The organism is Rhodovarius lipocyclicus, assembly GCF_009900765.1.
In the GTDB taxonomy this organism is placed as follows: domain Bacteria; phylum Pseudomonadota; class Alphaproteobacteria; order Acetobacterales; family Acetobacteraceae; genus Rhodovarius; species Rhodovarius lipocyclicus.
Genome location: NZ_JAAABL010000001.1, coordinates 496712 through 552398 on the forward strand (window position 1 = coordinate 496712; position 55687 = coordinate 552398).

General features: G+C 68.7%; 52 protein-coding genes and 2 tRNA genes (2 of these 54 cut by a window edge). 32 read left to right on the forward strand and 22 right to left on the reverse strand.

Translation table 11 applies throughout. The annotated features are described in order from the left end of the window. A protein-coding gene (locus tag GT007_RS02565) for an alpha/beta hydrolase (RefSeq protein WP_160119979.1) crosses the window boundary here: on the forward strand, positions 1-708 show its 3' portion. The gene continues 213 nt to the left of window position 1, outside the view; only the last 708 of its 921 coding nucleotides appear in the window; its start codon lies beyond the left edge, outside the window; the stop codon is at positions 706-708. Here the strand turns inward: GT007_RS02565 and GT007_RS02570 are convergent. The 4 genes from GT007_RS02570 to GT007_RS02585 are packed head-to-tail and all read right to left on the reverse strand — an operon-like array spanning position 705 to position 3484. Beyond that, positions 705-1001, reverse strand: a complete 297-nt coding sequence (locus tag GT007_RS02570; protein ID WP_160119980.1) for a hypothetical protein — start codon at positions 999-1001, stop codon at positions 705-707. The genes GT007_RS02565 and GT007_RS02570 overlap by 4 nt on opposite strands. Before the next feature lie 31 nt (positions 1002-1032). Beyond that, positions 1033-1794, reverse strand: coding sequence for a creatininase family protein (locus GT007_RS02575; protein ID WP_160119981.1), 762 nt, complete (start codon positions 1792-1794; stop codon positions 1033-1035). A 4-nt stretch (positions 1795-1798) separates the two neighbouring features. Further along, positions 1799-2758, reverse strand: a complete 960-nt coding sequence (locus tag GT007_RS02580; protein WP_160119982.1) for a Bug family tripartite tricarboxylate transporter substrate binding protein — start codon at positions 2756-2758, stop codon at positions 1799-1801. 60 nt (positions 2759-2818) lie between these two features. Next, positions 2819-3484 (reverse strand): OmpW/AlkL family protein, encoded by a 666-nt coding sequence (locus GT007_RS02585; protein WP_236571451.1) that lies wholly within the window; start codon positions 3482-3484, stop codon positions 2819-2821. 205 nt (positions 3485-3689) lie between these two features. On the opposite strand from GT007_RS02585, the gene GT007_RS02590 reads away from it, so the two are divergent. From GT007_RS02590 to mepA, 7 genes are all read left to right on the forward strand, one after another. Next, positions 3690-4277: an anthranilate synthase component II gene (locus tag GT007_RS02590; protein WP_160119984.1), complete on the forward strand. Its 588-nt coding sequence runs from the start codon at positions 3690-3692 to the stop codon at positions 4275-4277. Further along, a complete protein-coding gene (gene trpD / locus GT007_RS02595) occupies positions 4274-5287 on the forward strand; it encodes an anthranilate phosphoribosyltransferase (RefSeq protein ID WP_160119985.1) in 1014 nt (337 codons plus the stop codon). Before GT007_RS02590 ends, trpD begins: the two co-directional genes overlap by 4 nt. Then, the gene (trpC, locus tag GT007_RS02600; protein ID WP_160119986.1) at positions 5284-6114 is read left to right on the forward strand and encodes an indole-3-glycerol phosphate synthase TrpC; all 831 of its coding nucleotides are present in this window, start codon (positions 5284-5286) and stop codon (positions 6112-6114) included. Before trpD ends, trpC begins: the two co-directional genes overlap by 4 nt. Positions 6115-6123: 9 nt before the next feature. After that, positions 6124-6597 (forward strand): cyclic pyranopterin monophosphate synthase MoaC, encoded by a 474-nt coding sequence (moaC, locus tag GT007_RS02605; RefSeq protein ID WP_160119987.1) that lies wholly within the window; start codon positions 6124-6126, stop codon positions 6595-6597. Then, entirely contained in the window at positions 6594-7790 is a 1197-nt protein-coding gene (locus tag GT007_RS02610) for a molybdopterin molybdotransferase MoeA (RefSeq protein ID WP_160119988.1), read from the forward strand. The genes moaC and GT007_RS02610 overlap by 4 nt, the downstream gene beginning before the upstream one ends. 115 nt (positions 7791-7905) lie before the next feature. Beyond that, positions 7906-8580 (forward strand): transcriptional repressor LexA, encoded by a 675-nt coding sequence (gene lexA, locus GT007_RS02615; protein ID WP_457852331.1) that lies wholly within the window; start codon positions 7906-7908, stop codon positions 8578-8580. Beyond that, on the forward strand, positions 8580-9413 hold the full coding sequence (gene mepA, locus GT007_RS02620; RefSeq protein ID WP_160119990.1) for a penicillin-insensitive murein endopeptidase: 834 nt from the start codon (positions 8580-8582) through the stop codon (positions 9411-9413). The genes lexA and mepA overlap by 1 nt, the downstream gene beginning before the upstream one ends. A 221-nt stretch (positions 9414-9634) precedes the next feature. Here mepA and GT007_RS02625 read toward each other — a convergent pair whose 3' ends face one another. Both GT007_RS02625 and GT007_RS02630 read right to left on the reverse strand, forming a co-directional pair. Next, positions 9635-11350 carry an N-acyl-D-amino-acid deacylase family protein gene (locus tag GT007_RS02625; RefSeq protein ID WP_160119991.1) on the reverse strand — a complete coding sequence of 572 codons (1716 nt, stop codon included), beginning with the start codon at positions 11348-11350 and terminating at the stop codon, positions 9635-9637. Positions 11351-11364: 14 nt separating this feature from the next. Continuing rightward, positions 11365-12333: a Bug family tripartite tricarboxylate transporter substrate binding protein gene (locus GT007_RS02630; RefSeq protein WP_160119992.1), complete on the reverse strand. Its 969-nt coding sequence runs from the start codon at positions 12331-12333 to the stop codon at positions 11365-11367. Positions 12334-12469: 136 nt separating this feature from the next. Between GT007_RS02630 and GT007_RS02635 the strand changes: the two genes are divergently transcribed. Both GT007_RS02635 and mbfA read left to right on the forward strand, forming a co-directional pair. Continuing rightward, positions 12470-13726, forward strand: coding sequence for an Hsp70 family protein (locus tag GT007_RS02635; protein ID WP_160119993.1), 1257 nt, complete (start codon positions 12470-12472; stop codon positions 13724-13726). Positions 13727-13786: 60 nt separating this feature from the next. Continuing rightward, complete coding sequence (gene mbfA / locus GT007_RS02640; protein ID WP_160119994.1) at positions 13787-14743, forward strand: iron exporter MbfA; 957 nt, start codon at positions 13787-13789, stop codon at positions 14741-14743. A 28-nt stretch (positions 14744-14771) separates the two neighbouring features. Here mbfA and GT007_RS02645 read toward each other — a convergent pair whose 3' ends face one another. Next, entirely contained in the window at positions 14772-15821 is a 1050-nt protein-coding gene (locus GT007_RS02645) for an LLM class flavin-dependent oxidoreductase (RefSeq protein ID WP_160119995.1), read from the reverse strand. Between the two features lie 143 nt (positions 15822-15964). After that, entirely contained in the window at positions 15965-16558 is a 594-nt protein-coding gene (locus GT007_RS02650) for an NYN domain-containing protein (protein ID WP_160119996.1), read from the reverse strand. Positions 16559-16654: 96 nt separating this feature from the next. Between GT007_RS02650 and thrS the strand changes: the two genes are divergently transcribed. Both thrS and infC read left to right on the forward strand, forming a co-directional pair. Further along, entirely contained in the window at positions 16655-18589 is a 1935-nt protein-coding gene (gene thrS / locus GT007_RS02655) for a threonine--tRNA ligase (protein WP_160119997.1), read from the forward strand. A 139-nt stretch (positions 18590-18728) separates the two neighbouring features. Continuing rightward, entirely contained in the window at positions 18729-19259 is a 531-nt protein-coding gene (infC, locus tag GT007_RS02660) for a translation initiation factor IF-3 (protein ID WP_160120063.1), read from the forward strand. A gap of 7 nt (positions 19260-19266) precedes the next feature. Here the strand turns inward: infC and GT007_RS02665 are convergent, their stop codons facing one another. Next, positions 19267-20091, reverse strand: a complete 825-nt coding sequence (locus tag GT007_RS02665) for a YoaK family protein (RefSeq protein ID WP_160119998.1) — start codon at positions 20089-20091, stop codon at positions 19267-19269. Between the two features lie 52 nt (positions 20092-20143). Continuing rightward, positions 20144-20539 (reverse strand): hypothetical protein, encoded by a 396-nt coding sequence (locus tag GT007_RS02670; protein ID WP_160119999.1) that lies wholly within the window; start codon positions 20537-20539, stop codon positions 20144-20146. A 182-nt stretch (positions 20540-20721) separates the two neighbouring features. Here GT007_RS02670 and GT007_RS02675 point away from each other — a divergent pair, with 182 nt between their 5' ends. The 3 genes from GT007_RS02675 to GT007_RS02685 are packed head-to-tail and all read left to right on the forward strand — an operon-like array spanning position 20722 to position 22336. Next, positions 20722-21030 (forward strand): ArsR/SmtB family transcription factor, encoded by a 309-nt coding sequence (locus tag GT007_RS02675; protein ID WP_160120000.1) that lies wholly within the window; start codon positions 20722-20724, stop codon positions 21028-21030. After that, positions 21027-22082 (forward strand): permease, encoded by a 1056-nt coding sequence (locus GT007_RS02680; RefSeq protein ID WP_160120001.1) that lies wholly within the window; start codon positions 21027-21029, stop codon positions 22080-22082. Before GT007_RS02675 ends, GT007_RS02680 begins: the two co-directional genes overlap by 4 nt. Positions 22083-22096: 14 nt before the next feature. After that, positions 22097-22336: a thioredoxin family protein gene (locus GT007_RS02685; protein ID WP_160120002.1), complete on the forward strand. Its 240-nt coding sequence runs from the start codon at positions 22097-22099 to the stop codon at positions 22334-22336. A gap of 64 nt (positions 22337-22400) precedes the next feature. On the opposite strand, the gene GT007_RS02690 is transcribed toward GT007_RS02685, so the two are convergent. Together GT007_RS02690 and GT007_RS02695 are read right to left on the reverse strand one after the other, a co-directional pair. After that, positions 22401-22493, reverse strand: a tRNA-Ser gene (locus GT007_RS02690). Positions 22494-22600: 107 nt separating this feature from the next. After that, positions 22601-23239, reverse strand: a complete 639-nt coding sequence (locus tag GT007_RS02695) for a glutathione S-transferase family protein (protein WP_201451769.1) — start codon at positions 23237-23239, stop codon at positions 22601-22603. 237 nt (positions 23240-23476) lie between these two features. On the opposite strand from GT007_RS02695, the gene rpmI reads away from it, so the two are divergent. From rpmI to mdoH, 8 genes are all read left to right on the forward strand, one after another. Next, on the forward strand, positions 23477-23683 hold the full coding sequence (rpmI, locus tag GT007_RS02700) for a 50S ribosomal protein L35 (protein WP_160120004.1): 207 nt from the start codon (positions 23477-23479) through the stop codon (positions 23681-23683). Positions 23684-23700: 17 nt separating this feature from the next. Next, complete coding sequence (gene rplT, locus GT007_RS02705) at positions 23701-24057, forward strand: 50S ribosomal protein L20 (protein ID WP_160120005.1); 357 nt, start codon at positions 23701-23703, stop codon at positions 24055-24057. A 96-nt stretch (positions 24058-24153) separates the two neighbouring features. Beyond that, entirely contained in the window at positions 24154-25224 is a 1071-nt protein-coding gene (gene pheS / locus GT007_RS02710) for a phenylalanine--tRNA ligase subunit alpha (protein WP_160120006.1), read from the forward strand. Positions 25225-25226: 2 nt separating this feature from the next. Beyond that, positions 25227-27695 carry a phenylalanine--tRNA ligase subunit beta gene (gene pheT, locus GT007_RS02715; RefSeq protein WP_160120007.1) on the forward strand — a complete coding sequence of 823 codons (2469 nt, stop codon included), beginning with the start codon at positions 25227-25229 and terminating at the stop codon, positions 27693-27695. Between the two features lie 149 nt (positions 27696-27844). Next, positions 27845-29362 (forward strand): acetyl-CoA hydrolase/transferase family protein, encoded by a 1518-nt coding sequence (locus tag GT007_RS02720; RefSeq protein ID WP_160120008.1) that lies wholly within the window; start codon positions 27845-27847, stop codon positions 29360-29362. A 54-nt stretch (positions 29363-29416) separates the two neighbouring features. Continuing rightward, positions 29417-30523: a TRAP transporter substrate-binding protein gene (locus GT007_RS02725; protein WP_160120009.1), complete on the forward strand. Its 1107-nt coding sequence runs from the start codon at positions 29417-29419 to the stop codon at positions 30521-30523. 147 nt (positions 30524-30670) lie between these two features. Then, on the forward strand, positions 30671-32128 hold the full coding sequence (locus GT007_RS02730; protein WP_160120064.1) for a glucan biosynthesis protein: 1458 nt from the start codon (positions 30671-30673) through the stop codon (positions 32126-32128). Further along, positions 32116-34182, forward strand: a complete 2067-nt coding sequence (gene mdoH, locus GT007_RS02735; RefSeq protein WP_160120010.1) for a glucans biosynthesis glucosyltransferase MdoH — start codon at positions 32116-32118, stop codon at positions 34180-34182. The genes GT007_RS02730 and mdoH overlap by 13 nt, the downstream gene beginning before the upstream one ends. A gap of 6 nt (positions 34183-34188) precedes the next feature. On the opposite strand, the gene hisS is transcribed toward mdoH, so the two are convergent. After that, the gene (gene hisS / locus GT007_RS02740) at positions 34189-35427 is read right to left on the reverse strand and encodes a histidine--tRNA ligase (protein ID WP_236571452.1); all 1239 of its coding nucleotides are present in this window, start codon (positions 35425-35427) and stop codon (positions 34189-34191) included. Positions 35428-35490: 63 nt separating this feature from the next. Here hisS and GT007_RS02745 point away from each other — a divergent pair, with 63 nt between their 5' ends. After that, positions 35491-37539, forward strand: a complete 2049-nt coding sequence (locus GT007_RS02745; RefSeq protein ID WP_236571453.1) for a protein-disulfide reductase DsbD family protein — start codon at positions 35491-35493, stop codon at positions 37537-37539. Between the two features lie 19 nt (positions 37540-37558). Further along, a complete protein-coding gene (locus GT007_RS02750) occupies positions 37559-38437 on the forward strand; it encodes a LysR substrate-binding domain-containing protein (protein WP_160120012.1) in 879 nt (292 codons plus the stop codon). 13 nt (positions 38438-38450) lie between these two features. Here GT007_RS02750 and GT007_RS02755 read toward each other — a convergent pair whose 3' ends face one another. Next, the gene (locus tag GT007_RS02755) at positions 38451-39449 is read right to left on the reverse strand and encodes a Bug family tripartite tricarboxylate transporter substrate binding protein (RefSeq protein ID WP_160120013.1); all 999 of its coding nucleotides are present in this window, start codon (positions 39447-39449) and stop codon (positions 38451-38453) included. Between the two features lie 155 nt (positions 39450-39604). Here GT007_RS02755 and GT007_RS02760 point away from each other — a divergent pair, with 155 nt between their 5' ends. Further along, positions 39605-40561 (forward strand): Gfo/Idh/MocA family oxidoreductase, encoded by a 957-nt coding sequence (locus GT007_RS02760; protein WP_160120014.1) that lies wholly within the window; start codon positions 39605-39607, stop codon positions 40559-40561. A gap of 25 nt (positions 40562-40586) precedes the next feature. On the opposite strand, the gene GT007_RS02765 is transcribed toward GT007_RS02760, so the two are convergent. Genes GT007_RS02765 through GT007_RS02775 form a run of 3 tightly spaced genes read right to left on the reverse strand, consistent with a single transcriptional unit; the run spans position 40587 to position 43014 of the window. Continuing rightward, positions 40587-41432 (reverse strand): alpha/beta fold hydrolase, encoded by an 846-nt coding sequence (locus tag GT007_RS02765; protein ID WP_160120015.1) that lies wholly within the window; start codon positions 41430-41432, stop codon positions 40587-40589. Beyond that, entirely contained in the window at positions 41429-41794 is a 366-nt protein-coding gene (locus GT007_RS02770) for a hypothetical protein (protein WP_201451770.1), read from the reverse strand. The genes GT007_RS02765 and GT007_RS02770 overlap by 4 nt, the downstream gene beginning before the upstream one ends. Beyond that, a complete protein-coding gene (locus GT007_RS02775; protein WP_160120016.1) occupies positions 41791-43014 on the reverse strand; it encodes an ABC transporter substrate-binding protein in 1224 nt (407 codons plus the stop codon). Before GT007_RS02775 ends, GT007_RS02770 begins: the two co-directional genes overlap by 4 nt. A 168-nt stretch (positions 43015-43182) precedes the next feature. Between GT007_RS02775 and GT007_RS02780 the strand changes: the two genes are divergently transcribed. From GT007_RS02780 to GT007_RS02790, 3 genes are all read left to right on the forward strand, one after another. Beyond that, complete coding sequence (locus GT007_RS02780) at positions 43183-44853, forward strand: ArnT family glycosyltransferase (protein WP_160120017.1); 1671 nt, start codon at positions 43183-43185, stop codon at positions 44851-44853. Next, the gene (locus tag GT007_RS02785; RefSeq protein ID WP_160120018.1) at positions 44850-45458 is read left to right on the forward strand and encodes a DedA family protein; all 609 of its coding nucleotides are present in this window, start codon (positions 44850-44852) and stop codon (positions 45456-45458) included. The genes GT007_RS02780 and GT007_RS02785 overlap by 4 nt, the downstream gene beginning before the upstream one ends. Positions 45459-45506: 48 nt before the next feature. Then, positions 45507-45596 (forward strand) — tRNA-Ser (locus GT007_RS02790). A gap of 345 nt (positions 45597-45941) precedes the next feature. Here GT007_RS02790 and GT007_RS02795 read toward each other — a convergent pair. Genes GT007_RS02795 through GT007_RS02805 form a run of 3 tightly spaced genes read right to left on the reverse strand, consistent with a single transcriptional unit; the run spans position 45942 to position 48965 of the window. After that, positions 45942-47852: a recombinase family protein gene (locus GT007_RS02795; protein WP_160120019.1), complete on the reverse strand. Its 1911-nt coding sequence runs from the start codon at positions 47850-47852 to the stop codon at positions 45942-45944. After that, the gene (locus tag GT007_RS02800; protein WP_160120020.1) at positions 47845-48315 is read right to left on the reverse strand and encodes a DUF2924 domain-containing protein; all 471 of its coding nucleotides are present in this window, start codon (positions 48313-48315) and stop codon (positions 47845-47847) included. The genes GT007_RS02795 and GT007_RS02800 overlap by 8 nt, the downstream gene beginning before the upstream one ends. Further along, positions 48312-48965: a DUF3489 domain-containing protein gene (locus GT007_RS02805; protein ID WP_160120021.1), complete on the reverse strand. Its 654-nt coding sequence runs from the start codon at positions 48963-48965 to the stop codon at positions 48312-48314. The genes GT007_RS02800 and GT007_RS02805 overlap by 4 nt, the downstream gene beginning before the upstream one ends. A 933-nt stretch (positions 48966-49898) precedes the next feature. Between GT007_RS02805 and GT007_RS02810 the strand changes: the two genes are divergently transcribed. Genes GT007_RS02810 through GT007_RS02820 form a run of 3 tightly spaced genes read left to right on the forward strand, consistent with a single transcriptional unit; the run spans position 49899 to position 53313 of the window. Next, the gene (locus tag GT007_RS02810; protein WP_160120022.1) at positions 49899-51581 is read left to right on the forward strand and encodes a coiled-coil domain-containing protein; all 1683 of its coding nucleotides are present in this window, start codon (positions 49899-49901) and stop codon (positions 51579-51581) included. A gap of 3 nt (positions 51582-51584) precedes the next feature. Then, on the forward strand, positions 51585-52238 hold the full coding sequence (locus tag GT007_RS02815) for a hypothetical protein (RefSeq protein WP_160120023.1): 654 nt from the start codon (positions 51585-51587) through the stop codon (positions 52236-52238). Further along, a complete protein-coding gene (locus GT007_RS02820) occupies positions 52231-53313 on the forward strand; it encodes a hypothetical protein (RefSeq protein WP_160120024.1) in 1083 nt (360 codons plus the stop codon). The genes GT007_RS02815 and GT007_RS02820 overlap by 8 nt, the downstream gene beginning before the upstream one ends. Here the strand turns inward: GT007_RS02820 and GT007_RS02825 are convergent. Then, positions 53294-54577, reverse strand: coding sequence for a hypothetical protein (locus GT007_RS02825; protein WP_160120025.1), 1284 nt, complete (start codon positions 54575-54577; stop codon positions 53294-53296). The two genes, GT007_RS02820 and GT007_RS02825, sit on opposite strands and share 20 nt — an antisense overlap. Before the next feature lie 715 nt (positions 54578-55292). Then, on the reverse strand, positions 55293-55687 hold the 3' portion of the coding sequence (locus tag GT007_RS02830) for a hypothetical protein (protein ID WP_160120026.1). 40 nt of this gene lie beyond the right edge of the window; the window shows 395 of its 435 coding nt (coding positions 41-435); the start codon falls outside the window, past its right edge; its stop codon occupies positions 55293-55295.

Here is a 55687-nt window from a genome sequence, read left to right on the forward strand (position 1 = left end):
CCCTGCCTGCTGTATCTGCATGGCGGCGGCTGGGTGATCGGGGATCTCGACAGCCATGACCAGCTTTGCCGCGAACTCGCGTTGCTGCTGGATGCGGTGGTGGTGGCGGTGGATTACCGGCTGGCGCCGGAACACCCCTTCCCCGCCGCCGTGGAGGATTGCGCCGCCGCCCTGCGCTTCGTGACGGAGCAGGCGGAGGCGCTGGGCATCGACCCCACCCGCATCGCGGTGGGCGGGGACAGCGCGGGCGGCAATCTGGCCACGGTGCTGTGCCTGCTGGCGCGACAGGGCGCGCTGCCCATGCCGGGCTTCCAGATGCTGCTGTACCCGGTGACCGACATGGCGGAGGAAAGCCCCGCCTATGCCCGCTTCACCGAGGGCTATCCGCTGACCGCCGCGACCATGCGCTGGTTCATCGCCCACTACGCGCCGCAACCGGCGATGCGGGCGGATTGGCGTGCCTCACCCGCGCGGGCGGAGAGCCTCTCGGGCCTGCCGCCCGCCTTCGTGATGACGGCGGGGCATGACCCGCTGGCCGATGAGGGCATCGCCTATGCCAGGCGGCTGGAGGCCGAGGGCGTGCCCGTCAGCCATCTGCATGTCTCGGACCAGATGCATGCCTGCCTGACGATGGGGAAATTCATCCCCGCCTCGGCGCTGGTGCTGCGGCAGGCGGCGGCCGCGCTGCGGCAGCATTGGGGGGATTAGAAGCCCCGACCCCGGAACACCATGATCCGCACATCCTGGCCGTTGCGCCGCGCCTGGCGCAGCCGCCACCACAGGATGACGCCCGCCACCGCCGCCGCCCCGAACAGGATCGGCAGGATCACGCTGAGCGCCACGATGGCGAGCGACGCCAGCGCCAGCAGCCCCGCCAGCACCACCACCCCCAGCGCCGCCCGCAACACGACGGACGCGATGCGGTCGGCGCGCGAAGGGGGCGGCGGATCGCGGAAATCCCCCTGCGGCGTCATGTCGAGAAGCGGCGGCCGGTCGTTCATGGATGTGATGTCGCCTCGCGCCGTGCCGAATTCAAGACCAGATGGAACGGTCGCCCAGCACCTCGGCCAGGCGGGTGGAGATCGCCTCCAGCAGCTTCCCGCCCTTTTCCGCGCTGGCGCGGCGGGCGTCGCCGATCACGCCGCTCTCGCTGACCGCGCGGAAGCTGCGCTGCATCACCAGCCCCTTGGGCTGCGCCGGCGGGCGGGTGGTGTGCGGGCCATGGGCGTTGGGCAGTTGTTCCGCCCGCATGGTGCCGGTGGTCAGGTGCAGCATCATGCTGGTCTCGGCCTCGCAGGCGTGCATCAGGCCGGGCTGGTCCTCCAGGATCGGGGCGAACACCTCGGGCGCGATGTACCAGTAGGTGCCGCCCGCGACCTTCATGCCGGTCTCGACGCCGATCTCGGTCACGGCGACCGCGATGGCATCGGTGTTGCCGCCATGGGCGTTCAGCAGCATCAGCCGCTTGAAGCCATGGCGGGCCACGGCGCGGGCGATGCCCTTCAGCACCGCCAGGAAGGTCGGCTGGTCCAGCGTGATGGTGCCGCCGAAGGCCATATGGTGCTCGGCCAGCCCGTGCCAGACCACAGGCAGCACCACCACCCGTTGGCCGGCGGCGGCCAGCTTCGCGGCGGTGGCCTGGGCCACGGCCTCACCCAATATCATGTCGGTGCCGGTGGCGAGGTGCGGCCCATGCTGTTCCAGCGAGGCCACGGGCAGGATGACGAGCGCGTCGGCCAGCGCGGCCTCACGCAGTTCGGGCGCCGTCAGGCGCATCCAGGCGGTTTCGGTCATGCCCCTATTCTGCGCGCAGACCCGCCTGGCGCACCACCCCCGACCAGCGCTCCAGCTCGGCGGCCATGTGCAGGCGCATCGCCTCCCGGCTGCCGCCCATGGGCGTCGCCCCCAGCTCCCGCAGGCGCTGGCGCAGGGCCTCCCCGCGCAGGGCCTGGGCGAAGGCCGCGTTCAGCGAATCGAGCACGGAGGCGGGGGTGCGGGCCGGGGCCAAGATGCCGAACCAGCTTTCCACCGCCATGCCCTGCACCCCGGCCTCCGGCAGGGAGGGCACGTCTGGCAGCTCCGGCGCGCGGCTGTCGCTGGCCACGACCAGGGCGCGGATCGCCCCGCTGCGGATATGCGGCAGAATGGAGGGCAGGTTGTCCATGAACATGTCCACCCGCCCCGCCACGATATCCGTCAGCGCGGGGCCGGAGCCGCGATAGGGCACATGGATCAGCTGCATGCCCAGCCGCTGCGCGATCAACTGCGGGGCCAGGTGGTTGGAGGAACCGCTGCCTGAACTGGCCTGGGTCAGGGGCTGGCGGACGGCGAGCCCCACCAGGCCACGGAAATCCTCCACCGGCAGGTCACGGCGCACGGCCAGCACGTTCCGCACGGAGGCCGTGAGGATCACGGGCGCGAAATCCGCCATCAGATTGTAGCCGGGATTGGCGTAGAGCGCCGGATTCGCGCCGCAGGGCCCGAAGGCGCAGGCGACCAGCGTGGTGCCGTCGGGGGTCGAGCGCGCGGCCTCGGCCATCGCGATGTTGCCGTTGGCCCCGCCCCGGTTCTCGATGACGATGCCGCGCGGCGTGGCGGGCGAAGCGGCCTCGGCCACCACGCGCGCGACCAGATCCGTGGAGCCGCCGGGCGGATAGGGCACGATCAGCCGGATCACGCGATCAGGCAATTCGGCGGCGGCGGGTGTGACGATGGCGATGGCGCACAGCGCGGCCAAGGCCCGGAAACTCCGGCGCATGGCATCCTCCCTCACGTGTTCTTGCGAGGGAGGCTAGGCCATGCGCGCGGGGCTATGCCATCAGAAACGATAGCGGACCGAGGCGCCGATCACGAACGGGTTCAGGTTCGCGCGGGTGTGGATCAGGCCGCTGTTCACCGAAACGCCCGGCTGCATGTTGATCCACTTCACGTCGAGGTTCGCCAGCCAGTGCGGCGTGATCTCGTAGTCCACGCCGGCGTTCAGCGCGATGCCCGCCGTGGTGTTCACCCGCACGCGGTTCACCGGGGCCGTCATGGCGCCGCCGTAGCCGTAGAAGAAGGTGGTGTTCACGCCCACGCCCACATAGGGGCTGATGCGCGACGCCGGCAGCGGGTGGTACTGGAAGGTCACGGTCGGCGGCAGCGCCCACACCCGGCCCAGATTCACGTTGCCCAGCGCGGAGTTGCGCACCTGCAGATCATGGCGCGACGTCGCCGCGATCAGGTTCACCGAGATGTTCCGCGAGAAGAAGTAGCTGATATCCACCTGCGGCGTGGCGCTGGCCGAGGCATGGGCCGTGCCGCCGATCAGTTCCACCCGGTTGCTGCCGTTGGTCGGCACCACGCCGATGGCACCCAGGCCCAGCACGATATCGCCCGCCTGCTTGCCGCGCGGCGCGTCCTGCGCCATCGCGCTGCCGCCCGCCAGCAGCATCCCCGCGGCGGCCATTCCAACCAGGCCCGCGGCCTTCAAACCATATGACATGACCTCAACCCTCTCCATCTCATGCCCCCCCTCGCTGTCGCAGCGCGGGTCCGGCTGAGGCTTGGCTACGCCCAGGGCCTTGTTATCGCTTTGAGACAGATCAACGAATTATTTGTCTCCCGCACCTGTTGCAGAGCTGCCACAGTGTCACCGCCGGCCCCCCGCGCTTGACCCCGGGCGCGCGCCGCCGCAAGGATCGGGGGCCATGATCCTGCTCATCGACAATTACGACAGCTTCACCTTCAACCTCGTCCATTTCCTGGGAGACCTGGGAGCGGAGGTGAAGGTCTGGCGTAACGACGCGCTGTCCGTGCAGGACGTCTTCGCGATGCGGCCCGACGCGGTGCTGCTCTCCCCGGGCCCCTGCACGCCGAACGAGGCGGGCATCTGCCTGCCGCTGATCGCGGCCGCCGCCGAGGCGAAACTGCCGTTGATGGGCGTGTGCCTGGGCCACCAGGCCATCGGCCAGGCCTTCGGCGGGGACGTGATCCGCGCGCCGGAGCCCGTCCACGGCAAGCTGTGGGAGATGACCCACGACAACACCGGCCTGTTCGCCGGCATCCCCTCCCCCTTCCGCGCCACGCGCTACCATTCCCTGATCGTCGACCGCGCCACCCTGCCCGCCTGCCTGCGGGCCAATGCCTTCACCGATGACGGCCTCATCATGGGCCTCGAACACCGCGAACTGCCCATCTGGGGCGTGCAGTTCCACCCCGAGAGCATCGCCTCCGAGCACGGCCACGCCATGCTGGGCAATTTCTGCCGCATGGCCGGGGCGAAGGTGGACGCATGAACAGCCTGAAACCCGTTCTCGCCCGGCTGGCGCTGGGCGAGAAGCTGGCGGAGACGGAGGCCGAGGCCGCCTTCTCCATCATCATGGCCGGCGAGGCGACGCCCGCGCAGATCGCGGGGCTGCTGATGGCCATGCGCGTGCGCGGGGAAACGGTGGCAGAGATGACCGGCGCCGTGCGCGCCATGCGCGCGCGCATGATCCCGGTCGAGGCCCCGCCGGGCACCATCGACATCGTGGGCACGGGCGGCGATGCCTCCGGCAGCCTGAACATCTCCACCGCCACCTCCCTGGTGGTGGCGGGGACAGGCGTGAAGGTGGCCAAGCATGGCAACCGCGCGCTTTCCAGCAAATCCGGCGCCGCGGACGCGCTGTCCGCCCTCGGCCTGAACATGGACGTGCCGCTGGAGCGCCTGCCGGGCATTCTGGCCGATATCGGCATGGTGTTCCTGATGGCGCCCCGCCACCACGCCGCCCTGCGCCACGCGGGCGGCGCGCGGGTGGAACTGGGCACCCGCACCATCTTCAACCTGCTCGGCCCGATGGCGAGCCCGGCGCGGGTGAAATACCAGCTCACCGGCGCCTTCTCGGCCGAATGGCTGCGCCCGATGGCCGAGGCGCTGGGCCGGCTGGGCAGCGAGCGCGCTTGGCTGGTGCACGGCCAGGGGCTGGATGAGATCGCGCTGTCCGGCCCCACCCAGGTGGTGGAGCTGGACCAGGGACGAATCCGCGAATTCAGCATCAGCCCCGCCGATGCCGGGCTGCGGGAAGCCCCCCCCGAAGCCATCAAGGGCGGCGAGCCCGCCGAGAATGCGGCCGCCCTGGTGGCGCTGCTGGATGGCGCGCCGGGCGCCTATCGGGACATCGTGCTGCTGAACGCGGCCGCGGCCCTGATCGTCGCCGGCCGTGTCAACTCCTTGCCCGACGGGGCCGCCATGGCCGCGCGGAGCATTGATAGCGGGGCCGCCCGCACTGTATTGCACCGCCTTCAGATCGCGACCCAGGCCCCATGAACCTTCCCGCCCCCCAGCTGCACCTGCCGCCCGAGCTCCCCGACACGCTCGCACGCATCATCTCCGACAAGTACCGCGAGGTGGAGGCGCGCAGCGCCGAGCGGAGCCTCTCCGACATCGAGCGCGCCGCGAAGAATGCGGGCCCCACCCGCAATTTCGTGGGCGCGCTGTGCGACGCGATGGCCGAGGGCCGCCCCGGGTTGATCGCCGAGATCAAGCGCAAATCGCCCTCGGGCGGGCTGATCCGGCCGGATTTCGACCCGGCCGCGATCGCCGCCGCCTATCAGCGCGCGGGGGCCGCGTGCCTGTCCGTGCTGACGGACGAGCCCTGGTTCGGCACCACCCCGGCCGACCTGCAGGCCGCCCGCGCCGCCTGCGCCCTGCCGGTGCTGCGCAAGGATTTCATGATCGACCCGTGGCAGGTGTTCGAGGCCCGCGCGATGGGCGCGGACTGCATCCTGCTGATCATGGCCGTGCTGTCCGATGCCCAGGCCCAGGAACTGACCGAGCTGGCCCGCAGCCTGGACCTGTGCGTGCTGGTCGAGGCCCATGACGAGCGCGAGTTGGAACGCGCCCTGGGGCTGGATGTGCGGCTGGTGGGCATCAACAACCGCGACCTGCGCACGCTGAAGACCGACATCGCCACCACCGAGCGCCTGGCCCCCATGGTGCCCGCGCACAAGATCCCGGTGGCCGAGAGCGGCCTGCGCACGGCGGCCGACGTGCAGCGCATGGCCATGGCCGGCGCCCATTGCCTGCTGGTGGGCGAACACCTGCTGCGCGAGCCCGATATCGAGGCCGCGACCCGCGCCTTCCTGGGCGGCTGAGGGCGGCTGATGAGCGGCTTCACCCATTTCGACGCGGCTGGCCGCGCCGCGATGGTGGATGTCTCGGCCAAGGACGAGACGGCGCGCGTGGCCGTGGCGCGCGGCCGGGTGGTGATGGCGCCCGAGACCCTGGCCCGCATCCTGGAAGGGCAGATGGGCAAGGGCGATGTGCTGGGCGTGGCCCGCATCGCCGGCATCATGGGGGCCAAGCGCACCTCGGACCTCATCCCGCTCTGCCACCCGCTGATGCTGTCCAAGGTGACAGTGGATTTCACCCCGGAACCGCCCGATGCCATCGCCATCGAGGCGCTGGTGAAGCTGACCGGCAAGACCGGCGTGGAGATGGAGGCGCTGACCGCCGTCACCGTCGCCGCACTCACCATCTATGACATGTGCAAGGCCATCGACCGCTCCATGCGCATCGAGGATGTGCGGCTGGTGCTGAAGGATGGCGGCAAGTCCGGCCGGTTCGAGGGCGCATGATCCCGGTTTCCGAAGCGCGCGACCGCATCCTCGCGACCCTCTCGCCCACCCCCGCCGAGACCGTGCCGCTGGCCGTGGCGGCCGGCCGGGTGCTGGCGCGGCCGGTGCGGGCACGGCTGACCCAGCCGCCCGCCGCCGTCTCGGCCATGGATGGCTATGCCGTGCGCGCCACGGATGCGACCGATGGCGCGATCCTGGCCGTGGTGGGCTCGGCGCCCGCGGGCCATCCCTATGCCGGCGTGGTGGGGCCGGGCCAGGCGGTGCGCATCTTCACCGGCGGCTTCATCCCCACCGGCGCCGACGCCATCCTGTTGCAGGAAGACGCCGCCGCGATGGGCGAGCAGGTGGCGGTGCGCGAAACCGTGGCCGAGGGCCGCTGGATCCGCCCCGCCGGCCTCGATTTCACCGCCGGCGAAACCCTGCTGGAGCAGGGCCGGAAGCTGACCGCCCGCGACATCGGCCTGGCGGCGGCGGCGAACCACCCTTGGCTGGCGGTGCACCGCGCCCCGCGCATCGGCATCCTGGCCACCGGCGACGAGATCGCCCTGCCCGGCGAGCCGATCCCCGAGGGCGGCATCGTCAGCTCCAACGCCCATGCCCTGGCGGCGCTGGTGCGGGCCGCGGGCGGGGAGCCCGTGGTGCTGCCCATCGCGCCCGATGACGAGGCCGCGATCATCGCGCTGGCCGCCGACGCGCGCGGCTGCGAGATGCTGGTGACCACGGGCGGGGCCAGCGTGGGCGACCACGACCTGGTGCAGAAGGCGCTCGGCCCCCAGGGCTTCGCGCTGGATTTCTGGAAGATCGCCATGCGCCCCGGCAAGCCGCTGATCTGGGGCCGGCTGGGGGAAACGCCGCTGCTGGGCCTGCCGGGCAACCCGGTCTCGGCACTGGTCTGCGCCGTGGTGTTCCTGCTGCCGGCGCTGCGCGTGCTGCAGGGCCAGCCCGGCGGCGCCACCCCCACCCACACCGCCATCCTCGGCGCGCCCCTGCCGGAGAACGACCGGCGCGAGGATTATATGCGGGCCTCCCTCTCGGCCGACGGGCGGGTGGTGACGGCGTTCAAGCGCCAGGATTCCTCCATGCTCAAGACCCTGGCGCGGGCGGAGGCGCTGGTGATCCGCGCCCCCCACGCCCCCGCCCTGCCGGAGGGCGCGGAAGTGGAGATCATCCGTTTGGATGAGTTAGGGATATAATCTGGGGAAAACCCTTGACCCGGCTTCGGGAACCTTTCTAGAACATCCGCACTGATTCCCGGTTTGTTCGAGAGGAAGCCCGTCCATGCTGACGCGCAAGCAGCATGAGCTGCTGATGTACATCCACCGGCACCTCAACGAGACCGGCTACTCGCCTTCCTTCGAGGAAATGAAGGAGGCGCTGGACCTGAAATCCAAATCCGGCATCCACCGCCTGATCACGGCGCTGGAGGAACGGGGCTTCCTGGTCCGCCGCGCCCACCGCGCCCGCGCGCTGGAAGTGGTGCGCATGCCCGAGGATCTGGGCCCGCGCCGTGGCGCCGCCCCCGCCGCGAAGGAAGCGGCGCCCCCCGCCGCCCCCACCAATGTGGTGCCCTTCCGCCCCACCCCCGCCCCCAGCCAGGATGTGATCCCGCTGCCGCTGTTCGGCCGCATCGCCGCCGGCATTCCCATCGAGGCGATGCGCGACACCGGCAACATGGTGGATGTACCCGCCGCCATGCTGGGCGGCGGCGAGCACTACGCGCTGGAAGTCTCGGGCGATTCGATGATCGAGGCCGGCATCCTGGACGGCGACACCGTGATCATCCGCCGCGACGACGTGGCCGAGAACGGCGCGATCGTGGTGGCGCTGGTGGACCAGAACGAGGTCACGCTGAAGCGGCTGTGGCGCAAGGGCGGCTCCGTCGCGCTGGAACCGGCCAACAAATCCTACGAAACCCGCATCTTCGGCCCGGACCGGGTGCAGGTGCAGGGCAAGCTGGTGGGGCTGCTGCGGCAGTATCATTGATGCGGGCGCTGGCGATGCTGCTGGCGCTGGTCGCCACCCCGGCGCTGGCGCAAACTCCGCCGCCCTATTCGGGCCAGGCCTGGGGGCAGTTCAGCGCACCCACCCCCGGAGCGACGCACATCATCGGCGGCACGGGGCTCGGCTGCATCGCCGGCGCCGTGGCCCTGCCGCCCGATGGGCCCGGCTGGCAGGCCGTCCGCATCTCCCGCAATCGGCACTGGGGCAGCCCGGAGCTGGTGCGCTTCCTGCAGAATTTCGCGGGACAGGCCCAGCGCCAGGGCTTCCCGGCGCTGTGGATCGGCGACATGGGCCAGCCGCGCGGCGGCCCCATGCCCTATGGCCACGCCAGCCACCAGATCGGCCTGGATGTGGACATCTGGCTGGACCTGAACCCCAAGCCCCCGTCCCTGCCCGCGGCGCGCGAGGCCATCGACGTGCCCTCCCTGGTGCTGCCGGACGAAACCGCGGTGGACCCCGCCCGCTTCACCCCGGCCCATGCGGCGCTGATCCGCCTGGCCGCCAGCCAGCCGGGGGTGGACCGCATCTTCGTGAACCACGGCATCAAGCGCAGCCTGTGCCAGATGTTCCCGGGCGCGGACTGGCTGCGCCGCGTGCGCCCCTGGCGCGGCCATGACAGCCACATGCACATCCGCCTGCGCTGCCCGGCCGGCCAGGCCGACTGCCGCGACCAGCCCCCCGTGCCCGCCGGCGACGGCTGCGACGCCAGCCTGGCCTGGTGGCTGAGCGAAGACGCCCGCCGCCCCGCACCGCGCGCCCCAGGGCCGCCGCCCCGGATGCCGGCCCTGTGCGCGGGGGTGTTCGGCGGGCGGTGAGGCTGGGGCGCCGCCCCAGGCCCCGGCAAGGGGCGCTACCCCTTGCATCCCCGCCAGGAGCCGAAAGGCCCCTGGACCCCAGAAGTTGAAAAGCCAGAGAGGGGACAGCGTCCCCTCTCTGGCTTTTCAATAACTCCCGGTTTCCAAAGGCCTCCCGGCCTTTGGCGGGTGTCCAGAGGGCAGAGCCCTCTGGTGGGGGCCAGGGGGCGAAGCCCCCAGCCTTACCGTCCCGCCCGCACCAGCTTGCCCGGCATGGCGCCGGTGGCCTCGCCCTTTTCGAACACGGGCGTGCCCGAGACCATGGTCATGTCGTAGCCATCCACCTTCTGGATCAGCCGGCGCCCGCCGGCCGGCAAGTCATAGACCATATAGGGGTGGTGCAGGCGCAGGCCCTCGAAGTCGATCACGTTGATATCCGCCTTCTTGCCCGGCGCCAGGCGGCCCCGGTCATGGAAGCCGAAGAAATCCGCCGTCTCGCTGGTCTGGCGCTTGATGGCGAATTCCAGCGGCAGCCGGTCGCGGGGGCGGTCGCGCACCCAGTGGGTCAGCATGAAGCTGTTGAGGGAGGCATCGCAGATCACCCCGCAATGCGCCCCCCCATCGGACAGGCCAAGCACCGTGTGCGGGTCCGTCACCATCTCATGCACCACGTCCAGGTCGCCATGGACGTAGTTGGTGACCGGGAAATACAGCATGCGCCCGCCATCGCCGCCGGTCAGGTAGTCGTAGCAAAATTCCTCCGGCGTCTGGCCCGCGACGGCGGCCATGGCGGCGATGCTGCGCTCCGGCGGCGGCTCGTAGTTCGGCGGGTCGCCGAGGACATACATGCGGTCCCAACGGGTCGCGATCTGGCGCGACAGCGGCGGCAGCACGTCCACCAGGCGAGGGGATGCCTCCTGGTTCAGGATCTCGCGCTTCACGGCGGGGTCGCGCAGGCGGGCCAACTGCTCGGCGGGGGAGAGCCCGGCCAGGGCGGCGAAGCCTTCCCGCAGGGCGAACGGGTTCAGCGAGGTGGTCAGCCCCAGGATCAGCCCCACCGGCCGCCCCGCCACCTGGGCGGACATCGGCAGGCCGCGCGCGCGGGCATCGCGCACGCCGTCCATCAGCCGCCGCCAGCGCTGCGGGTCATAGGAGCGGTCGGTCAGCAGGAACCACAGCGGCAGCTTGTTGCGCTCCAGGATGGTGTTCAGCCAGCCGAATTCGGCGGCCTCGTCATCGAAGTCGCTCAGCATGCCGAAGGTGCCGCGCCCGGCCCGGCCCAGCGCATCGCCGATCGCGATCAGCTCCTCATGCTCGGCATAGCGGCCGGGCACCAGTTCGCCCGCCAGCGTCTTGTGCTGGTCGGTGCGGGAGGTGGTGAAGCCGAAGGCGCCGGCGCGGATGGCTTCCTCGGTCAGGCGCGCCATCTCGGCCACATCCTCGGCGGTGGCCATCTCGCGCTGGATCGCGCGGTCGCCCATCACGAAGACGCGCAAGGGGTGGTGCGCCACCTGGGTGCCGACATCGATGGTGCGCGGCAGGCGCTCCAGCGCGTCGAGATATTCGGGGAAGCTCTGCCAATCCCATTTCAGCCCCTCGGCCAGGGCGATGCCGGGGATGTCCTCGACGCCTTCCATCAGGTCGATCAGCGCCTGGTGGTGGGCGGGGCGGACGGGCGCGAAGCCCACGCCGCAATTGCCCATCAGGATGGTCGTGGCCCCGTGCCAGGAGGAAGGGGCGAGCTGGGAATCCCAGGTCGCCTGGCCATCGTAATGGGTGTGGACATCCACCCAGCCCGGGGTGACGAGACGCCCCGCGGCGTTCACGTCGCGCCGGGCGGGGCCGGCCTTGCCGCCGACCGCGGTGATGATGCCATGGTCGATGGCCACATCGCCCACGAAGGCGGGAGCGCCGGTGCCATCCACGATGGTGCCGCCCCTGATCACGGTGTCATGCATTCTTGTTCGCTCCCTCAACCCAAACGGATGTTGCGGCCGCGGATCACCTCGCCCCACAGGGCCGTGTCCGCCGCCTTGTGCCGCGCGAAGCTGGCCGCGTCCCCCGCGATGGGGACGAAGCCGGCCTGGCGCGCGGCCTCCGTCGTTTCCGGCCGGTTCATGTGCTGCAGCGCCAGGGTCTGGACCCGGTCCAGGATGGGCTGCGGCACACCGGCCGGGGCCATCATGGCCCAGTATGTGGCGGTGACGAAACCCTCGATGCCGGCCTCCCGCATGGTGGGCACATCGGGCAGCAAGGGGGAGCGCTCGGCCGAGGTGATGGCCAGCGGCCGGATCATCCCGGTCTGCACCACGGAGCGCACCAGCGCTGCCTCCATGAAGTTCATCGTCACCTCCCCGGCCAGCAGGCCCTGGGTGGCCGGGGCGCCGCCGCGATAGGGCACATGCAGCAATTCGGTGCCGGTGCGGGCCATGAACAGCTCGGTCGCCAGATGGCTGGTGAAGCCGATGCCGGCGGTGGCGAAGCTCAGCTGGCCGGGCCGGGCGCGGGCCAACGCCACCAGATCGGCCACGCCGCGCGCCGGCACATCCCGGTGCACGCACAGGAAGCTGGGGGCGGCGACCAACAGCGCCACGGGCGCGAAGGCCGCCTCATTGTCATAGGGCATGGGGTACAGGTGCGGCGCGATGGCATAGGTGCTGTTGCTGGCGATCACCAGCGTGTGGCCGTCCGGCGCGCTGCGGGCGGCGTATTGCATGCCGATGGTGCCGCCCGCGCCGGGGCGCGCGTCGACCACCACGGGCTGCCCCAGCTCCCGCGCCATGAAATTCGCCAGCGGCCGGCCCAGCGCGTCGCCGGGCCCGCCGGGGGCCACCGGCATCACGATGGTCACGGGCCGCGAAGGCCAGGGCTGCGCCAAGGCGGGCGCGGCCAGCCCCGTGGCCAACAGGCCCGGCAGCATCCGCCGATGCACATGCAGCATGATGACACCCCTTGCCTCAGGTGCCATGCGCCGCGTTTCCCCGCGGCAGAGTGGGCGGGGCCGCCCGCCACCGCAAGCCTGTTTCACGCGGTGGGGCTTGCCAAGCGGCCCGTGCCGCTGTTCAAGGCGCCCCCTCATGAACACGCTCCCCAACGCGCCCGTCATCGGTATCGATTTCGGCACCACCAACAGCGTCGTCACCGCCATCATGCCCGATGGCGGCGTGCGCGTGCTGAAACACGACACCGCCGAGGTGTTCCGCACCGTGCTGTGCTTCTGGATGGGTGAGACGGGGCGCGTGCAGCACGCCGCCGGCCCCGCCGCCATCGAGGCCTATGTCGAGGACCCGCTCGACAGCCGGCTGATCATGTCGATCAAGAGCTATCTGGCGCAGAAAAGCTTCACCGAGACCCGCATCTTCGGCCGCCCCTGGGGGCTGGAGGGGCTGGTGGGGCTGTTCATCTCCGAATTGCTGAAGCCCTTCCAGGATGATGTGGCGGGCGCGCGCGTGGTGGTGGGCCGCCCGGTGCGCTTCGTGGGCGATGCCGCCGATGACGCGCTGGGCGAGGCACGGCTGCGCGCGGGGCTGGGCCAGGCGGGGCTGCATGACGTGCGGGTGGCGCTGGAACCCGCCGCCGCCGGGCATCGCTTCGCCAGCACGCTGGATGCGCCCGCCAATGTGCTGGTCGCCGATTTCGGCGGCGGCACCAGCGACTTCTCCCTGCTGCGGTTCGAGCCCGGCCCGCCGCGCCGGGTGACGGCGCTGGGCCATTCGGGCGTGGGCATCGCGGGCGATGCCTTCGACTTCCGCATCATCGACCATGTGGTCTCGCCGCTGCTGGGCAAGGGCGACAGCTATCGCGTCATGGGCAACCCGCTGCCGGTGCCGCCCAACTGGTATGCCAGCTTCGCCCGCTGGCACCTGCTCTCCCTGATGCGGGCGCCGCGCACGATGCGCGAGATCGCGGACGTGATGCGCACCGCAGAGCAGCCCGAGAAGCTCGCGCATCTGATGCGGCTGATCGAGGATGAGGTGGGCTATGCGCTGTACCGCGCCGTCTCGGGCGTGAAGGCCGCGCTGTCCAGGGCGGAGGAAGCGCGGCTGGAATTCAGCCATGCCGGCTTCGTGGTGGACGCCCCCATCCGCCGCACGGATTTCGAGGCCTGGATCGCCCCCGAGCTGAACCGCATCGCGGGCGCGGTGGACGCAGCCCTGACCGATGCCGGCATGGACGCCCGCGCCGTGGACCGGGTGTTCCTGACCGGCGGTACCTCCCTGGTGCCGGCGGTGCGGCGGATCTTCACCGACCGCTTCGGGGAAGGGCGCGTGGTCGCTGGTGGCGAATTCGTCTCAGTTGCAGAAGGCCTTGCATTAATTGGGAAAAACGGGTAGGAATACTCTTCCGGCCGTTCGCCCGATGCGTCATCCTGTGCCCCGGCGCAGGAGGCCCCCATGCTGAATTTCTCCGAATTGAGCGAACGTGAGGTGCTGGCGCTGGCCGTCTCCCTCGAAGAGGACGACGCCCGCTTCTATCGCGACCTCAGTGAGGTGCTGCGCGAGGACCACCCGGCCAGCGCCAAGCTGTTCGACGCCATGGCGGTGGAAGAGGACGGCCACCGCCACCGCCTGCTCGACCTGTACCGCACCCGCTTCGGGGACCACATCCCGCTGCTGCGCCGGGGCGACATCAAGGGCTTCGTGCACCGCGAACCCATCCGCACCGCCGGCCGCATCGCCCCGGACGACGCGCGTGAGCGCGCCGCCATCATGGAGGCCGAGACCCGCCGCTTCTATCTGGAGGCCGCGACCCGCAGTTCCGATGCCAGCACCCGCCAGCTGCTGGGGGATCTGGCCGCCGAGGAAGGCCGCCATGAGGCCCATGTGGAGCATCTGGAGGCGGAGCTGCTGCCGCATGAGGTGCAGCAGGAGGAACACGAGACCCTGCGCCGCCTGTTCGTGCTGCGCTATGTCCAGCCAGGGCTGGCGGGGTTGATGGACGGCTCCGTCTCCACCCTCGCGCCGCTGTTCGCCGCGGCCTTCGCCACGCATTCCTCGTGGGAGACCTTCCTGGTCGGCATCGCCGCCGCGCTGGGTGCGGGCATCAGCATGGGCTTCGCCGAGGCGCTGTCGGATGACGGCTCCCTGACCGGGCGTGGCAGCCCCTGGATGCGCGGCGGCGTGTGTGGGCTGATGACGACCGTGGGCGGGTTGGGCCATGCCCTGCCCTATCTGCTGCCCAGCTTCACCGCGGCCACCATCCTGGCCGCGCTGGTGGTGGTGCTGGAACTGATCGCCATCGCCTGGATCAGGAACAAGTACATGCACACGCCCCTGCTGCCGACGCTGCTGCAGGTGGTGCTGGGCGGCGTGCTGGTCTTCGCGGTGGGGGTGCTGATCGGGAGCGCGTAGAACGAGGGGGCACCGCCCCCTCCCCGGATCACGCCGCCAGTGCCGCCCCTTCCTGCCGCAGCCGCGGCAGCACATCGCGCCCGAAGCGTTCGATGCCGGCCAGGACCTTGCCCTGCTCCATCCCGGTGAAGCCCGAATAGATGCTGAAATGGCTGGGGCGCAGCACGGCAATGTCGTTGGCCAGGATGCGCGCCACCTTCTCGGCGGAGCCGATGGGCGCGTGTTCCAGCAGCCAGTCGATGCTGGGCTCGCCCTCGAAGGGCACGGAGCGCATCAGCACGCCGTCGCGCGGCGGCACCGGGTCGCGCAGGGACAGGGTGGTGCGGGCCAGGCGCAGCAGCCCTTCGGCGGCGCGGCGCTGCTCGGCGGCGTCATCGGTGACGAAGACATAGCGCTGCAGGCCGAGCGGCATGTCCTTGCCGGTGAAGCCGCCGGCGCGCCACGGCGCCTCGGATTTCGCCTTCAGCGCCAGCGTGTCCTCCGCGCGGCGGAAGCCCTGGCTGACGAAGGCGGTGGCATTGCCCGTGCGGGCGGCGCGCGCCAGCAGCGCGGGGTCGGTGCCGGGGATGAAGATGGGCGGCATCGGGTGGCCATGGATGCAGATGGGGCTGTCCGGCACCTGGAAATGCTTGCCGTCCAGCTGGATGCGGCCGGTGGTCAGGCCCTGCTCCAGAATGTCCCACTGCTCGCTCATGATCTCGGTGCGGGCGGCCAGATCGACGCCGTAGCTGGTGAATTCATGCGGCTGGTGCCCGGTGCCGATGCCCAGCCAGAAGCGGCCCTGGGTCAGCTCGATGGCCATGCCCACTTCCTGCACCATGCGGATGGGGTTGTGCAGCGGCGTGACCAGCACGGCGGGGCCGAGCTTGATGCGCTTCGTCAGCGCCGCCGCATGGGCCACCATCATCAACGGAGAGGCGCAGACGGAGGCGGAGGTGAAGTGGTGCTCCGCGAACCAGGCGCCATCGAAGCCGAGCTTTTCGGCCAGCGGCACGGCGGCGCTGGTCAGGGCGAAGACATGGCCCGGCGTCTCCTCCGCATGGTTGAGCGACATCAGGTTGAACAGAGCGAATTCCATGCGGCCCCCGGGCTTTGCTGCGACAGCGCGATCAGACAAGGGACGAAGTGTAGGACAGACGGCCAGGGCAGGCAGGCGCGAAAGGGGCCTAGCCGGTATGCCGTATGGTGCTTGGCTGGCCGTGCTGCCTGGGCATGGCCGGGTCAGGCCTCGGCGGGTTCGTCTTCCCCGGCGTTGAAGCCCTCGCGCCCCTGCCAGCCCAGCGTGTGGGCCAGTTCATCCAGCCCCACCACGGCATCCGTGGCGCCGCGCACGGCCCGCCCCACGGCGGGGTGCGCCAGCAGACGGGTGCGCCGGTCCGCCGCGCGCAGGCGCAGCAGCAGCGGCACGAAATCCGAATCCGAGGACAGCAGGGTGAATTCGTCGTAGAACACCGGCGCCGTCAGCAGATCCATCGCGTCGATCACGATGCGCAGGTCAGCCGCATTCTTGAAGCGGGTCAGGCGCGGGCAGTCCTGCACCTCGAACCCGGCGCCCATCAGGGCGGGGCGGAAGCGGCTGTAGAAGTGGCGGTAGCTGCCTTCCTCGATATAGCCGGCGGGGTTCATGTAGCAGCGCCGCACCAGCCAGCGGCGCGCCGTGCCGGCGCTCAGCCAGGGCAGCCAGGACTCCGGCTCGCTGGCGAAGCGCAGGGCGACCTCCACCCCCGCCCCCTGCACCAGGCCGGACACCACATTGTCGAAATCGAGGAGCAGGGCCGCGCGGAGCGGCTGCTCCGTGCTTTGGGGGGCTGTCATGCGCTGGCAGTTGCACCCTAACCCTTGACCCTGCAAGCCCTGCCGAGCATGGTCCGGGCCGTTTTGATTCCATCCCATGCCCCTGTGAGGAGCCTCATGCCCGCCATTACCCTGCCCGACGGTTCCGTGCGCCATTTCGACGCGCCGGTGACGGGCACTACCGTGGCGGCCTCCATCGGGCCGGGCCTGGCCAAGGCCGCGCTCGCCATGGTGGTGGACGGCAAGCAGAAGGACCTGTCGGAGGAGATCGCGGCCGACGCCGCCCTGCGCTTCATCACCCGCCGCGACCCCGAGGCGCTGGACTTCATCCGCCACGACACGGCCCATGTGCTGGCCGAGGCGGTGCAGGAGCTGTTCCCCGGCACGCAGGTGACGATCGGCCCGTCGATCGAGAACGGCTTCTACTACGACTTCGCCCGCAACGAGCCCTTCAAGCCCGAGGACTTCCCCGCCATCGAGGCCAAGATGCGCGAGATCATCGCGCGCAACGCCCCGTTCAAGCGCCAGGTCGTCAGCCGCGAGGAGGCCATCGCGCTGTTCGAGGCGAAAGGCGAGCGCTTCAAGGTCGAGCTGATCCGCGACCTGCCGGAAGACCAGGAAATCTCGCTGTATTCGCAGGGCGAATGGACCGACCTCTGCCGTGGCCCGCACATGCCGGGCACGGGCAGCATCGGCTCCGCCTTCAAGCTGATGAAGGTGGCGGGCGCCTATTGGCGCGGCGACCACCGCAACCCGATGCTCAGCCGCATCTACGGCACGGCGTGGCGCGACCAGAAGGAGCTGGACGCCTACCTGCACCAGCTGGAGGAGGCGGAGAAGCGCGACCATCGCAAGATCGGCCGCGAGATGCACCTGTTCCACATGCAGGAGGAAGCGGTCGGCAACGTCTTCTGGCACCCGTCGGGCTGGAAGCTGTACCGCACGCTGGAAGACTACATGCGCCGGCGCCTCGATGCCTCGGGCTATCAGGAGGTGCGCACGCCCCAGCTGGTGGACCGCCGGCTGTGGGAGGCCTCGGGCCACTGGGAGAAGTTCCGGCAGAACATGTTCATCGCCTCGGTCGAGGACAAGGCGGAGGCCGAGCGCGTCAGCGCGCTGAAGCCGATGAACTGCCCCTGCCATGTGCAGATCTTCAACCAGGGTATCCGCAGCTATCGCGAACTGCCGCTGCGCATGGCCGAGTTCGGCGCCTGCCACCGGTATGAGCCCTCGGGCGCGCTGCACGGCATCATGCGCGTGCGCGCCTTCACGCAGGACGACGCGCATATTTTCTGCGAGGAAGACCAGATCGGCCCCGAGACGGTGAAGTTCGTGGCCCTGCTGAGCAGCATCTACGCCGATCTGGGCTTCCCCGAATTCCGGGTGAAGTTCAGCGACCGGCCGGAGACCCGCGCGGGCGACGACGCCACCTGGGACCGGGCCGAGGGCGCGCTGAAGGAAGCCTGCGCCGAGGCGGGTGTCGAGTTCGAACTGAACCCCGGCGAGGGCGCCTTCTATGGCCCGAAGCTGGAATTCGTGCTGCGGGACGCCATCGGCCGCGACTGGCAGTGCGGCACGCTGCAGGTGGATTTCGTGCTGCCGCAGCGGCTGGACGCCGAATACACCGCCGAGGACGGCACCCGCCGCCGCCCGGTGATGCTGCACCGCGCCATCCTGGGCAGCTTCGAGCGCTTCATCGGCATCCTGATCGAGCAATATGCCGGCCGTTTCCCGCTGTGGCTGGCCCCGCGCCAGGTGGCGGTGGCCAGCATCGTCGACGATGCCTCCCCCTATGCGGCGGAGGTGGCGGAGCTGATGCGCAAGCACGGGCTGCGGGCCGAGGCCGATACGCGCAACGAGAAGATCAACCGCAAGGTGGTGGATCATATCGACGCGCGCATCCCCATCCTGGCGGTGGCGGGCCGGCGAGAGGCGGAGGAGCGCACCATCGTGCTGCGCCGCCTGCCGGGCCGCGAGCAGGAGACGCTGCCGCTGGAGGAAGCGATCGCGAGGCTGGCGGCGGAAGCGACCCCGCCCGATCTGGCGCGTTAACCCCGGTGGGGGCGGGTTTTCCGCCCCCTTTCCCCGCTTTCCGTCATTCGGCGTGTGACAACCCGTTGCAGCGGGTTGCACGAATCGCCATACATTCGCCCGAAACATATCAGGAGTCCCGGCCATACCTCGAAGCCCACTGCCCTCCGGCCAGCAACCCCCCAGCCGTGAAGGCCCCCGCGTCAATGAGGACATCCGCGTCCCGCAGGTGCGCCTGATCGACCAGGATGGCGAGATGATCGGCGTTCTGAGCACGCGCGACGCCCTGCTGCGCGCCTACTCCGTCGGTCTCGACCTGCTGGAGATCAGCCCGAACGCCGTGCCGCCCGTGTGCAAGATCACGGATTACGGCAAGTACAAGTACGAGATGGCGAAGAAGGCCAACGAGGCCCGCAAGAAGCAGAAGACGGTCGAGATCAAGGAGATCAAGGTCCGTCCGAACATCGACGACCATGACTACGAGACCAAGATGAAGCAGATGAAGGGCTTCATCGAGGACGGCGACAAGGTCAAGGTGACGCTGCGCTTCCGCGGCCGCGAAATGGCGCACCAGGAGCTGGGCGTGAAAGTGCTGGAGCGCATCCGCACCGAACTCGCCGAAGCCGTGAAGGTGGAATCCATGCCCCGTCTGGAAAACCGCCAGATGATCATGGTGCTGGCGCCGAAATAACCGGCCCTTACGGGCGCGGTGCCTGAATGGGCCCGCGCCTGGGGCCGTTTCTGCGCCCCTGGAGCACGACCGCCACCTCCATGATCGGGGCGGCGCCGATGGCCGCCAGCAGCACGGCCAGCGGCAGGGCGGCGGCGAAGCCCAGCAGGGCAAAGCCCCAGGCCCCCAGCACCCCGCCCCCGAAGAAGCAGCCCAGCAGGCTCGCCAGCAGGCGCAGCTTCGCGCGGTCCGCCCGCACATGCGGGTGCGGGCCCGATCCGCCCTGGTGGCGGTTCCAGTAGAACAGCTTGCCCAGTTCGATCCCGATATCGGTGACGATGCCGGTCATGTGGGTGGTGCGCATGCGCGCGCCCGAGACCTTGGTGATGGTCGCGTTCTGCAGCCCCATGATGAAGCACAGCAGGGGCACGGCGGCGGCGGTGAAGCCCAGCGTGCCGGGCAGCAGCGCGCCCAGCGTGCCGAACAGCGCCAGCAGCGCGGCCTCCAGCAGCATGGGCAGGGAGTATTGCGCCCGCCGCCGGTGCCGGCGCGCCCAGTTGATGAGGACGGCCGAGATGGCGGCGCCGCCCATGAAGGAACCCAGCGCCACCACCCCGCCCCCCACCAGCAGCCAGGCGCCGACCGCCAGATGGTCCGCCATGGCGGAGATGATGCCCGACATGTGCGAGGTGTATTGCCCGATCGCCAGCAGCCCACCCGCGTTCACCGCTCCCGCCACGAAGGTGAGGGTGAGCGCGAGTCGGCGGTCCCGGTCCTCCGTGCGCTCGACGGCGACCAGCTTGCGGACGGGGCGCAGCAGCTGCTGCAGAAGGGAATAGGGATGAATGGCCATCGGAATGCCGGATGCTGGCACAGCGGCGGCCTCAAGTCACCGATGCGCGCCCTTAACGGAAGGCACAGGTGAAGCGGATCTGCTGACCCACGGTGCTGGGCGTGGGCGCGCCGGTGCCGGCCGGGTTGTTCACCTGCAGCGCCAGCAGGGTGATGTCCTTCTGCTGATAAGCGCTCAGGTCGAAGCGGGCGACCGGGCGCAGCACGGTGAAGTTCCCGATGCGCGCGATGGACAGCATCGTGGCCGTCATGGCGCGCCGGCTGGGATCCGCGTTCTGGAACTGGCCATGATACTCCACCAAGGCCATCCGGCCGTTGGACATGACGTTGCTGTAGAAGGAATTGGCCACCAGGGCGCCGTTGCAGTAGCGGACCTGCTGCGCGGCGGCGGGGGTGGCGACGGCAGCGACGACACAGGCGGCGGCGAAGGCGGTCTTGGTGAAGGTCATGGCGCTCTCTCCCGTCCCTGCATCGGGACCGATGCGGCGGAGTGTGGCGGAGGCGCACAGGCGACGCCATGCGATGGAGGCTATGGGGGCGATAGGGGCGGGCCTCACGGCGGCATAGCGGCAGATGGGCCGGCTTGATGCATGTCATGGCCCGCATATGCATCCGGCGCGATAAGCGAGGCATGAGCAGCCTGGACGCCCTTCTCGCCGCATTGTCGCACCCGGCCCGCCGCCAGGCGCTGCGGCTGCTGGAGTGGCGCGCGGAACTCTGCCTGTGCGAGGTGATGGCGCATCTGCGGACCGGCCAGTCCACCATGTCGCGGCATATGGCGACACTGAAGGAAGTGGGCCTCGTGCTGGACCGGCGCGATGCGCAATGGGTGCGCTATCGCCTCAACCCGGCTGTCCCGGCGGATCTCGGGCAGGTCGTCCGCGCCGTGCTCGATGCGGAGCCGGCCGCGCGGCAACACGACGAAAGGAGCGCGGCATGAGCGCCACCACCCTTCCCCCCCGCCATCAGCGCGACAACCCGCTGCGCTGGCTGGCGGCCACGGCGGCGGCCCTGGCGCTGTGGGCGCTGTTGTACGCCCAGCTCGCGCCGTTTTCGGAATGGGCGGCCGGCCTGCTGCCGCTCGCCCCCGGCAGCCGCGCCCATGAGGCCCTGAAGTTCTTCATCTATGACACGCCGAAGGTGCTGCTGCTGCTGACGCTGGTGGTGTTCGCCATGGGCGTGGTGCGCTCCTTCTTCTCGCCGGAGCACACGCGCGCCCTGCTGGCCGGCCGGCGTGAGGGCGTGGGGAACATCGCCGCCGCCGGGCTGGGGGTCGTCACGCCGTTCTGCTCATGCTCCGCGGTGCCGCTGTTCATCGGCTTCGTCTCCGCCGGCGTGCCGCTGGGCGTCACCTTCTCCTTCCTGATCGCGGCCCCGATGGTCAATGAGGTGGCGCTGGGGCTGCTGTTCGCGCTGCTGGGCTGGAAGGTGGCCCTCACCTATCTGGGCTTCGGGCTCGGCGTCGCGGTGGTCGCGGGCTGGGTGATCGGGCGGCTGAAGCTGGAATCCTGGCTGGAGGATTGGGTGCGCAACGTGCGCGCCGGCGCGGTCGAGCTGCCTTCCGCCGACATCAGCGTGGCCGACCGCATCAGGGCGGGCATCGAGGCGGTGAAGGACATCGTCGGCAGGGTCTGGCTATGGATGATCGCGGGCATCGCCGCGGGCGCCTTCATCCATGGCTATGTGGCGGCCGATCTTCTCGCCTCGATCATGGGCCGGAACGCCTGGTGGTCGGTGCCGGCGGCGGTGCTGCTGGGCATTCCCATGTATTCCAACGCCGCCGGCATCATCCCGGTGGTCGAGGCCCTGATCGGAAAGGGGGCGGCGCTGGGCACCGTGCTCGCCTTCATGATGAGCGTGATCGCGCTGTCGCTGCCCGAGATGATCATCCTGCGCAAGGTGCTGAGCCTGAAGCTGATCGCCGTGTTCGTGGCGGTGGTGGGCTGCGGCATCCTGGGCGTGGGCTTTCTGTTCAACCTGCTGTTCGCCTGACAAGGAGACGAGTTGTGAAAGACGTGAAAGTGCTGGGCCCGGGCTGCAAGCGCTGCGAGGCCACGGCCCAGATGGTGCGCGACGAGGCCGCGAAGCTCGGAATCGAGGTCACGGTCGAGAAGGTGACGGATTACGCCGCGATCGCGGGCTATGGCATCGCCTCGACGCCCGGCATCGTCGTCAATGGCAAGGTGGTGCACGCCGGCGGGCTGCCGAAGGCGGAAGACCTGTCGGGGTGGCTGGCGGCGGGCTGAGGGGACAGGCCGCGCGGGCCTGGGGCCCTGGCTGGGTGGAGACGCCTGTCGGGGAAGGACAGAGTGGCGGAGGGGATGGGATTCGAACCCACGATAGGGGTTATCCCCCTATAACGGTTTAGCAAACCGCCGCCTTCGGCCACTCGGCCACCCCTCCGCAGGGTGAGAAACGAAGTTGACACGGCGTATGCCCCGTTGCCGCGGGATGTAGCCGTCCCGCGCGGGGACGTCAAACCCCCGCGCCGAACTTCCTCACCCCGCCAGTCAGACCGCGTCGTTCAATTTCACCGCGAAACCGCGCTGCGTGGCCGGGCGCGCCATCATCCGCTCATACCAGGCGGCGACATTGGGCAGGCTGCCGAAGGGCACCAGGTGCCGTTCATGCCGCCAGGCCCAGCCGAGAATCGCGAAATCGGCGATGCTCGGCGTGCCTTCCGTCGCCACGAAGTCCCGCCCCGCCAGCCGGCGGTCCAGCACGCCGTACAGGCGCTTGGTCTCATCGCCATACCGCTTCACGCCGTAATCGCGCGCCGGCCCCTCGGGCTGCATCAGGAAGTGGTGCACCTGGCCGGGCATCGGGCCGAACCCGCCCATCTGCCACATCAGCCATTCCAGCACCGGCACCTTGGCGCGCAGGTCCTTCGGCAGGAACTTGCCGGTCTTCTCCGCCAGGTACAGCAGAATCGCCCCGCTCTCGAACACGGTGATGGGCTTGCCGTCCGGCCCCTCCGGGTCACGGATGGCGGGGATGCGGTTGTTGGGGGCGAAGGCCAGGAACTCCGGGTTGAACTGCTCGCCCTTGCCGATATTCACCGTGTGCACGGAATAGGGCAGGCCCATCTCCTCCAGCGCCACGGAAATCTTGCGCCCGTTGGGCGTATCCCAGGTCCACAGCTCGATCACGCGCATCCTCCTTCGCTCGGGTTGGGCAAGCGTCGCATTGGCCCTATGCCCTGTCCATGCGGTGCGCGCGGGCCAGCCGTCATGACAAGCCCTTTACGGCCCCCGCCCCACCCGCTATACGCCCGCCACCGCGCCGAGGCCCTGGACAGCCCGGCCGGTGATGCTCGCCCCCCCGCATGGTGCGGTTTGGCCCTTGATAAGGCCGGCAGGGGGCGGTTCCGCCGCAAGGAGGGCCCAATGTCCAAGATGAAGACGAAGTCGAGCGTGAAGAAGCGCTTCACGATCACCGGTACGGGCAAGGTGCTCGCCGGCCCCGGCAAGAAGCGGCACATGCTGCGCAACCGCTCCCAGAAGGCCAAGCGCCAGAACCGCGGCAGCCAGACTCTGACCGAGATGGACGCCAAGACGGTGAAGCAGTGGCTGCCCTATGGGCTGAGCCGGTAATCGGGAGGATCTGAACCATGGCACGTGTTAAGCGCGGCGTTACCGCCCACGCCCGTCACAAGAAGGTCCTGAAGCTCGCCAAGGGCTATGTGGGCCGTTCCTCCACGAACTACCGCCCCGCGCTGGAGCGGGTCGAGAAGGCGCTCCAGTACGCCTATCGCGACCGCCGCGTGAAGAAGCGGGAATTCCGTGGCCTGTGGATCCAGCGCATCAACGCCGCCGTGCGTGAGCATGGGCTGACCTACAGCCAGTTCATCTCGGCCATCAAGCTGGCCGGCGTGGAGATGGACCGCAAGGTCATGGCCGCGCTCGCTTATGATGAGCCGGCGGTGTTTGCGGCCTTGGTGGAAACAGCCAAGGCGGCCCGCGCCTAAGAAGTCGCACCCCTCCACAGGGGTATGCAGGGCCGCCCACCGGCAACGGGGGGCGGCTTTTTTTGTCTTAAGCCCTGACCTCTAAGGCCCTTGCCCATGTCCGACGATCTCGACCAACTGGCCGCCAGCACGGAGGCGGAGATCGCCGCCGCGGCCGACCTGCGCGCGCTGGACGCCGTGCGCGTCGCGGCCCTGGGCAAGAGCGGCGCCGTCACCGCCCTGCTCAAGGGCCTCGGCGCCGTCCCGCCCGAGGAACGCAAGGCCCGGGGTGCGGCCGTGAACGCCGTGCGCGCCCGCGTCGAGGCCGCGCTGGACGCCCGCCGCGCGGTGCTGGAGGAAGCGGCGCTGAACGCCCGCCTGGCCTCCGAGCGCCAGGACATGTCCCTGCCCCCCCGCCCCATCGCCCAAGGCGCCATCCACCCGATCAACCGCACGATCGAGGAACTGACGGCGATCTTCGGCTCCATGGGCTTCTCGGTGGTCGAGGGCCCGGACATCGAGGGCGACTGGTACAATTTCGCGGCGCTGAACATCCCCGACCACCACCCGGCGCGGCAGGACCAGGACACCTTCTATATGCCCGGCACCGGCCCCGATGGCCGCCCGCTGGTGCTGCGCACGCAAACGAGCCCCCTGCAGATCCGCACCATGATCGGCCAGGAACCGCCCATCCGCATCATCGCCCCCGGCCGCACCTATCGCGCCGACCATGACGCGACCCACAGCCCCATGTTCCACCAGGTGGAGGGGCTGGTGATCGACCGCGGCATCACCCTGGGCCACCTCAAGGGCTGCCTGACGGATTTCCTGCGCAGCTTCTTCAACATCGCCGACCTGCCGGTGCGCTTCCGCTCCAGCTACTTCCCCTTCACCGAGCCCTCGATGGAGGTGGATATCGGCTGGTCGCGCAAGACCGGCGAACTCGGCGGCGGCGGCGATTGGCTGGAGATCCTGGGCAGCGGCATGGTCCACCCCCGCGTGCTGGCCAATTGCGGCCTGGACCCGCGGGAGTGGCAGGGCTTCGCCTTCGGCATGGGCATCGAACGCATCACCATGCTGAAGCACGGCATCCCCGACCTGCGCCCCTTCTATGAGGGCGATGTGCGCTGGCTGCGCCATTACGGCAGCAGCCCGCTTTCCCCCGCCTCCCTGCATGAGGGCGTGTGACGATGAAGTTCCCGATCTCCTGGCTGCGCGCGCATCTCGACTTCACCGCCGACCTGCCCACCATCACCGAGACGCTGACGCGCATCGGCATCGAGGTGGAGGGCGTGGAGGACCGCGCCGCCGCCCTGCGCCCCTTCGTCATCGCCCGCATCGTCGAGGCGGTGCAGCACCCCAACGCCGACCGCCTGCGCCAGCTGCGGGTGGATATCGGCGACGGCACCGAACGCTCCGTGGTCTGCGGCGCGCCCAATGCCCGCACCGGCCTCGTGGGCGTCGCCGCCCTGCCCGGCACCTTCGTCCCCGGCACCGGCATCACGCTGAAGGCCGGCGAGATCCGCGGCGTGAAGAGCGAGGCCATGATGGTCTCCTTCCGCGAAATGGCCCTGGGCGAGGACCATGACGGCATCGTGGAACTGCCGGCCGACGCGCCGATCGGCACGCCCTATGTCGATTACGCTAAGCTCGACGACCCGATCATCGAGATCAAGGTGACGCCGAACCGGGGCGATGCGCTCTCGGTCCATGGCATCGCGCGCGACCTGGCCGCCGCCGGCCTCGGCAAGCTGAAGCCCATCACCGTGCCCTCCATCACGCCCGCCTACCCCTCCCCGCTCAGCTGGCGGGTCGAGGACCCGCGCGCCTGCGACTGGGTGCTGGGCCGCGCCGTGCGGGGGGTGAAGAATGGCCCCTCGCCGCAATGGATGCAGGATTGGCTGAACGCCATCGGCCAGCGCCCGATCAACGCGCTGGTGGATGTGACCAACCTGTTCACCTATGGCCTGGGCCGCCCGCTGCATGTGTTCGACGTGGCCAAGGTGAAGGGCAGCACGCTGTCCATGCGCATGGCGCGTGAGGGCGAGACGCTGGAAGCCCTGAACGGCAAGACCTACGCCCTGACGCCCGAGGACGGCATCATCGCCGACGAGAGCGGCCCCGAGGCGCTGGGCGGCATCATCGGCGGCGAGCCCACCGGCTGCGACGAGACCACCACCGAGTGCTTCATCGAATGCGCGGTGTTCGACCCGGTGCGCATCGCCCTCTCGGGCCGCCGGCACAATGTGTTCACCGATGCCCGCGCCCGCTTCGAGCGCGGGGTGGACCCCGCACTGCCCCGCACCGCGCTGGAACTGGCCACCGCGCTGATCCAGGAGATCTGCGGCGGCGAGGCGTCCGAGATCTCCGAAGCCGGCACCGAACCCGCCTGGCGCCGCAGCGCCACGCTGCGCTTCGAGCGGCTGGCGGGGCTCGGCGGCCTGGCCATCGGGCGGGAGGAAGCGGTGGCCCGGCTGAACCGGCTGGGCTTCACCACCCTCGCCGAGAACGCCACCAGCGTGACGGTCGCCGTGCCCTCCTGGCGCAACGACATCGCGGCCCCCATCGTGCTGGACCAGGCCAAGGACATCCCGGCCGAGCGCGCCCGGAAGGCCCGCGAGGGCTGCGAGGCCGTGGAGGCCGAGGCCGATCTGGTCGAGGAAGTGCTGCGCCTGGGCGGGCTGGACACCATCCCCCCCGTCTCCCTGCCCGTGGTGGCCGCCGTGCCGCCGCCGGCGCTGGGCTCGAAGCAGGTGCGTGAGAAGCTGGCCCGCCGGCTGCTGGCCGCGCGTGGCTGCCTGGACAACGTGACCTACGGCTTCATCGACGGCCCGACGGCGAAGCTGTTCGGCGGTGGCGACCCGGCGCTGACGCTGGAAAACCCCATCGCCTCCGACCTGGACCAGATGCGCCCCAGCCCGGTGGCCAGCCTGCTGGCGGCGGCCGCCCGCAACGCCGCGCGCGGCTTCGCGGATGTGGCGCTCAGCGAGGTCGGCGGCGGCTATACCGGCCCGGGGCCGGAGGGCCAGAAGCTGGTCGCGGTGGCCATCCGCACCGGCTCGACCGCGCTGAACTGGGCCGTCCCCGCCCGGCCGGTGGACGCGCTGGACGCCAAGGGCGATGCCCAGGCGGTGCTGGAGGCGCTGGGCGTGGCCATGGCGGGTGTCACCGTCAGCGCCGACGCGCCGTCCTACTACCACCCCGGCCGCTCTGGCGTGTTCCGCGCCGGCAAGACGGTGCTGGCCCAGTTCGGCGAGGTGCACCCGGCGCTGCGCGCCAAGCTCGGCCTGGCCGGTGCCGCCGTGGCCGCGGAAGTGTTCCTGGATGCGGTGCCGGAGCCCAAGAAGCGCAAGAAGTCGGTGCCCGACCTGCCGGCCTTCCAGCCGCTGCGGCGCGACTTCGCCTTCCTGCTGGACGCCTCGGTGCCCGCCGAGACGCTGCTGCGGGCCGCCCGCGGCGCGGACAAGGCGCTGATCACCGATGTGGTGGTCTTCGACCGCTACGCCGGGGAGAAGCTGCCAGAGGGCAAGGTCAGCCTGGCCATCCAGGCCACCTTCCAGCCGCGTGAGCGCACCCTGACCGATGCCGAGATCGAGGCCGCCAGCCAGAAACTGGTCGCGGCCGTGACCAAGGCGACGGGCGCCACCCTGCGGGGATAAGCCGGCCCGCAGGCTTGCATGCATTGTCAATTTCCTGCACTTCGGCAGGAACGGCAGCGCCTCCGGGCGGTGGCGACAAGACGTCAAGGGAGGGGGGTGGTCCTGGCAACAGGGCTGCCCCCTTCTGCGTGCAAGAGAGTGGAATTGGAATGACCCAGAACCCGCGCATCCTCGCCCCAGGGCTGCAGGACAAAGTCATGACGGCCGCGCAGGCCGCCGAACTCATCGCCCCCGGCATGACCATCGGCATGAGCGGCTTCACCGGCGCGGGCTATCCCAAATCCGTCCCCTCGGCGCTGGCCGCCCGCATCGAGGCCGAGCACGCCCAGGGCCGCCCCTTCAAGGTCAGCATCTGGACTGGCGCCTCCACCTCGCCCGAGCTGGACGGCGCGATGGCCAAGGTGGACGGCATCGAGATGCGCCTGCCCTACCAGTCCGACCCCACCTGCCGCGAATACATCAACGCCGGCCGGCTGGAATACATGGACATCCACCTCTCCCACGTCGCCCAGCACGCCTGGTTCGGCTTCCTGGGCAAGCTGGACGTGGCGCTGGTCGAGGTCACGGCCATCAACCCCGATGGCAGCCTCGTGCCCTCCTCCTCGGTCGGCAACAACAAGACCTGGCTCGACCTCGCGGACAAGGTGATCATCGAGGTCAACTCCGGCATGGATGCCCGGCTGGCCGGGATGCATGACGTCTATTACGGCACCGCCCTGCCGCCGCACCGCAAGCCGGTGCCGATCCTGAAGACCGACGACCGCATCGGCGAGCCCTTCCTGCGCTGCGACCCGTCCAAGATCATCGCCATCGTCGAGACCAACGAGCCCGATCGCGGCATCAGCTTCTCGGCGCCCGACGCCACCTCCCAGGCCATCGCGGGGCACATCCTGGAATTCCTGGGCCATGAGGTGAAGCAGGGTCGCCTGCCGCCCTCCCTGCTGCCGATCCAGTCCGGGGTGGGCAATGTCTCCAACGCCGTGATGGCGGGGCTCGACGCCGGGCCCTTCGAGGGGCTGACCGCCTTCACCGAGGTGATCCAGGACGGCATGCTGCAGCTGCTGCGCTCGGGCAAGATGGTGCATGCCTCGGCCACCGCGCTCTCGCTCAGCCGCGAGGGGCAGGAGATCCTGCTGAACGACCTGGATTATTTCCGCGAGCGCATCCTGCTGCGCACGCAGGAGATCTCGAACCACCCCGAGGTGGTGCGGCGCCTGGGCATCATCGCCATCAACGGCATGATCGAGGCCGACATCTACGGCAACGTGAACTCCACCCATATCCGCGGTTCCAGCATCATGAACGGGATCGGCGGCTCGGGCGATTTCGCGCGCAACGGGTATCTGTCCTTCTTCGTCACGCCCTCCATCACCAAGGACGGCACCTCGCGCATCGTGCCGATGGCCACCCATGTGCACCACACGGAGCACGACGTGCAGGTGCTGGTGACCGAGCGCGGCCTTTCGGATCTGCGCGGCCTGTCGCCCAAGCAGCGCTCGGCCGTCATCATCGACAACTGCGCGCATCCCGACATCCAGCCGGCCCTGCGGGCCTATGTGGAGATGGCGATGAGGAATCCGCACGGGCGGCACACGCCCCATGTGCTGGACAAGGCCTTCACCTTCCTGGACGAATGGAAAGCCGCCCACGCCGCCAAAGCGGCTTGAGCGCGGCCGGGCCCCATTCTATGAGGCTCGGTCAGTGATTACGAGGAAACGTCCATGAACCGCCGTCACCTGCTCGCCCAGGGTGCGACCGCTGGTGCGACCGCCAGCGCGGTCGCCTCGGTGCTCGCGGCCCCCGCCCTGGCCCAGACCGGCCAGCCCCAGCTGCGCTGGCGCCTGACCTCCAGCTATCCCAAGTCGCTCGACACGCTGTATGGCGGCGGCGAGGTGTTTTCGCGCATCGTGGCGGAGCTGACGGACGACCGCTTCCGCATCCAGGTCTTCTCCGCCGGTGAGCTGGTGCCGGGGCTGCAGGCGCTGGACGCGGTGCAGTCCGGTTCGGTGGAATGCACCCACACCGCCTCCTTCTTCTACACCGGCAAGAACGACGCCTTCGCGCTCGGCACCGGCATGCCCTTCGGCATGAACACCCGCCAGCACCACGCCTGGATGTATGAGGGCGGCGGGATCGACGCGATGAACGAGCTGTACAACAAGTTCAACGTGCACGGCCTGCCGCTGGGCCAGACCGGCGCGCAGATGGGCGGCTGGTTCCGGCGGGAGCTGCGCGGGCTGGAGGATGTGAACGGCCTGAAGATGCGCATCGCGGGTCTCGCGGGCCAGGTGCTGCAGCGCCTGGGCGGCGTGCCGCAGCAGCTGCCGGGCGGGGACCTGTACCCGGCGCTGGAACGCGGCACCATCGACGCCGTGGAATGGGCCGGCCCCTATGACGACGAGCGCCTGGGCTTCAACCGGGTGGCGCCCTTCTACTACTACCCGGCCTGGTGGGAAGGCACGGCCATGACCCACCTGTTCGTCAACAAGGACAAGTGGAACGAGCTGCCGAAGAGCTACCAGGCCGCGATCCGCACCGCGGCCAACGAGGCCACGCAATGGATGGTCGCGCGGTACGACACGCGCAACCCCGCCGCGCTGCGCCGCCTGGTGGCGGCGGGCACCCAGCTGCGCCCCTTCCCGCGCACGGTGACGGAGGCCTGCTACCGCGAGGCGATGGCGCTGGAACAGGAGCTCTCGGCCCGGAACCCGGACTTCAAGAAGATCTACGACCAGTGGGCCCCCATGCGCGACGACATGCGCCAGTGGTTCCGCGTGGCGGAGCTCGGCTTCGACAATCTGGTGTCCTCGCTGGGCGCGCGGCGCTGAGCGGGTTTCGCCGCATCGCCACGTAACTTTCCGGCGCCGCAACCGTTACAGGCGCGTGGGCTCCCCTGCCCGCGCCCTGACACGGAGACGACCTTGCAACGCCGTCACGCGCTCCCCCTTCTGGCGGGGGCCGCCATCTTCCTGAACATGCCGGGCATGGGCCGGATGTCGGCCCAGCCATCGCCGCCGGGCGATACCCCCTTCGGCGAGGACACCGTCCGCGCCCAGGCGCGCGAGATGGCACGCCGCCCCTTCCAGGCGCCCGACACCACCCTGCCCCGCCGCTTCGCCCAGGCCGACTACGATGCCTATCGCGGGCTGCGCTTCCGGCCCGAACGCGCCCTGTGGCGCGAGGCCCGGCCCGGCTTCCAGCTGCAGTTGTTCCACCGCGGCTTCCTGTACCGGGAGAAGGTGGAGCTGTTCGAGGCGAGCGGCGGCCGCGCGCGCCCCATCGCCTATGACCCCGCCAACTTCACCCTGCCCGAGGGCGAGGCGCCGGGCGCCGATTTCGGCCATGCCGGCTTCCGCCTGCACGCGCCGATCAACCGCCCGGATGTGATGGATGAGGTCTGCGCCTTCCTCGGCGCCTCCTATTTCCGGGCCGTGGGCAAGGATCTGCGTTATGGGCTCTCGGCGCGGGGGCTGGCGATCCGCACCGCCGACCAGCGTGGCGAGGAATTCCCGGTCTTCCGCAGCTTCTGGCTGGAACGCCCGGCACCGGGCGCCGATTCCCTCGTGGTGCATGCCCTGCTGGACAGCCCGAGCGCCACCGCCGCCTTCCGCTTCACCATACGCCCCGGCGTGGCCACGCTGATGGATGTGCAGGCCAGCCTGTACCCGCGCGCCGACATCGACGCGGTGGGCATCGCGCCGCTGACCAGCATGTACCAGTTCGCGCCCAATGACCGCGCCGGCATCGACGACTACCGCCCCGCCGTGCACGATTCCGACGGGCTGCTGATCGCCACCGCGCGCGGCGAGCAGCTGTGGCGCCCGCTGCACAACCCGCGCGAGTTGCAGGTCAGCAGCTTCGCCGAGGTGAACCCGCGCGGCTTCGGCCTGATGCAGCGCAGCCGCGCCTTCGCCGATTACGACGACCTGGAGGCCGCCTATGAGAAGCGCCCCAGCCTGTGGGTGGAGCCGATCGGGGATTGGGGCCAGGGCGCCGTGCAGCTGGTGGAAATCCCGACCGACAGCGAGGTGCACGACAATATCGTGGCCTTCTGGCGCCCGGCCGAGCCGCTGAAGGCCCGGCAGGAGTACAATCTGGTCTATCGCCTGCACTGGCTGCCGGAATGGCGGGGCGATACCGGCCTGGCGCGCTTCACCGCCACCCGCTCGGGCGCCGCGGGGCGCAGCGGCCGGCTGTTCGTGCTGGAAACCCAGGGCGGGCGCGCCGCCGGCACCGATCTGCCGCAGCTGGAGGTCAACGCCAGCCAGGGCGAGATCCGCAACCCGGTGGTGCAACCCAACCCCGAGACCGGCGGCTGGCGCGTGCATTTCGAACTGGCCCCGGGCAGCGCGCGGATCTCGGAATTGCGGGCCCTGCTCAAGACGGGCGAGCAACCGCTCAGCGAAACCTGGCTGTACCGATGGACGGCGTGACGCCAGGCTGGCGGGCCCTGCCGGAGGCAGCGCCCCTGGCCATGCCGGCGCAATCCCTGCGAGAGGCACCGCCGGAGCGCGGCACCCTCCCTTCCTCGCCGCCCGGCATGGCGGGGCGGCGGCTGGCGGTGCTGGGCGGCGCGGTGGCGCTGGCGGGGCTGGCGGGCTGGCAGATGGGGCTGGTGCTGGATATCGCCCGCCCCACCACCCTGCAGATCGCCACGCTGGCGCTGTTCCTGGTGCTGTTCGCCTGGGTGGCGCTGTCCTTCACCAGCGTGCTGGCCGGGCTGCTGGCGATGCGCCGGGGCGGGGTGGACGCGCTGGGCGTGCTGGAGGGGCCGCCGCCGCCGCTGGCCAGCCGCACCGCGCTGCTGATGCCGGTCTACAATGAATCGCCTCACCGGGTGATGGCCGGGCTGCGGGCGATGCATGAATCCCTGGCGGCGCTCGGCGCGCTGGACCATTTCGACATCTTCATCCTGAGCGACACCACCGACCCCGATGCCTGGGTGGCAGAGGAAGCCGCCTTCCTGGCCCTGCGGGAGGCGACGGGCGATCACAAGCGCCTGTTCTATCGCCGCCGTGCCGCGAACACGGAGCGCAAGGCCGGCAACATCGCCGAATGGGTCACGCGCTTCGGGGCCGCCTATCCGCATTTCCTGATCCTGGACGCCGACAGCCTGATGGAGGGCGAGGCGCTGGTCCGCCTGGCCGCCGCCATGGAACGCCACCCGGATGTGGGGCTGATCCAGACCCTGCCGGTGATCGTGCAGGGGCGCTCCCTGCTGGCGCGGATGCAGCAATTCGCCGGGCGCTTCTATGGCCCGCCCATCGCCCAGGGCATCGCCTGGTGGCATGGCGCGGAGGGCAATTACTGGGGCCACAACGCCATCATCCGCACCCGCGCCTTCGCGGCCCATGCCGGGTTGCCGCATCTGACGGGGCGCACGCCCTTCGGCGGCTCCATCCTCAGCCATGATTTCGTGGAGGCCGCGCTGCTGCGCCGCGCCGGCTGGGCCGTGCACATGGTGCCGGGCCTGCGCGGCAGCTATGAGGAAACCCCGCCCTCCCTGCCCGACCAGGCGGTGCGCGACCGGCGCTGGTGCCAGGGCAATCTGCAGCACGCCGCGGTGCTGCCGGCGCGCGGGCTGCACCCCATCAGCCGGCTGCATCTGCTCTCGGGCATCGGCTCCTACATCACGGCGCCGCTCTGGGCGCTGTTCCTGGTGCTGGGCGTGCTGAGCGCGCTGGAGGCGCGGCTCCGCCAGACGGATTATTTCCCGAATGGGCGGTCGCTGTTCCCGGAATGGCCGGTGGTGGACCCGGTGCGCGCCATGTGGCTGTTCATCGGCACCATGGGGCTGCTGCTGCTGCCCAAGCTGCTGGCGCTGGCCGTGGCCCGTGCGCCCCGGGCACTGCCCGGCATGCTGCTGGAAAGCCTGCTGGCGGCGCTGCTGGCGCCGGTCACCATGTTCTCCCAGAGCATGGACGTCATCTCCATCCTGCGCGGGCGCGACACCGGCTGGCGCCCGCAACAGCGCGATGACGGGCAGCTGCCCCTGCGGGAGCTGTGGCGCCTCTATTGGCCGCACACGCTGGCGGGGGTGGTGTTCGGGGTGGCGTCCTGGCTGGTCTCGCCCTGGCTGGCGGCCTGGACCACGCCGGTCACGCTGGGGCTGATCCTGGCGGTGCCGCTGGCCGCGCTGACGGCGCGCGATGCCTCGGGCCTGGGCGTGCTGGCCACGGAGGAGGACCGCGCACCCCCCGCCCTGCTGCGCCGCGCCGCCGAGTTGCGCGCCCTGCCCGAGCCCCCGCCCGAGGACGCCGTGCGGCGCCTGGCGCGGGACCCCGGGCTGCTGCGGGCCCACCAGCGCATGCTGCCCCCGCCCCGCGCGCGCGGCACCCCGCCGCATGTGCCGCTGCTGACCGGGCTGGTGAAAGCGCGGGAGGCCGACAGCATGGCCGGCGCCGCGCTGACCCGCGCGGAAAAGGCCGCCCTGCTGGCCGATGCCGAGGGGCTGGAGGAACTGCTGCGGCTGGAACGGGCGGGCTGAGAAACCCTACCCGCCCAGCGCCGCGATCGCCGCGTCCTCGCTCAGCGCGTACTGGTCGCCGCTGTCGAGGTTCTTCATCTCGATCGCGCCGGCCGCGTCCACGAACAGCGCGGCATGGGCGTTCTGGCGGTTGGCGCGCTCCATCCGGCGCTTCAGATTGCCGCGATAGGCCATCTCGGCCGTGATGCCGGCCTGGCGCAGCTTCTGGACCAGGCTCAGCGCGGCCGTCTCGGCCCCCTCGCCCTGCGGGATCACCGCCACGGGGCGCGGCGGGCGCGGGTCGTTGCCCACCGCCTCCATCAGCAGGGACAGGCGTTCCATGCCCGCCGCCCAGCCGACCGAGGGGGTGGCCGGGCCGCCCATTTCCTCGACCAGCCCATTGTAGCGGCCGCCGCCCATCACCGTGCCCTGGCTGCCCAGCCGGTCGGTCACGAACTCGAAGGCCGTGTGGCTGTAGTAGTCCAGGCCCCGCACGATGCGCGGGTTGCGGCGGAACGGCACGCCGAACAGGGTCAGGTAGCCCTGCACCGCCTCGAAGAAGCTGGCGGCCTCCGGCGTCAGATAGGCGTCGATGGTGGGCGCGGTGGCCACGATGGCGCGGTCGCCCTCATCCTTGCTGTCCAGGATGCGTTGGGGGTTCTTCTCCAGCCGCACCTTGCTGTCATGGGACAGCTTGTCCTGGTGGGCGGAGAAATGCTCGATCAGGGCCGCGCGATAGGCATCGCGGCTGGCGGCATCGCCCAGCGTGTTGATCTCCAGCACCACGCCCTCGGCCACACCCAGCGCGTTCAGGATCTGCCAGCCACAGGCGATCACCTCGGCATCGGCCAGCGGCTCGGCGGCGCCCAGCACCTCGATGCCGATCTGGTGGAACTGGCGGTAGCGGCCCTTCTGCGGGCGCTCGTAGCGGAACATCGGGCCCGCGTAGAACACCTTCTGCGGCAGGGTCTGGGTCAGCCCGTTGGAAACGAGCGCGCGGCAGACGCCCGCCGTGCCCTCGGGCCGCAGGGTGATGCTGTCGCCGCCCCGGTCCTCGAAGCTGTACATTTCCTTGGAGACGACATCGGAGGTATCGCCCAGCCCGCGCGCGAAGACGGCCGTGTCCTCGAAGATCGGCGTGAACCATTCCTCGAAGCCATAGAGCCCGGCGGTGCGGCGGGCGGTCTCGGCCACCGCGTGATGGCGGCGGGCATCCGCGCCAATGAGATCGCGCGTGCCGCGCACCGGTTGCATCTTGCTGCTCATCAGGCGGCTATGGCGCGGATTGGGGCGCTTGTCATCCCGCCCCCAGGCAGCACATTAAGGCGCATGGTCCGTTCCTTGCCGCTGCTCGCCCTGCTGCTGTGTTCCGCCCTGCCGGCCGGCGCGGCGGAGGCGCCGCGCGTGACCTCCCCCCGCGCCAGCGTGACCATCATCACCGAGGACGCGGCGATCGCCCCGGGCCGCCCGTTCCGGCTGGCCCTGCAACAGGATCTGGCGCCGGGCTGGCACACCTACTGGACCAACCCCGGCGACGCCGGCAGCCCGCCGGAGGTGCACTTCACCCTGCCCGAGGGCGCCTCCGCCGGGCCGCTGCAGTTCCCGGCACCGCACCGCATCCCCTACGGCCCGCTGCTGAATTTCGGCTATGAGGGGCGGGCGATCTTCCCCGTCACCCTCACCGCCCCCGCCGATGCCCGCCCGGGCGAGAGCCTGACCATCACGGCCGAGGCCAGCTGGCTGGTCTGCGAGCGCGTCTGCATCCCCGAGGAAGGCCGCTTCACCCTGACCCTGCCGGTGGAGGCCGCGGCCCGCCCCGCGCCGGAGATGGCCGCCCGCTTCGCCGAGGCCGACGCCGCCATGCCGCGCGAGGCCCCGTTCCAGACCCGCATCGGCTTCAACGGCCCCGCCGGCGCCATCGAGGTGGCGGGCCCGGGCCTGGCCCCCGGCGCGGTGCGGGAGGCCTTCTTCTTCCCCGCCACCGAGCAGCTGATCGACAACCCCGCCCCCCAGCCGATGACGCTGCGCGACGGCGCGCTGCGCCTGGCACTGACGCGCGGCACGGCCGAATTGCCCGAACGCGTGGAGGGCATCGTCACCATCACCGACACGCAGGGGGTGCGCGGGGCCTATCTGGTCTCCGCCACGCCCGGGCCGGTGCCCGCCGGGACCGCCGGGCTGGCCCTGTGGCAGGCGATGCTGTTCGCGGCCCTTGGCGGGCTGATCCTGAACCTGATGCCCTGCGTCTTCCCGATCCTGGCGATGAAGGCGCTCAGCCTCGCCCGCCTGTCCGGCGCGGCGCGCGGAGAGATCCGCGCCCATGCCGCCAGCTACACGGCGGGGGTGGTGCTGAGCTTCATGGCGGTGGGCGGCGCGCTGCTGGGCCTCAGGCTGGCGGGGGGCGTGGCGGGCTGGGGCTTCCAGTTCACCTCGCCGGTCTTCGTCGCCTGCATGGCCTGGCTGATGCTGGCGGTGGGGCTGAATCTGTCGGGTGTGTACCAGCTGGGCGGGCCGGTCTCGGCCGGCCAGGGGCTGGCCGGCAGGGGCGGCCATGCCGGCAGCTTCTTCACCGGCGCGCTGGCGGTGCTGGTGGCGACACCCTGCACCGCGCCCTTCATGGCCGCGGCGCTGGGGGCGGCCATGGCCATGCCGCCCGTGGCCATGCTCTCGGTCTTCGCGGCGATGGGGCTGGGCATGGCCCTGCCCTATGCGCTGCTGGGCGTGGCGCCGGGTATCGCGCGGGTGTTTCCGCGCCCGGGGCCGTGGATGGAGCGCCTGAAGCAGGGCCTGGCCTTCCCGATGTATGGCGCGGCGGCCTGGCTGGTCTGGGTGCTGGCCGAGCAATCGGGCGCCACCGGCGTGCTGGCCGCGCTGGTGGGCGCGGTGCTGGTGGGTTTCGCCGCCTGGGTGCTGGGCGTGGCCCAGCAATCGGGCGGCGGCTGGATCGGGCGCGGGCTGGCGCTGCTGGCCCTGGCGGGTGCCGTGGCGCTGCTGCCGCGCCTGGCCGCCGCGCCGCCGCCGGAGCTTCCGGCCGCCGCCGGGGAGGCCTGGTCGGCCGAGCGCCTGGCCGCGCTGCGGGCCGAGGGCACACCGGTGTTTGTGAATCTGACGGCGGCTTGGTGCATCTCCTGCAAGGTGAATGAGCGCCTGGCGCTGGACACCGCCGCGACCCAGGCGGCCTTCGCCGCGCGCGGCGTGGCCCGGCTCACCGGCGACTGGACGCGCGGCGACCCCGCCATCACCACCGTGCTGCGCGAGCATGGGCGTGAGGGCGTGCCGCTGTACCTGTTCTACCCCGCGGGCCAGGGCGCCCCCGTGGTGCTGCCGCAGATCCTGACCGAGGGGATGCTGCTGCGGCTCGTCGGCGCCGCGACGTGAGCACGCCCTCCCCCCGGGCATGATGACCGCCCGCGACATCGAGATCTTCCGCGCCGTGATGCAGTGCCGCACCCTGCGGGCGGCCGCCGAATACCTGAATGTCTCCCAGCCGGCCCTCTCCAAGGCGGTGCGCCATTGCGAGGACCGGCTGGGCTTCGCGCTGTTCCAGCGCCTCTCGGGCCGGCTGGTGCCGACCGCGGAGGCCGTGACCCTGCTGCCGGAGGCCGAGCGCCTGCATGCGGAGCTGCAGGGCTTCAAGGCTTTCGCGCGGGACCTGGGCAGCCATCGCGGCGGGCTGCTGCGGCTGGGGGCCACCTCCTCCCTCGCGGTCACGCTGGTGCCGCGCGCGGTGGCGCGCCTCAGGGCCGAACGCCGCTCCGCCCGGCTGACGGTGCATCTGCTGCCCCTGCGTGAGTTGGGTGAGGCGCTGCTGGCGCGCCGGCTGGATGTGGGGCTGTCGCTCAGCCCCATCGCGCTGCCCGGGCTGGTCAGCGAGGTGATCGGCACCACCGCCTGCGTGGTGGTGCTGCCGGCCGGCCATCGCCTGGCCGCCGAGCCCGTGCTGCGCCCGGCCATGCTGGCGGGCGAGCCGGAGCTGGGCTTCGCCGCCTGGCAGGATTTCGGCCAGAGCCTGGACGCCGCCTTCGCGCAGGAGGGGGTGGAGCGCCAGCTGGCCGTGGAGATCGGCAGCGCTGTCACGGCCGTCGCCATGGTGCAGGAGGGGCTGGGCTACGCCATCCTGGACGGGCTGACGCGCATGCGCCTGCCCGAGGGCGTCATCGCCCGCCCCTTCCTGCCGGAGGTGCGGCGCGATGTGCTGCTGGTCCGCAGCCAGGAATCCGCCCTGGTGGACCGCCTGCGAGAGATGCTGGGTGAGCTGTGCCGGGAGGCGGGGTAGCCTCCCGCCCGCCTCAGTCCGCCCTGGCGCCGCTCGCGCGCACCAGCGGCACCCAATAGTCGATCTCGCCGCGCAGGAATTCCGCGAAGCGGGCGGGGGTGTAGCCCGGCATCGGCGGCATGCCCATCTCATTGTCCAGCCGCGCGTTCACCGCCGGGTCGGTCAGCGCGGTGTTGACCGCGGCGGCCAACCGGGTGCGGATCGGCTCCGGCGTACCAGCGGGGCCGAACAGGCCGAACCACGAGTAGGCCTTATAGCCGGGCAGCCCTGCCTCGGCGCTGGTCGGCACATCCGGCAGCACGGAGGAACGGCGCTCCGTCGCCATCACCAGGGCGCGCAGGGCGCCGGTTTCGGCATGGGGCTTGATCAGGCCGGGGATGTCGATGGTGAAGTCCACCACCCCCGCCAACAGGTCGTTGAACACCGGCCCGCTGCCGCGATAGGGAATGTGCACGGCCTGGGTGCCGGTCATCTGCAGCAGCCCCACGCAGGAGATATGGCCCGAGCTGCCATTGCCCGCGCTGCCATAGGTGTAGCGGCCCGGATTGGCTCGCAGCAGCGCGATGAATTCCTGCAGGGTGGAGACGTTCAACTCCTTGCGCACCGCCAGCGCCAGCGGCGCCAGCACGCAGGGGGCGACCGGCGCCAGGTCCCGCACCGGATCATAGGGCAGGCGCGCATACAGCCCCATGGCCAGCGCGGTGTTGGAGACGGAGGCCATGACGAAGCTGTAGCCGTCGGGAGCCGACTTCACGACGAAATCCGTGCCCGCCGTGCCGCCCGCGCCGGGGCGGTTTTCCACCACCACGGGCTGGCCCAGGATCTCCGTCAACTTCTGCGCCAGCACCCGGGCGCTGACATCTGTGGCCCCGCCGGCGGCGAAGGGCACCACCACCTTGATGGGCCGGTTCGGCCAATTGTCCTGCGCACGCGCCACCCCGGGCGCCGCGAGGGTGCCGGAAAGCCCCGCCAGCAACAGCCGGCGAGAGGGGAACAGGGGTTCGGTGGTCATCGGGCAGCTCCGGTCACTCATTTGCATGAAAGGTAACGGCGCTGTCATTGTCCTACAATCCGGCCAGGGCGGTGGAATGCGCCCCGCCCCGCCCCCGCATTGGCGCCCGGGCGGGCAGGCTGTAGCCTCCGCGCGCATTTCCTGGGGGATTCGGCATGGCGGTCGCACTCGGCATCATTGGCCTCGGCATCATGGGCGAGCGCCTGCTGCGCGCGGCGCTGAACCACGACCAGGCGGTGATCCGCCCCGTGGCGGTATGGGACCCGGCGCCGGGTGCTGCCGAGAAGCTGGCGGCCATCGCGCCCACCCTGCCCCTGCTGCCCAGCGCGGCGGCGGTGATCGCGGCCTGCGACGCGCTGTATGTCGCCTCCCCGCCTTCCTCTCACCTGGAATACGCGGGCGCTGCCTTCGCGGCCGGCAAATCGGCCTTCCTGGAAAAGCCGCTGGCGGCCGATCTGGCGGCGGCGCGCGCCTTCGTGGCCGCCCATGCCGGGCAGCGCGCGGCGGTGAACTTCCCCATGGCCTCCTCGCCCGCCGTGGCGCAGCTTTCGGCCTGGCGGCAGGATCTGGGGGCGCCGGCCGCGCTCAGCATCGCCGTGCGCTTCGGGCGCTGGCCGCGCGGCTGGCAGCAGGGGGCGGCCAGCTGGCTGGCCAAGCGCGCGGAGGGCGGCTTCACGCGCGAGGTGCTGTCCCACTTCCTGTTCCTCACCCGCCGCCAGCTCGGCCCCCTGACCCTGCTGGAGCGCGACGCCACCTTCCCGCCCGGCGACGGCAGCGAGACGGCCATCCGCGCCAGGCTGCTGGCCGGCGGCGTGCCGGTGGAGATCACGGGCGATGTCGGGCGGATCACTGAGGACGAAGCCAATGAATGGCGGCTGACCTGCGCGAATGGCAGCGTGCGGCTGCGCAACTGGTCGATCGCGGAAAAGCTGGGGCCCGATGGGTTCCAGCCCTCGCCGGACGCGCTACCGAACGAGAAGATGCGGCCGATGGTGCTGCAAGGGCAGCTGGACAAGGTGGCGGCGCTGACGCTGGGCGGGGCGCAGAACCTGGCCACCTTGCGGGAAGCCCTGGAAGTGCAGGAAGTGGTGGAGGCCATTCTGGGGGCGTGACCCGGGGGCCTTTGCCCCCGAGGCTTCAGCGACGGGCCGCCCGCACCTCGCTCAGCACCGGGGCCAGGGCGGCGGCGAAGCGGGCGTAGTGCTCGCTCATGGGGAAATGGCCCAGCTTTTCCATGATCGTGGCCTTCGCGCCTGGCACGGCGGCGGCCACCTCCATCGTGGCCTCCGGCGTGCAGGAATAATCGTACTCCCCGGTCAGCAGCCACACCGGGCATTGCGCGGTGTCGATGCTGGCCAGCCTGCCGCGCAGGTCGCCTTCCTCCTTGTAGAAATGCAGGTCGCCGCGGAACACGCCCGGGCCGCCCTGCATGTAGTGCCACAGGGTCTCCCAGCGCTCGGCCTCGGGCGATTGCGGGGCCATCAGGCCGCTGACGACGCCGGCGCAGGCCTCCCCGCCATGCACATCGGCCCGGTGCGTCCAGGAGACATCGTAGTAGGGCGTGACATGGGCCGAGGATTGCAGGCCGATCACGCCCCCCAGCTCCGCGCCATGGGCGGCGGCCAGTTCCAGCACGATGCGCCCGCCGATCGAGCAACCCATGACCAGGGGCTTTTCCAGCCCCAGCGCGCGGGACACCCCCATGACGGCCCCGGCATAGGCGGCGGTGGTCAGCTTGTATTCCTCGCGCCACCAGCCCTCGGGCGGCGAGGATTTGCCATGCCAGGGCAGGTCGAAGGCGATGCAGCGGAAATGCCGCGTCACGGCGGGGTCGTTCAGCAGGCCGCGCCACTGCCGCGTGTCGGAGCCCGCGGTGTGCAGGCACAGCAGGGGAATCCCCTGCCCCGCTTCCTCCACATAGATGCGGTGCGGCACGCCATCCAGCTCGAGCCGCATGTAGCGGCCGATGATGTCCTCCATCATGCGGCGGCCCCCCGCAGCGTGGCCAGCGCGCCCTTGAACCACAGGATATGGCTCATGAACGGGTGCGGGTTGCCCTCCAGCTTCAGCTTGCCGAAGCGGATCAGCGCGAACAGGTCGTGCCGGCCCGGGGGCGGTTCGGGGCGCAGGTAGTCGGCCCAGGCCTCGGCGTCGGCGCGCAAGGCCACGTCCCAGCGCGGCATCAGGAAGGGGCCCTGCCGCACCTGGGTGATCACCCCCTTCACGATGGCCAGCAGCCAGGACTGGCCGCCCACCTCCAGCAGCACATCGGCCGACAGGTCCCGGCCCCAGCGCCGCAGCACCGGGTCCGCGTTGACGCGGGCCGGCAGGTCCAGCGGCGTCACGTGCGCACCAGCGGGCAGCCGCCCTGGGCCAGCGGGCGGAAGGCCTCGGCGGCGGGGATGGTCCGGCGCAGGGTGTAGTAATCCCAGGGGGCGCGGCTTTCCTCGGGCGACTTCACCTGGAACAGGTACATGTCATGCAGCTTGCGGCCATCGGCGCGCAGCTCGCCCCGGCCGAACAGCGGGTCATCGGTGGGGTTGGCCTTCATCCATTCCATGGCGGCGCGGCCGCTGGCCTTGGCGCGCTCGGCGCCCAGCGCCACGGCGGCCTTCAGGTAATGCGTGACGGCCGAATAGGCCCCGGCATGGATCATCGAGGGCTTCTGGCCGTTCAGCTGCGGCGCGACGCGGGCGGAGAACGCCCGGCTGCCCTCGTTCATGTCCCAGTAGAAGGCCTCGGTCAGCACCAGCCCCTGGGCGGCGGCCAGGCCCACGGCATGCACATCCGCGATCTGGAACAGCAGTCCCGCCAGCCGCACGCCGCGCCGCGTCAGCCCGAATTCCGCCGCCTGCTTGATGCAGGAGACGGTGTCGGACCCCGCATTGGCCAGCCCCACGATCTTCGCGCGGCTCGCCTGCGCCTGGAGGAGGAAGGACGAGAAATCGGTCGTGCCCGGAAAGGGCGTGCGCGCCTGGCCCAGCACGCGCCCGCCGGCGGCGCGCACGAAATCGGCCGTGTCGCGTTCCAGCGCGTGGCCGAAGGCGTAGTCAGCGGTGATGAAGAACCAGGTGTCCCCGCCATCGGCCACCAGCGCCCGGCCGGTGCCCGACGCGAGTGACCAGGTGTCATAGGTCCAATGCGCGTGGTTGGGCCCGCAGCGGTCGCCCGAGAGGTTGGCCGCGGCCGGGCCGGTGAACAGGGCCACCTTGTCCTTCTCCCGCACCATGTCCGCCACGGCGAAGGCGACGGAGGAGACGGGCACGTCCAGGATCACATCCACCCCCTGGGTATCCAGCCAGGAGCGCGCCATGGTGGTGCCGACATCGGGGCGGTTCTGGAAATCGCCCTGGATGACCTCGACCCGCAGGCCGGGATGGGCGCGCATCATGTCCTCGGCCGCCAGCCGGGCGCCGACGACGGAGCCCGGGCCGGTGTTGGCGGCATAAGGGCCGTTCATGTCGGTCAGCACGCCGATGCGCAGGGTGGGGGGTGTCTGGGCATGCGCCGTGCCGAACACGGCGGCACCCGCGCCGGCCAGCAGCGGCCGTCGAGAGATGTTCATGGATGGTCCTTCCCGGTGCCAGCCCGGGCGATGCCGGCCTGGCTTGTTGTGCGTACAGGTTGGCGCGGGCGGGCGCGTTGCGCAAGCGTTGCCATGGCACCGGAGCGCATGGCCCGCTTACGCTTGGTAGCTGGCGCGCGCGGCGCATCCGGGCTACCACCCCGGCCGATGCAGCTTTCCGACATCTTCGCCCGGGGCGAGGCCCTGGCCACCCGCCGGCCCCGCCTGGCGCTGGTCCTGCTCTGCCTGTGCCTTTATCTGCCGGGCTTCTTCACCATCCCCGCGCTGGACCGCGACGAGGCACGCTTCGCCCAGGCCAGCCGCCAGATGCTGGACAGCGGCGACTACGTGCGCATGCGCGTGGGCGAGGAGGACCGCAACAAGAAGCCCGTGGGCATCCATTGGGCGCAGGTGACGGCGGTACATGCGCTGGAGGCCGTGGGCATTCCGGCGCGCGGGCGGATCTGGGCCTATCGCATCCCCTCCCTGCTCGGCGCTATCCTGGCGGTGCTGGCCACCTTCCAGCTGGGGCGCGCCCTGGTGGGGCGGCGGGCCGCGTTGCTGGCGGCGGCATTACTGGCGGGCTGCATGGTGCTGGTGGTGGAAACCCATATCGCCAAGACCGACGCCGCCCTGCTGGCCACCGTCGCGGCCGCCATGGGGCTGTTCGGCATGGCCTATATCCGGCCCGGCGGCTTCACGGCGCGGCAGGCGGCGGGGTTCTGGGCGGTGCTCGGTGTCTCCATCCTGCTGAAGGGCCCGATCGGGCCGATGATCCCGCTGCTGACCGGCATCACGCTGGCGGTGATGGACCGGGGCGCGCCCTGGCTGCGCGCGCTGCGCCCGCAATGGGGTGTCGCGCTGATGATCGCCATCGCCGCCCCCTGGATGGTGGCGATCGGCATCGCCACCGAAGGCCGTTTCTTCGCCGAGGCGGTCGGCAACGACATGATCGCCAAGGTGGGCTCGGGCGAGGAGAAGCATTGGGGCCCGCCGGGCTTCTATCTGCTGACCTTCATCATCGCGGCCTTCCCCACCGCCTGGCTGGCGATGCCCGCGCTGCGCCATGCCTGGCTGCAGCGCGGCCTGCCGGCCACGCGCTTCCTGCTGGCCTGGATCGTGCCCAGCTGGCTGCTGTTCGAGGCGGTGCAGACCAAGCTGCCGCACTATACCCTGCCGCTGTATCCGGCGCTGATGCTGCTGATCGCCCATTGGGCGTTGGACCCGCTGCGCCTGGCGCCGCAGCGCTGGATGCTGTGGGCCATGCGCGCGCTGCTGGTGGGTGTGGCGCTGGGCATCGGCATCGTGGCGCCGGCGGCGGGTTTCCTGATGGGCGGGCGGATGGTCTGGACCGCCCTGTTCGCCCTGCCGGCCGGCGCGCTGCTGGCCTGGACGGTGCTGGCCGCCACGCGGCACGGCAACTGGGCGCGCGGCGCGGTGCTGGGCGTGGTGCTGGCGGTACCGGTCTATGTCTCGGTGCTGGAGCTGACGCTGCCGCGCATCGAAGCGATGTGGATTTCCCCCCGCCTGGGCGACACGCTGGACCGCGTGGCCCCGGGCCTACCCCCGCGCGATTTCGGCATGCTGGGCCATGCCGAGCCTTCCGTTCTGTTCCGCGTCGGCGCCGAGGTGCGGCTGCTGCCCAACGCGGCGGAGGCCGCGGCTTTCCTGTCGGGCGCCGAGGGCCGGGTGATCGCGGTCGCGCACCGGCAGGAGGCGGCCTTCCAGGCGGAGGCCGCGCGCCAGGGGCTGCGGCTGGCCGAGATCGCCAGCGTTGATGGCTACAATTATTCCCGCGGGCGGCCGGTGACGCTGCTGCTGTATCGGAAGGCACCATGATCAACTGGATTACCGACACCATCGCCAGCATGGGGCTGACGGGGGTGTTCCTGCTGATGTTCGCGGAGAATGTATTTCCGCCCATCCCCTCCGAGATGATCATGCCATTCGCGGGGTTTTCCGCCGCGCGCGGGCAGATGTCGCTGATCGGCGCCATCCTGGCGGGCGTGCTGGGCACGGTGCTGGGCAACGCCATCTGGTTCGAGGCCGCGCGCGCCTTCGGGCTGCGGCGCAGCCGGGCGCTGTGCGAGAAGTTCGGCCGCTGGGTGGGGGTGGAGGCGCAGGACCTGGACGACGCCCAGGCCGCGTTGCAGCGCATGGGGCCCTGGGCCGTGTTCCTGGGCCGCATGATGCCGGGCATCCGCACGCTGATCTCGGTGCCCGCGGGCATCATCGAAATGCCGCGCCTGCAATTCTATGTGCTGACCATGCTGGGCAGCAGCCTGTGGATCGGCGCGCTGACGGTGCTGGGCTGGTGGCTGGAGGACCGATTCGGCGTGGTGGAAACCTGGCTGGACCCGCTGAGCAAGCCGCTGGTGCTGGTGATGGCGCTGGCCTGCCTGTGGCCCATCTGGCACGCGTGGCGCCGCCGCCGGAAAGGCTGAGCGGCAGGATTGCGCGACGCGCCCGGGCTGGGTAAAGGGGCGCGTGCTGGACAGGTGGCGGAGTGGTCGATCGCGCCGGTCTCGAAAACCGGAGTACGTGCAAGCGTACCGTGGGTTCGAATCCCACCCTGTCCGCCAGCGATAATTCATTGATAATATTGGATTTATTGGCTTTCGGGTGTACTCCTGAAAGCCGCGGACTTCCGCGGCTTTGCGGCCCTGGTCTCATTCCTAAAACGTGCTTCAGACCGTCTTTGGCGTTGGATGCGCCGATGCACAGCGGAATCGTCTTTGGAGGCGATGAGGGCTACTACGCTTTCGTCGAGAACGGAGCGGAGATTTGCCGCCTGACTGGATGGGGACCGCGAAGTCGGCTTGGCAGAAATCTGGCCCGCATGGGTTTTTCGGTTGGTCATGAACGAGATCGGCACCGCTGTTTGGGCAGTGCCGTGATGCTAAGGCGGTGATGGATCCTTGGCGCTGCTAGCTCATCGCGAGATGCTGCCGCTGTTCCTTCCACCCCAGCGGTAGGCGACTGTCCTCGAGCAGCCGCTTTGCGGTCAGTTCTACCGGCTGCCGTCCTTCGATGATCGCCTTGACGATGTCGGGCGCGAGCCAAGCCAGCCTGACCACCCGCGTCACCCAGGATGGTGTCAGCCCTTCCCGATCAGCGAACTCCTTTAGCGTCGTCGTATCGCTGGCTACCAGCCGCTGCTGCAGCACCAGCGCCCTGGCGATAAGCGTGATCAGCCCTGTGTCGACCCTGCGCGCTGCACTGCTGTCCTCCAGCACCAGCGCCATCTCGAGGCCGGCCCGGCGCAGCCGTGCGGGCACGGTGAGGGTGAGGATCTGTGATGGGTGGATGATGCTCGGCGAGGTCACATGCGGAGCAGTGCTTTCGTCAGCCCCACGCAGCATCGCGATCAGCCCGATGAGGTCGAGGTCCATCCGGATGTCCTGGGCATGGATCTCCACGCGATGAAGGACGGCCAGCAGCATCTGCCGCTGCTCGCTCGGTCCAAGCGCCGACCAGCCTTGGGCCAACTCCCGGCCTCGCTGCAGCAGTCGCTTCATCTCACGACCGCTGATGGGATGGACGGCTGATGCGATGACGGAGCTGTCGGTGCCGCAGGAGGCGTACTGCTGTCCCTGCATGATCGCGCGATGCAGGTCAGCCTGGCTCTGGAGCAGTTCTATCAGTCGCTGAGACACTAGCTGTTCCAGGTCCCGTGCCGGGATGCGCTGAGCCGCCATCTGCGGTGACGGCCTGCCCCGCTTGCCGGTGACCAGATGCTGGCTGACATAATACCGATACCGCTTGCCCGCCTTTGTCGCATGCGTAGGCGTGAGACGCTCTCCAGCCTCGTCATAGGCCAGCCCTGCCAGCAGGCTGACTTCCTTGGCGCGGAGCTGCTCGCACCGCTCCTGCCGGTTCTGGCCCAGCTGGACCTGCACTGCATCCCAGAGTTCCGCGTCGACGACGGCCTCATGCTCGCCAGCATAGATGTGGCCATTGTGCTCCACCTCGCCGCGATAGGCGCGGTTCTGCAGCAGGGTGTAGAGCGCCCCGCGCCCGATCTCCCGACCACCCTGCATCTTGGCGTTGGTGAGCCAGGGACGGGCCTTGCTGCGGATGCCGCGCTCAGCCATCTCGGTGACCAGCAGATGGGCTGAGCCCAGTTGTAGATAGCGGCGATAGATGTGCCGGACGGTTTCAGCCTCCTCGGCATTCACCACCAGCTTGCGGTCGCGCACGTCGTAGCCGAGCGGCACAGCCCCTCCCATCCACATGCCCTTGCGCTTGCTGGCGGCGATCTTGTCGCGGATGCGCTCGCCGGTGACCTCCCGCTCGAACTGGGCGAAGGACAGCAGCATGTTGAGCGTCAGGCGGCCCATGCTGGTGGTGGTGTTGAACTGCTGGGTGATGGAGACGAAGGAGGCGCCATGGCCGTCCAACACCTCCACGATCTTGGCGAAGTCGGCGAGGGATCGAGTGAGGCGATCCACCTTGTAGACCACGACCAGGTCGACGAGGCCGGATTGGATGTCGGTCAGCAGGCGCTGGAGGGCCGGTCGCTCAAGGGTACCGCCTGAGAGGCCGCCATCGTCGTAGAGGGTGGGTAGGAGGATCCATCCCTCATGGCGCTGGCTGGTGATGTAGGCGGCGCAGGCCTCGCGTTGGGCATCGAGGGAGTTGAAGGCCTGCTCCAGGCCATCCTCGGAAGATTTGCGGGTGTAGATGGCGCAGCGGCGGATGGGGCCAGGCGCCGCAGCGCCACCGACACTGTTGGGCCTGATACCTGCGCTCCCGCTGCGAGGCCTCCGTGCCGATGCCCCCGATTTGGCAGCAGGTGAAGTTGGGACCGCTATGCTGCCAAGGGCCTTGCTACGCATCGGCACCCACCCCGCCCATCCGGCCACGCTCCTTTCGATGCAGACCGAAGAAGCGAGGTCCCGACCATCCGACACCGGTGATCTCGCGAGCGATCTGAGACAGAGAAGCGTAATGACGGCCAAGATACTCAAACCCTCCCCGCAGAACCGTGACGGTGTGGGTCTGGCCATGCCAGTCACGAACCAGGGTGGTGCCGGGGCTGAGGTGGGTTGGAGCGACCGGCATCGCCGGCTGACTGGTCACCTCGGCACCAGCAGCGGCGACGAGGTGTTTGCGGAGGTTACTGGGCAGGCCACCAAGGGCGGCCTCCTGGAGCTTGTAGGCGATGCCCCGGCGAAGAAGATCTGGGCTGAGGCAGGGCGAAGGTTCAGCGCCATGAAGGCGCTGCCATTCCTGGCGCAATGTCGCCGAGGAGTGAGTTGGCAGCGCAGCCAGGGCAGCGTCGAGGGTGCGCTGGCTCATGCTGAGTCTCCAGCGCCAGCCTCCACGATGCCGTTGCTGACGACGACCTTCTCAATCATCGCGGTGGAGTTGGCCTCGGCGCCAGCAGCATCGCCGTGTGCCATGAGGACGTAGGCCTTGCGGGATCCCTGCAGATTGAGGCGCAGGGGGAAGCCCCGCTGGCGGAGACGGGTCAAAGCTGCCCGTGTGGTGTGAGGCTGCCAGCCGGTCAGGGCGATCAGTTCCTCGAGCGTGGCACCACTCTCCGCAGCAACTGCCGTCATGATCAGGCCAAGCTTGCCGGTGGGTGCAGAGCGAGGACGCGTGGCAACGTCAGCCGCATCCCCATCCTGCGGGGATGGCTCGGCGGATGGCGCTGCGGGCGACTGATGCAGGGAGGGGGCAGACCGACCTGCAGCCGCCAGCCCGGCATTGGAAAGTTGCAGGGTCAGCGGCTGATCTGCGTCGTCCTGGCGCCAGCTATCGGCGCCCTCTGTCGCGAGGCATTCCTCCAGCAGCCCCTGGGCCAGCATGGAAGCGATCAGACGCTGAGGGACAGCGCCGCGGCGGGGGATGCTATCGGGGAAAGGCAGGACCGCATGATCAGGGCGTTGAGCGGCAGTCAGAAGAATGAGCTGCTGGGCGGGGGTGAGGGCCTTGGGGTGGGCCATGGCGGTGTCTCCGGCAGGGACCGCACCATGCGGCGCCTGTACCACCACAAGCCCGGGAGGTCCGGGCTGCCGGCGACGCTCAGGTCTCAGCCTGACCGCCGGCGCCTACAGCAATGCCCGAAATTCCCAGAAGCGCCAGTCGAAGTATAAATTCATGCGAATATTCTGCGGATGGACGCCGCCGTCATGCGAGGGCAAAAGAATTGCGATGGAGATTCATTTCTTGCCCCATTCCTAATTCCCCGATGTTTACTTATGACGCGACGTGGTCGCGTGCCATTGCGCGGCCTGACGAGCCGTCGACTTCATAATATCGCCCAGTCTATCAAGGTCTGAAAATGGCCGGAAGCCGAATGGCGGCTTCAAGCCGCCGCTTCCACGGAAGCAGACTTGGAGCCGATGTAGCGAGGCAAACCCTGCGGCTTCATACTCGTCGGAGAACAATTACGCTTCGTTCCCGCACGCGCACAGAAAATCCATCTTTTCTAGCGCAAGGTGGCCACTTACCGTGGAAACGCCAGTTGCAAGCACCTCGCGATCCTGTTTCCATCCGGACCTGGAACGGCGTGCGGTGGGCCATGAACCAAGGAAGGCCGACACAATGATGCGCTCGACCATCGGGAGGCTGCGCCGTTGGTAAATTTCCCAGTCTTCAAGACTCTGAAGGTCGACGGTTACCTTCTCTATCCGGGCCACCCGCCCGAATCGCCTGGCATTAACATTACCTTCACGCCTGGCCCGTGGCTGGTCATCGGGGTTAATGGTCTGGGTAAGAGCACGCTACTCCTTATGCTTCGCCATGTGCTTACCGGTCCGGTGCGGGCTCGCGCTGCCGGCTTCACAGGCGAGCGGTCTGATCTCCAGCAGGTTGATCCTCGGTTTTTCGCACACCGGGTACTTGATGCTGCCCGATCAGCTCAAGCTACAATCACCGTGAAATTTGGCGTTGCGGTACTTGCTGTCACTCGCAAGCTAAGCGACCTATCCTTGGTAGAAGCGTCGCTGGAGGCTCCGGAAGGCGTAGAGCCGGTTGCTACCGAGACCTCGTACCGTGAACTATTGGCGCGAGCGATGAATCTCGCCAGTTTCGACGATGCCCTGCGCGCGATAGATAGGGTAACATTTTTCCTCGAAGCCCGCGACCCACTCATCTGGGACACCGCAGCGCAATTTGAGCTGTTCCGCGCAATTCTCCTTCCACAGCAATCAAGTGAACTCAGGAGACTTGAGAGCATCATCGTCTCTGCCGACAGCTCGGCACGCAATCTCAGTGCTACCATATTCACCCTTACCAAGCGTCGCGATAGTCAAATCCAGCGCAACGCTCAGGCGGCGGGGGTACAAGCTCAACTGGCTCTTGCGACTGCAGAGCTTGATGAAGCTCAAGCTATTGAAGTCACACTTCGTCAACAACTAGATCAGTATGACGAACAGCGCGCGGATGCACGAGTTCAAACGAAGCGCGCAGATCGCGCGGCGGTTGAAGCTGCCTCTGCATATGAGCAAATTAAGTACGAGGTATTACGGCATGCCTTCGCCGGTGTCCCGGCGACCGATCAGTACGTATTCCTAAAAATCATAACTGACCGGATTTGTATCGCTTGCAATAATGAGGCTGAGGAGTTTGCTAGTGAGCTAGAACTTCGCCGCAAAGAAAACCGCTGCCTGGTCTGCGGTCAACCTCGGGCACAAAGTGAGACCGTGGTGTCAACCACGGCGGCACTCCAAGAGCGGGCCGAGGCCGCATATGAAACGCTCATGGCAGCACGAGTAGAGCAGGAAGAACTAAAAACTCGCTTTAATGCCGCCGAAGCAGCTTTCGTGGCGACTGATCGTAGGCTCGACGAGTGCCGTCTCAAAGTAGATTCTTCCCAACGTGAAGTGCGACGGCTGCGGAACAGATTGCCGAGTGCAGATCAGGTTGAACTCGCTGCTACAGAAGATCGCATCGTCGGTTTGCGTCACGAAGTAAATAGGTTCCGGAGAGAGCGCGACGAAGCCGAAGAGCAAATTGGAGCGCTGATTGGAGCGCTCAGCTCGGCAACGGAGGCCATACGTGAAGGGCTGATATCGAGCTTCCAAACTCGTGCCGATGAGTTTTTTGCGGAGCGCGTCCAACTGGTCTACGCCCCGCGCAAAGACCGCATTGGGCAAACAGGGCGCGCCTTCGAGTTTCCTGCTTTTGAAGTAGAGATGACAAGCGGCGCGACACAGTCGCAGTTTATCCGCCGGCGAGCGGATCAGGTATCGCTCTCCCAGCGCGAATATCTGGATATGATATTTCGGATTAGCTTGATTGAGACGGTAGGGCGCAGCCTCGGGTCATTCATCAGTGACGGCCCGGAAGGATCACTTGACGCGGTTTTCGCATCCCGGGCAGGCGATCTATTTGCTCATCTTATTTCGACCACGTCAGAGAATACTCTCATCATGGCCTGTAATGTAGTAGCTGGCCACTTCATTCCTAACACGCTGAGAAATTACGCCACGCCCGACGATCGGAAGGCAAGGCTGGTAAACCTACTCGATCTTGCATACCCAACTTCAGCGCTGACTGAGCTTCGGGCAGATTATAATCGAGAGATTGCTGCTATTCTCGAACAGGCACCTCGGTGACCTATGAGCGAATCAGCAACCGCTTTCCCCTACCTTATTAGAGCGCAGCTACTCCAGATGCTCTCTGCAATAGAGCGGACAGGTGGAGTTGCTATATCGCTGGAATCATTAAATGCGTTCGCCTACTTTGCGAATGTACTAAGCCCGCTGTGGGAAATTGAACCGGTCGAAGGGTCCGTTTTGAAAGACGGCGCGCCTAGGTTTCCGGCGCTTGAAGCACAGTTAGACCAACTGGTGGGTGCGGGCCTAGTGGACGTTGCATCGCTGTCCGTGGAGGCTCAGCTTGACGCCCCGGCCAAGCTGATAGCGCTGTTCCGGATCAACCACATCAAAGCAGCGCCGGTCCTAAAAGCCATCCAAGCTTTGCCGGATGAGCGGTCCTCGGAAGGCTTTCTGTTAGAGCTGGCTGCGGCATTCCTCGATATCGCGCCGGATCGACAGGACGATGCTGCGATCAAGGATGCTGCGTATTCCAATCCCAAAGTATCAGCGGGCAGAGTTGTCGATTTTGCTGAGTGGGTCTCTCCGACACGAGGCAACGCTTCGTGGAATGTAGCACAGACCTTCCAGAGATATGTACCAGAGGAGGTAACACTCAATCGAGCAGAGAAGCTCGTTATGTACATGAGCCTGATGAAGCGGAGGGCAAATGGCTGACCCATCATCCCTCGGCGGGGTTCCCGAAAGCGAGATCGCTGCAACTGCCGCTGCGCTGGGCGTGCCCAGCGAAGCTGGGTCTTCCTTACTGACACGATTTATACGTGGTGTAGTTAGCTTAGTGACGAAGCGCCATACGAGCGGTGAAAGCGGCCAGTTCGCCGTGTTTTTGCAGAGTGATGCGGTCAGTGAGCATGCCAAGAAATGCCGTCACGTTGAAGTTCCCATGCTCTCCAATGGCGCTGATCCTGTCTCGAATAGAGTTTTCCTGTCTTCACCGACGCTGAAATCCTCCTTCAGGCTTTGTCTGAATTGGACAGATGCAGCATCGCTCTTCGGCGCCATCCGCGAAGTTGGATTGGGTGATGTACCGGCCTTTGTAGTGGATTTTAGAGGCAATGTTCCGGTCGCCCATATGTATCGCCGAGGCCTTGATGACCCGGAATCAGCAGAAGATATTCCGCTGGCCGGACTTCCAATTACCACCGATCAAATGAAGTCGGCGCTAGACCGATTTTATGAAGCATCCTTGCGCACCCCATTCCTAATTACGGAGGCGCATGGTCAACGTGTTTGGAAGGACGCCGGGGCTGGCACACCCGAATCTCGCCCCGAGGAAAGGATCCAGGGTCGGCTGGTAGACCTGTTAAGAGGCGCATTTCCGCATCACGATCTAAGAGGCGAGCCTCGGACGCCAGACGGCCGCGCAGATATCGTTGTCTCCAGAAAGACGATATCTATCGACAGCTTGCCAGCCGTAGTGACGGAATGGGTGCTAGAGCTAAAGGCACTCGCAGATATGACTACAAATGGCACTCCATCGAATGCCAACCACCCCGAAGCAGTTCGCTCTGCGCTTGAGCAAGCTCTAGCATATCAGGCTCAGCTCAATGGCGTTAAAGCTGCGGTCTGCTGCTACGACATGAGAGGCGATGACGAAGGTGATGCTGTCTGCTTCGCCCATATTGCGGCGGATGCGGCAACGAATCAGGTGCCCCTTTGGCGTTGGTACCTGTTCCGCGATACCGCAGAGTCGCGTGCGGCGCGCGGCTATCTCACACCCGCACCAACGTAATCAGCGTCTCTGCAAGCTGCTCGCGCCCGCCCTGCTGAGGTGACGCGCGCATCGAACGGAAAGGCTCCTCGCCGGCGACCTCGAAGCCACCGGCTAGCGCCAGCTCGTTGAGGATTTGAGCAACCGGCACCAACACGCCGGCATACTGACTATCACCCACTACCATGTAGGCTCGGCCGCCTGGAATGAGCCCCCCGTAGAGCTTAGTCAGGATGACGTTCATGTCGGCGAAGTAGGCCGACACCATTGCCGGGATATCCTGATCCCAGAGCTTCGCCCGCACACCATCAAGCTCAGACGCCACCCGCTCCAAAGTCGATGATTCAAGCACAGGCGCATCGAAGGATCGCTTGATCTGCACATGGCTCCGGAGTGTGGAAAGGCGCAGCTCGCGGTTTTCAGCACTGCTCCCCAGGTAGCCGCATACCCATAGCTCGACGTTGTACACGTCCGTGTAGTCGAAGGAGTTTGGGTACGGGGGAGAGAAGACGGTGAGGTCATAGCCCGCATTGGTCGGGATCAGCTCGCGAGCGTCGCCTCGGAGCACCTGGTACCCCTTGCCCAGCCGGTTCTCGTAGCGGCGTATCTCATAGATCGCCTTGATGACGGCGTGTGAGAAGGCAGCGTCGACTGCATCTGGACCTGGTTGCCGCTTCTCCCAGTCACGGCGATAGCGACGACCCTTCCCACTCACGACCACATTGCTGATCGACAGTGAGATGGCGCCAAGCAGCACTAACATGAGCCGGCGGTTGGCCGGGTCCGCGACCTTCCGAATGGCAGCACGAATGGAAGCGATGCGCGATGCTACTGGACGCGAGAAAATGTACCGATTGCTTACGCCGGGCTCAACGAAGGTCGCAGGAGCACCGGGGAACGGCTCGGCGTACTCGCGGTAGCGGCACTTAATCACCTCGCTGAAATCCGCCACTAGTTGGTCGGCATCATATGACGACAGCTTGGCCTCGATGAGGTCAGCCAGGAACGGATTAACCTCAATGGTAGTAGGGGACACGCCAAGGAACTGGCAGGCCAGTGCAGTGGTTCCGCTCCCCCCGAAGGGATCGATGCAGGACGTGACCGGACGGCCAAGAGCGCGGCTGGTCTCTTCGTAGGCTTGTCCGATCAGCTCCGGAGCAAAAGCTTCTTTGAAGTTTCGCCAACCCTGGAACGCTGCACGGTCGGTGCCGATGTTGGTAGACAGATGGAGCGGTCTGCGACCATCAAGCCAGTCGTCAAAGGTAACTGCTTCTGCGGCGGTCATCGCGGCTGGCTGTTCATAGTAGGGCTCCTGATCGCCGCATTTGGCCGGTTATAGCCGCGTTTTGTCACGCCAGCAACCAATTATGCCGCGTCTGGCGATGTAATCCTACTCAGCAGGTATGACGGCCACCTCCACTCGTGGGCGCCTCTTATCGATAGCTAACTCACCGCTGAAGCCGGCACCATGCCCGTGTCAGCCCCTTTTCATCCGGCAGCATCTACTAAACAGTCATCAATGAAACTCTTGGTCAAGGCGACATTGTCGATGTCCTTGCGCTGGTCCTTCGAGAACCACGTGTATGTGTTGCGTGCCGGATAGGAAGTGAAAGGCTGCGACCTGGCCACCCTCGCCTCCTGCACTACTCGTTCGGTCTCGGTGCACTTGATACTAGCACTCTTCATGCGATACCGTTGGAAGGAGGTGGTATGGGTGTTGAGCTCGGCTAACTTTCCTTCGATAGTGAACTTCAATCAGCCATTGTATCAGAGCTCAGGAAAACCCCGCCGGAAATGCAGGCATCTTCTTGAAGATGTGTGCCACTTTCCGCTTCAGAACAGATACACCGTTTGTCACATGCGGTGCCTATCCCTACTCTCTTTAACTTCGGGTTCACGATGTTCGCCTTGGGGGCAGGCGACGCCGCTAGCGCCATTCTGAATGGCGACAGCGGCTACCGCTTCAAGCGCCGCCTTTGTCGTATCTCAGTGGGGAATGCTTAAGCGGCCTTGTAGTGCCCCTGGCCGGTAGTGATTTTGCCTTCCTTCTTAAGCGCGGCGACGGCATTGCTGATGCTCTGCTCGCGCGACTTCTCAGTAGCATCCATTGCCTTGAGCAAGTCCTGACGGCTGATGCCATCCGGTCTCCTCTTGATGGCAGCGAGAACGTCGTCCCGCACGCCAGTGCGGCGGGTACCAGTGGCGAAGGCCTTGCGGGTGACCCTAGGGGCCTTACCGCCCACCACGTTCCCGGGGTTAAAGTAGTTCTCGATGCGCTCGAGCTTGCCGTCGATAGCGGCCAGCTCTTCGTCGATGGCCGCGCGGCGTGCCATCACCTCCTCACGCTGCTTCGTGAGGCCGTCCTTGGCCCTCATCATGAAAGCGTCCGGGTCGA

Bases quoted from the DNA above. Each gene is read 5' to 3' on its own strand.
- GT007_RS02570 (WP_160119980.1), bottom strand. From the start codon at position 1,001: ATGAACGACCGGCCGCCGCTTCTCGACATGACGCCGCAGGGGGATTTC.
- GT007_RS02575 (WP_160119981.1), bottom strand. From the start codon at position 1,794: ATGACCGAAACCGCCTGGATGCGCCTGACGGCGCCCGAACTGCGTGAG.
- GT007_RS02580 (WP_160119982.1), bottom strand. From the start codon at position 2,758: ATGCGCCGGAGTTTCCGGGCCTTGGCCGCGCTGTGCGCCATCGCCATC.
- GT007_RS02585 (WP_236571451.1), bottom strand. From the start codon at position 3,484: ATGTCATATGGTTTGAAGGCCGCGGGCCTGGTTGGAATGGCCGCCGCG.
- GT007_RS02590 (WP_160119984.1), top strand. From the start codon at position 3,690: ATGATCCTGCTCATCGACAATTACGACAGCTTCACCTTCAACCTCGTC.
- trpD (WP_160119985.1), top strand. From the start codon at position 4,274: ATGAACAGCCTGAAACCCGTTCTCGCCCGGCTGGCGCTGGGCGAGAAG.
- trpC (WP_160119986.1), top strand. From the start codon at position 5,284: ATGAACCTTCCCGCCCCCCAGCTGCACCTGCCGCCCGAGCTCCCCGAC.
- moaC (WP_160119987.1), top strand. From the start codon at position 6,124: ATGAGCGGCTTCACCCATTTCGACGCGGCTGGCCGCGCCGCGATGGTG.
- GT007_RS02610 (WP_160119988.1), top strand. From the start codon at position 6,594: ATGATCCCGGTTTCCGAAGCGCGCGACCGCATCCTCGCGACCCTCTCG.
- lexA (WP_457852331.1), top strand. From the start codon at position 7,906: ATGTACATCCACCGGCACCTCAACGAGACCGGCTACTCGCCTTCCTTC.
- mepA (WP_160119990.1), top strand. From the start codon at position 8,580: ATGCGGGCGCTGGCGATGCTGCTGGCGCTGGTCGCCACCCCGGCGCTG.
- GT007_RS02625 (WP_160119991.1), bottom strand. From the start codon at position 11,350: ATGCATGACACCGTGATCAGGGGCGGCACCATCGTGGATGGCACCGGC.
- GT007_RS02630 (WP_160119992.1), bottom strand. From the start codon at position 12,333: ATGCTGCATGTGCATCGGCGGATGCTGCCGGGCCTGTTGGCCACGGGG.
- GT007_RS02635 (WP_160119993.1), top strand. From the start codon at position 12,470: ATGAACACGCTCCCCAACGCGCCCGTCATCGGTATCGATTTCGGCACC.
- mbfA (WP_160119994.1), top strand. From the start codon at position 13,787: ATGCTGAATTTCTCCGAATTGAGCGAACGTGAGGTGCTGGCGCTGGCC.
- GT007_RS02645 (WP_160119995.1), bottom strand. From the start codon at position 15,821: ATGGAATTCGCTCTGTTCAACCTGATGTCGCTCAACCATGCGGAGGAG.
- GT007_RS02650 (WP_160119996.1), bottom strand. From the start codon at position 16,558: ATGACAGCCCCCCAAAGCACGGAGCAGCCGCTCCGCGCGGCCCTGCTC.
- thrS (WP_160119997.1), top strand. From the start codon at position 16,655: ATGCCCGCCATTACCCTGCCCGACGGTTCCGTGCGCCATTTCGACGCG.
- GT007_RS02665 (WP_160119998.1), bottom strand. From the start codon at position 20,091: ATGGCCATTCATCCCTATTCCCTTCTGCAGCAGCTGCTGCGCCCCGTC.
- GT007_RS02670 (WP_160119999.1), bottom strand. From the start codon at position 20,539: ATGACCTTCACCAAGACCGCCTTCGCCGCCGCCTGTGTCGTCGCTGCC.
- GT007_RS02675 (WP_160120000.1), top strand. From the start codon at position 20,722: ATGAGCAGCCTGGACGCCCTTCTCGCCGCATTGTCGCACCCGGCCCGC.
- GT007_RS02680 (WP_160120001.1), top strand. From the start codon at position 21,027: ATGAGCGCCACCACCCTTCCCCCCCGCCATCAGCGCGACAACCCGCTG.
- rpmI (WP_160120004.1), top strand. From the start codon at position 23,477: ATGTCCAAGATGAAGACGAAGTCGAGCGTGAAGAAGCGCTTCACGATC.
- rplT (WP_160120005.1), top strand. From the start codon at position 23,701: ATGGCACGTGTTAAGCGCGGCGTTACCGCCCACGCCCGTCACAAGAAG.
- pheS (WP_160120006.1), top strand. From the start codon at position 24,154: ATGTCCGACGATCTCGACCAACTGGCCGCCAGCACGGAGGCGGAGATC.
- pheT (WP_160120007.1), top strand. From the start codon at position 25,227: ATGAAGTTCCCGATCTCCTGGCTGCGCGCGCATCTCGACTTCACCGCC.
- GT007_RS02720 (WP_160120008.1), top strand. From the start codon at position 27,845: ATGACCCAGAACCCGCGCATCCTCGCCCCAGGGCTGCAGGACAAAGTC.
- GT007_RS02725 (WP_160120009.1), top strand. From the start codon at position 29,417: ATGAACCGCCGTCACCTGCTCGCCCAGGGTGCGACCGCTGGTGCGACC.
- GT007_RS02730 (WP_160120064.1), top strand. From the start codon at position 30,671: ATGCCGGGCATGGGCCGGATGTCGGCCCAGCCATCGCCGCCGGGCGAT.
- mdoH (WP_160120010.1), top strand. From the start codon at position 32,116: ATGGACGGCGTGACGCCAGGCTGGCGGGCCCTGCCGGAGGCAGCGCCC.
- hisS (WP_236571452.1), bottom strand. From the start codon at position 35,427: ATGAGCAGCAAGATGCAACCGGTGCGCGGCACGCGCGATCTCATTGGC.
- GT007_RS02745 (WP_236571453.1), top strand. From the start codon at position 35,491: ATGGTCCGTTCCTTGCCGCTGCTCGCCCTGCTGCTGTGTTCCGCCCTG.
- GT007_RS02750 (WP_160120012.1), top strand. From the start codon at position 37,559: ATGATGACCGCCCGCGACATCGAGATCTTCCGCGCCGTGATGCAGTGC.
- GT007_RS02755 (WP_160120013.1), bottom strand. From the start codon at position 39,449: ATGACCACCGAACCCCTGTTCCCCTCTCGCCGGCTGTTGCTGGCGGGG.
- GT007_RS02760 (WP_160120014.1), top strand. From the start codon at position 39,605: ATGGCGGTCGCACTCGGCATCATTGGCCTCGGCATCATGGGCGAGCGC.
- GT007_RS02765 (WP_160120015.1), bottom strand. From the start codon at position 41,432: ATGATGGAGGACATCATCGGCCGCTACATGCGGCTCGAGCTGGATGGC.
- GT007_RS02775 (WP_160120016.1), bottom strand. From the start codon at position 43,014: ATGAACATCTCTCGACGGCCGCTGCTGGCCGGCGCGGGTGCCGCCGTG.
- GT007_RS02780 (WP_160120017.1), top strand. From the start codon at position 43,183: ATGCAGCTTTCCGACATCTTCGCCCGGGGCGAGGCCCTGGCCACCCGC.
- GT007_RS02785 (WP_160120018.1), top strand. From the start codon at position 44,850: ATGATCAACTGGATTACCGACACCATCGCCAGCATGGGGCTGACGGGG.
- GT007_RS02795 (WP_160120019.1), bottom strand. From the start codon at position 47,852: ATGCGTAGCAAGGCCCTTGGCAGCATAGCGGTCCCAACTTCACCTGCT.
- GT007_RS02800 (WP_160120020.1), bottom strand. From the start codon at position 48,315: ATGAGCCAGCGCACCCTCGACGCTGCCCTGGCTGCGCTGCCAACTCAC.
- GT007_RS02805 (WP_160120021.1), bottom strand. From the start codon at position 48,965: ATGGCCCACCCCAAGGCCCTCACCCCCGCCCAGCAGCTCATTCTTCTG.
- GT007_RS02815 (WP_160120023.1), top strand. From the start codon at position 51,585: ATGAGCGAATCAGCAACCGCTTTCCCCTACCTTATTAGAGCGCAGCTA.
- GT007_RS02820 (WP_160120024.1), top strand. From the start codon at position 52,231: ATGGCTGACCCATCATCCCTCGGCGGGGTTCCCGAAAGCGAGATCGCT.
- GT007_RS02825 (WP_160120025.1), bottom strand. From the start codon at position 54,577: ATGACCGCCGCAGAAGCAGTTACCTTTGACGACTGGCTTGATGGTCGC.